Raw genomic sequence first — 54,695 nt, forward strand, 5'->3', positions numbered from 1 at the left:
CTCCTTGGTCGAAATATCCGGCTCCGAAGCGCCTGCTTCGAAGATTCCAGCTTCATGGTGCGCCCGACTCATTCTCGAGTGGTTACCAATCTCGATATCGTTCGTGCCTCCCGTCGATGCAACATGTTCAAAATAAAATCATCTTCTGTATATTTTGTGGGCATTTGTTGTTTTGCTGCCTGTGAGGCAGTGGGCAGATGATTAACGCTTGAGCCGATGCAAAGGTTGCTGACGAGAGCCCGCCGGCGTGGTGAATATTGCCGGCGGCTGACGCAGCTTTAATCGTTGCGGTCGGGCTGCTCCGGACTGCCGCCAAATCGTGCGGAATTCCCGACCGAACCAGCGATTTCATGACCTCTCGATGGCGCCGGCCGCGCGGCTATGCCGCACCTCTGGTGCCGTGAATGCTCGGGTGCCCGGTGGATATCCCGCTCCGGGGGCAGGCTACCGGGACCGCTACCGCACTGCGGCGGATTGGCACATTAAATGCTTGGTAATAGACGGCCGATGGTGGCCGGGTATGTGTGTGGCAGCCATTGGCTTCGGCTTCACACCTTTCGCATCGTCAATATGAGAGGCTCAATGACCAAATATAAGCTCGAGTATATCTGGCTCGACGGATACACGCCGGTGCCAAATCTGCGCGGCAAAACACAGATCAAGGAATTTGAATCGTTCCCGACGCTGGAACAGCTTCCGCTCTGGGGCTTCGACGGAAGTTCGACCATGCAGGCGGAAGGCCACAGTTCGGATTGCGTTCTGAAGCCGGTCGCGGTTTATCCGGACGCCGCGCGTGAAAACGGCGCGCTGGTGATGTGCGAAGTGATGATGCCCGATGGCAAGACACCGCACTCGACCAACAAGCGCGCCACCATTCTTGACGATGCCGGCGCCTGGTTCGGCTTCGAGCAGGAATACTTCTTCTACAAAGACGGCCGTCCGCTCGGCTTCCCGACCTCCGGTTATCCGGCGCCGCAGGGCCCGTATTACACCGGCGTCGGCTTCTCGAACGTCGGCGCGGTCGCGCGTGAGATCGTCGAGAAGCATCTCAACCTCTGCCTCGCCGCGGGCATCAATCACGAAGGCATCAACGCGGAAGTCGCGAAGGGCCAGTGGGAATTCCAGATTTTCGGCAAAGGCTCCAAGAAGGCCGCTGACGAAATGTGGATGGCCCGCTACCTGATGATGCGTCTCACCGAGAGCTACGGAATCGACATCGAATTCCACTGCAAGCCGCTCGGCGATACCGACTGGAATGGCTCCGGCATGCACGCCAACTTCTCGACCGAGTATATGCGCACGGTCGGCGGCAAGGAGTATTTCGAGGCGCTGATGGCCGCCTTCGACAAGAATATCATGGACCACATCGCGGTCTACGGCCCGGACAACGACAAGCGTCTGACCGGCAAGCACGAGACGGCGCCCTGGAACAAGTTCAGCTACGGCATTGCCGACCGCGGCGCCTCGATCCGCGTTCCGCACTCCTTCGCCAACAACGGATACAAGGGCTATTTGGAAGATCGCCGCCCGAACTCGCAAGGCGACCCCTACCAGATCGCTTCGCAGATCCTCAAGACCATCGCCTCGGTTCCGGCCGGCGCCAAAGCGGCGGCCGCCTAAGCGATCAACCGATACGGCCTGGATTCTTCTGGTGAGGGATCCAGGCCGCTGTCCCGCTTCTTTAGCGGGAGTGTTAGCAGCCTCTCCTCCAGCGACCTTGACCAGCCGACGTGGCTTTGCCCGGCCAGGCTGGTCTTTTTTTGCCGTCATTGTCGGCGCGAGCTATGCGTTGCATGCTTCAAAAGGTCCCGTCGATCGCCGTTTTCTGCCGCTGCGATCCGCGCTAGAAACAATTGGAAATGACTCGCGGGGACAGGATTTTTGCTGGAGGGATTCTATAAGGTCCGTTTTCAGGTCAATGACGCGGTCGGCCGAAGCGTGATGTACGCCCATGCCGGCAGCATGCTCGGCGGCAACTCGGCGTTCGCGCATTACGGCAGCTACCAGGAAGCGGACGGCGTCGTCACCTCCGAAATCACCAGCCATCGCCACAACGAAGATCCCAATTACGAGTCGCTGCTTGGCGCCGATATCGCTACGATCGACGTGCGTGGCACCGCGGAAGGCGACATCTACAGTTTTGTCGGTGCTTCGCCGCAGATGCCCGGCGCGATATTTCGCTCGGTGATGACCCCGATCGAAGACGAGATGATGCCTGCCATGGGCGCGATCGGCGAGGGCGGCATCGTCAACGGGCTTTATTCCGTCCATATCCGACTGCTCGACGGGGTGGTCGACGGTCTGACCGGCGTCATGCTGCTCCATGATGGCCGCATCCTCGGCGGCGATGCCTTCTTCTATTACCTCGGAGCCTACAGTTCGGCGGACGGACGCTGGAAAGGCCAAATTCTCAATCAAGAACATACGCCGGCCAAAGACGAACATCCGATTTTTGGCGGCTACGAGGTCGGGATCGGTTTCTCCGGCACGTGCGATGAGCGGGGCGCATTGTTGGAAGCGAGCGCGCTGGCCGGCAAGCGCAGCCTTCGCCTGACCGCCGTGCTGAAGCTGATGCGCCGGGCCTAGCGCAGGGGTCGCCATGGCGCTAAAACGCCACGCGCGCGCCGCTGAATAAAAAAGGTTCCCAATGGAAAATGTGGTTCGGGTGCTGTCGACGCTCGCTTTGATGGGCGCGGTGTGCAATCTGGCCGGCCGGTTCGAGGCGGCAACGAAAATCCGCATCGATGCCGATTTCGCCCCGACCATCGGTTTATTGGACCGGCTGCGCGGCGGTGAGGCCGCCGACATCGTCATCCTGACCAAGGAAGCGCTCGACGATCTCGCGGCCAAGGGGACCGTGGCGCCGGAGAGTTGCGCCGATCTGGCGCGCTCCTATGTCGGCATTGCGGTGAAGGCCGGCGCCGACCATCCCGACATCTCCACCGAAGCCGCGCTGCGTTCGACGCTGCTCGGAGCGCGCAGCGTGGCGTACTCACGCATCGGCGCCAGCGGCATATTCTTCGCAAAGCTGATCGAGCAGATGGGGATCGCCGCCGAGATCAACGCGCGCGCCACGGTCACTTCCGGTTTTACCGCCGAACGGCTGGTCAGCGGCGAGGCCGACATCGCGGTTCAGCAGCTCAGCGAGTTGAAGCTGGTTTCCGGCGTCGAACTTGTCGGGCCGCTCCCGCTTCATCTGCAAAGCCGTCCCGCGGTGTTTTCCGCCGGGCGCCTGGCCGCGTCACCGCGCGTCCGGCAATCCGGGGTCCTGCTGAAATACCTGGCCTCGCCGGAAGTGGCGCCGGTGTTGCGCGAGTCGGGGCTGGAGCCTTGAATCCGCCCGAAGATCGAAGCTAACGTCTCGCCATGACACAACGATCTTGCCTGTTATCGTCCGCCCTCACCGGTGGCGTCGCCGTGCTGGCGATGACGGTCGCCGCCATGCTGGCCAGTCCATCGCCGGCGAGGGCGCAATCCGCCGATTTGGTGCTGTGCGACCGGCTCGCGGCCGATCCCGCCGACCCCGACAAGCCCGCCGATATCAAGGGTACCCCGACCGTCGCGCCGGCCGATGTGGCAACTGCGATCAAGTATTGCAGGACCGCGGGCAATTCATCGCGCCGGGCGCTTTACGAACTCGGACGCGCCTACGCCGCCAACCAGCAGATGCCGGAGGCCACGGCGGCATGGCGCAAGGCTGCCGACAAGGGCTCGACCTCGGCGATGGTCGAGCTCGGCGTGCTCTATGGCACCGGCGCGGGGGTGCCTAAGGATGAAGGCCAGGCGCGCAAGCTGTTCGAGCGCGCGGCGCAGGCCGGCAATCCGCGCGGCATCAGCAATCTGGCGGCGCTCTCCGGTGCCGGCGGCGCGCCGTCGGATCCCGCCAGAGCGCGCGAATTGTTGGGGAAGGCGGCCGAAACCAATCCCGAAGCGCAGTATCAACTCGGCTTGATGTTGGCGAATGGGACCGGGGGCGCCCAGGACGACAACGGCGCGCGAAGCCTGTTCGAGAAGGCGGCTGCGCAAAATCACCCCGCCGCGCTGGAGGAAATGGGGGAGTTCTCCGAACAAGGCCGCGGCGGACCAAAGGATAAAGACGCCGCCAAGGCCTATTATGAGCGGGCCTCGGCACTTGGTGACGAAAACGCCAAGAAAGCGCTGAAGCGCATGGACTGTCCCTATGCGATCAAGGACAAACGCGGCAATCTCGTGAGCAATCTTTGCTTCTGATGGACCTGCGAGTCTGCGCCGTTGCTATTTCATGTAATAGGCGACGTGATTGCGGGCGGTCTGATAGGTGCCTTCGAGATAGCCGGGATTTTCCTGCCGCTGCGCCAGTGCGACGGCACGTACCACCCGTCGCCAATAGTCGGTGCTATCGACCGTAAAATATTTGAAACAGGCGTCGTCGAACCTCACGGCGGCGATGATCGCAAGCTTGATTTCGGTATCGCTGGCTTGCGGGTACGCGCGTTTCAGGCGGTCGAACGTCGCGCCGTCCTGGGCGTGATCACGGTTGAACCTGACCTTTAAGGACCGTTCTTCCGGCGACAGCGCTCGCGCAATGCCGATCTCTGCCGGCGTCATCGGCGGGCCCTCGAGTGTATCCAGCCGCGGCCGCTGCCGCCACAACGAGAAGGCGGCGTCGCGCAACGGCAGTTTTGCGGCCTCGGCAATGATGCTCTCGACTTCGGTCATCAGGCTTGAGTTCGAAGGCTTGAGTTGGAAGGCTTGGGTTCGAGTGGTCGGCATGAGCTCCTTTGTCGGCGGTATCGGCTTGTTGGTTCGAGAGAATCGCCCGCATCGATCCGAATTCCGGTTTTGAATGGAACTCCAATGCGCGTTGTCGATTAATCCGCACAGGTCGTTCAGACGAGTTCAGATCCATGATCCGCAAATTACAATCGGGCGAATACCGGCTCTATTCGCGCAAGGTCAATCCGAAGACCGGCAAGCGCCGCAATCTCGGCACCTTCAAGTCACGCACGTCCGCCGAAAAACACGAGCGCGACGTGCAGTATTTCAAGCGGCATTGACGCCGATGGTCAGAAAAACAGGCTTGCTCGACGCGTGGTTTGGATTGCTCTTGATCGCGGGAGGGGTAGCGGCAACGCCCGTCGCTGCGCAAAAAATTGCCCCGGATTCTGTCAAACAAGTCGGCCCGCCGCTGGAAGTCGTAAAATCGTTCGAGGATGATTTCCGCCTGGTCGGGATCGGCGTTTCGGCCAGGGGCAGGGTATTCGCGACCGCGCCGGCCTCCAATGTCCGCTCGCGCTTCAGCATGGTCGAAGTCGACCCGAAGACCGGTGCGATCACGCCCTATCCCGATGCGGCCTGGAATAATTTCAGCGAGCAGGGCGACGGCAAGTCGGAATGGATTTCCGTTCAGGCGCTATGGGTCGATAAAGCGGATCATCTTTGGGCGCTCGACTCCTCGTTGTCGAAAGTCGATCAGGATCGCCTGCCGCCAAAACTCGTCGAATTCGATCTGTCGACCAACAAGGTCGTCCGGCAGTATGATTTCAAAGGCGTGGTTTCGGCGAAGGATTCCCTGAACGATCTGCGGATCGACGTGGCGCACGGTTACGCCTATCTCACCAACATCGGCAACAAGGGCAGCCTAGTGGTGCTCGATTTGAAGACCGGCAATGCGAGACAGGTGCTGGTCGGCAGCCGCTCGACCTTCGCCGATCCCAAGCAGCACCTGATGTTCGGCAAGGAAATCGCGCTGCGGCCGGACGGTTCGGTGGTGGCGATCCATGCCGACGGCATCGCGTTGTCGCCGGATGCAAGCTGGCTCTATTACCGGCCGTTGACCGATCATAATTATTGGCGCGTGCCGACGTCCGCCCTGCGCGATGTAGGGCTGTCCGACACCGAACTCGCTGCGAAGGTCGAGTATCTCGGCAGTTCGGTGCTGAGCGGCGGTCTGATCATGGATGCCGACGGTACGCTCTACGGCGGCGATCTCGAAAACCGCACCGTGGTTGCGCTGCGCAGTACACCAAGTCACACGCTTGACGCAAAAGTCTTCGTCAGCGATCCGTCGAAGCTTTCCTGGGCGGACGGCTTTGCGATCAGCGGCGGCTATCTCTACATCGCCGATTCACATCTCTGGGAAGTTGCGTTCAAGAACGATCTGCCGCGCTCGGGTCCGTTTACGATCTTCAAGGTGAAATTGCCGCGCCAGCCTGAGCGCGGTCATTTCCGCAGACGGCACGGATAAAATGATTGGCGTGCCGCTGTCACGCGATGGCAATCGCGGGAACGGCAATACCGAGCCTGGCTGCGGCGCGGCGTGCGGTTGCCTCGCGTTGTGCGGTGATGCCGGCAACCGCTTGCCGCGCCTGCGCGAGGATGGCGGCCGGCGCGGTCTCCGGCGTGCCGCTGTCGAAGGGCGGCTCGGGCGCATATGCCATGTAAAGCTGGATCGCGCGCGCGGCGTCGTCGCCACGCAGTTCGGCGGCGAGCCGCAAGGCGCCGTCGATTCCGGCGGTCACTCCGGCTGCAAACACCCAGTTGCCGTCGAGCACCACCCGTTCGTTGACCGGGATGGCGCCGTACAGCGGGAGCAGATGGAATGACGCCCAGTGCGTCGTCGCGCGCCGCCCCTTCAACAGTCCAGCCGCGCCGCAAAGCAGCGCGCCGGTGCAAACCGAGAAGACGCTGCGGGCGCCTGCCGCCTGTCGGGCGATCCAGCCGAGTACGTCGTGATCCTCCATCAGGGCTTCCTGGCCGAAGCCGCCCGGCACGTGAAGCACGTCAAGCTGCGGTGCGTCTGCTAGCGCCGCATCTGGCGTCAGCCGCAATCCCTTGACGTCGCGCACCGGCTCGGCGGTCTTGCCGTAGACGCGATAGGTCGAGTTCGGGATGCGCGACAGCACCTCGAACGGGCCAGTCAGATCGATCTGATCGAGACCCTCGAACAGCAGCGAGCCGATTTGCAGATGGGTGTCGTGAGCAATCATTACGCACTCCTTTGAGGATCAGGGCTGGACAAGCGCAACCTAACCCCACATATGCTGGCGCAAATGCCAAAGTCCCCTCGTTTCCCGCCAAACGCCGTTGCTGCCGCGCCCGCGCCGCGGATCGTTGAAGTATTGGCTTTCCCGTCAGTGCAACTGCTCGATGTGACCGGGCCGCTTCAGGCGTTCGCCACTGCCAACGATCAGATCACGCAAGCGGGAGGCGCCGCGCCGTATGATCTGCGCGTGGTCGCCAAGGGTGGGCAGGGCGTGACGGCGTCGGCGGGGCTCGCGATCACGGCGGCCCCGCTGCCGCGTCCGAGTTCGGCGGTGGATACGCTGCTGATCGCGGGAGGGCCGGGCGTCGAAGCTGCCGCAGCCGATCCGGCGCTGGTCGATTGGGTGCGGCAGCGGGCGGCTAGGGCGCGCCGGGTCGCTTCGGTCTGCACCGGCGCGTTTTTGCTGGCGGCGTCCGGCGTGCTTGATGGACGTCGCGCCGCGACGCATTGGTCGGTCTGTAAGGAGTTTGCCCAGCGTTATCCCGCGGTACGGGTCGAGCCCGATCCGATCTTCGTGCGCGATGGTTCGGTCTGGACTTCGGCCGGCGTTACCGCCGGTATCGATCTGGCACTGGCGCTGATCGAGCAGGACCTCGGACGCACCGTGGCGCTGGCGGTGGCACGCTATCTCGTCGTCTTCCTCAAGCGGCCCGGCGGGCAGGCGCAATTCAGCACGGCGTTGTCGCTGCAATCGGCCGAGGACGAATTCGGCGCGCTACATGGCTGGATCAACAAGCATTTGGCCGACGATATCTCGCTTCCGGTGCTGGCCGACCAGGCCGGCATGAGCGAGCGCAGTTTCAGCCGGCATTATGCCGAGGCTACCGGACTGACGCCGGCGCGCGCCGTCGAGCGGCTGCGGGTGGAAGCGGCGCGGCGGATGCTGTCGGAGTCGCGGTTGCCGGTGAAGCGGATCTCACAGCGCTGCGGCTTTGGCTCGGAAGAAACCATGCGCCGCAGTTTTCTACGCATCCTCTCGGCGACGCCGCAGGACTACCGGAGCCGTTTCAGCTCCTGACGAGTGCCCTGGACGTCATCCGTTGGTCATCCGGCGCGTCGTAACGCGGCAAACCGGTGCCTTTTCGGGCTTCCGTGCGCGCGCGACATGGCCTAGAGACCGGCCCAACGCTTCAATTTCTCGATATTCAGGTAATCATGATCCGTCTCGATAATGTCAGTAAGCAGGTCGGCCACCAGATTCTCTTCATCGAAGCCTCCGCGGCGCTCCTGAAGGGGGAGAAGATCGGTCTTGTCGGCCCGAACGGGGCTGGCAAGACCACGCTGTTCCGGATGATCGCGGGCCAGGAGCCGCCCGACGAAGGCCAGGTGTCGACCGATCGCGGTATTTCGATCGGCTATTTCAGCCAGGATGTCGGCGAGATGTCGGGCCGTAGCGCGGTGTCCGAGGTGATGGACGGCGCCGGCCCCGTCAGCGTGGTTGCCAGCGAGTTGAAAGAGCTCGAGACCGCGATGGCCGATCCGGATCAGGCTGACAACATGGATGACATCATCACGCGCTACGGCGAAGTGCAGGGGCGCTTCGAGGAACTCGACGGCTATGCGCTGGATGGCCGGGCGCGCGAGGCGCTTTCAGGCCTTGGCTTCAGCCAGGAAATGATGGACGGCGATGTCGGGGCGCTCTCGGGCGGCTGGAAGATGCGGGTCGCGTTGGCGCGAATTCTTCTGATGCGCCCCGATGTCATGCTGCTGGATGAGCCGAGCAACCATCTCGATCTCGAAAGCCTGATCTGGCTGGAACAGTTCCTCAAAGGCTATGACGGCGCGCTGTTGATGACGTCGCATGATCGCGAATTCATGAACCGCATCGTCAACAAGATCGTGGAGATCGACGGCGGCACGCTGACGACGTTTTCGGGAAACTACGAGTTCTACGAGGCGCAGCGTGCGCTGAACGAGAAGCAGCAGCAGGCTCAGTTCGAGCGCCAGCAGGCGATGCTTTCCAAGGAAATCAAGTTCATCGAGCGCTTCAAGGCGCGCGCCTCGCATGCGGCGCAGGTGCAGAGCCGGGTGAAGAAGCTGGAGAAGATCGAGCGGGTCGAGCCGCCGCGACGGCGCCAGTCCGTGGCGTTCGAGTTTTTGCCGGCGCCGCGCTCTGGCGAGGACGTCGTCAGCCTGAAGAACGTGCATAAAGGCTACGGCAGCAGAAGCATCTATGAGGGGCTGAATTTCCAGGTGCGCCGCCGTGAGCGCTGGTGCGTGATGGGCGTCAATGGCGCCGGCAAGTCGACATTGCTGAAGCTGGTCGCAGGCTCGACCGAACCGGACGAAGGCTCGGTGGCGCTCGGCGGCAGTGTCAAGATGGGTTATTTCGCCCAACACGCGATGGATCTGCTCGACGGCGAACAGACCGTGTTCGAGTCGCTGGAGGAATCATTTCCGCAGGCAGGGCAGGGCTCGCTGCGCGCGCTGGCCGGTTGCTTCGGGTTTTCCGGCGACGATGTCGAGAAGAGATGCCGGGTGCTGTCGGGCGGCGAGAAGGCGCGCTTTGTGATGGCAAAAATGCTGTTCGATCCGCCGAATTTTCTGGTGCTGGACGAGCCCACCAACCATCTTGATATCGCGACCAAGCAGATGCTGATTGCGGCGCTGTCGGAGTATGAGGGCACCATGCTGTTCGTCTCGCATGACCGCCACTTCCTGGCGGCGCTCTCCAATCGGCTGTTGGAACTGACGCCCGACGGCATCCATCAATACGGCGGCGGTTACACCGAATACGTCGCCCGCACCGGTCAGGAAGCGCCGGGCCTTCGTAGTTAGGTCCTCGTAGTTAAGTCCTCGTAGGTGAGCCTGCGGAGGAGGGGCGAAGCGGAGCGCCTCGCCCGCAACCGTTCCGACCGAATCTAGCCCCTCCACGCCGAGTGGCGGATGACCGAACAGAAGTTTCCGGGCTTGAAACTGGGATCCTTATCCCGGATCACGTCGGCTTTCACATTGCCGAAGGTGGTTGCCGGCTTGTGCTTGATCCCGTCGTAGAAGGCCTGGAGGATGTCTTCCTTGAAATGCTCGGTCCGCGGATGGGCGTGGACCACGGCCTCGCGCTCCTGGTCGCTGTAGTCCGGATAGGTCAACCCCAGCACGTCCATCTCGACTCCGGCGGTAACGAGCGCGACCACCGGGTGCATATGTTGCGGGATGCCGGGCGTCGTGTGAAGCGCGATCGCGTTCCAGACCGTCTCGATATCCGCTTGCGCGATATTGCGAGCGCGCAGGAAATCGCGCGCCGCGTTGGCGCCGTCGACCTCGAACCGTTCGTCCGCGCTGCTGTGTTGATGCGTAAGCCCCATGTCGTGGAACATCGCGCTTGTGTAAAGCAGCTCCTCATCGAATCGGAGGCCGCGACGCTTGCCGGCGAGCGCGCCAAAATAATAGACGCGGCTCGAATGATGGAACAGCAGCGGCGATTCAGTGTCCCTCACCATTTCAGTCACTTCCCGGGCGAGCTTGCTGTCCGGAACTTTCAAGCCAGCTATGGTCGTTGTCATCGCAGTCTCCCATGTCAAATCCGATCACTCCAACGTGTGTCGATGTAGGCATGTCTGCAATTGACGTTTTGCGTCATTTTCTGCCAATGGTGGCCTGCGACGGACATGGAGGTCGGCATGCCGCAAAAGACCATGGCAATCCTGGCGCTACCGGGCGTGCAGATGCTCGATGTTTCCGGACCGCTCGACGTCTTTGCCGAGGCGAACAGGCAGCATGGCCGCGACGTCTATCGCCCGCTGGTGATCGGCACCTCGCGCGGGCCGATTACTTCCTCGTCGGGCGTGCAGATATTGCCCGATCGAGTGATCAATGCGGCATCGGAAGATCGCATCGACACCCTGCTGGTCGCCGGGACGCCTGAGGCTGCGAACACGGTGTTTTCGGCGAGCCTGGTGACGTGGCTGCGGGAAGCGTCGCGCCGATCCAGGCGATATGGTTCGGTCTGCAGCGGCGCGCTGCTGTTGGCCAAGACCGGCCTGCTCGATGGGCGGCACGTCACCACCCACTGGGCGGTTGCCGATCATCTGGCAACGGCTCATCCGCAGATCTTCGTCGATAAGGACGCCATCCAAGTCAGGGATGGCCGGACACGAACTGCCGCCGGTGTGACCGCGGGAATGGATCTCGCGCTTGCGCTGGTCGAGGAGGATCTGGGCCGCGATGTCGCGACCAGGGTGGCCGGTCAACTCGTGATGTACTTCAAGCGCCCGGGCGGACAGATGCAGTTCAGTCGCGCTGGCCATGCGGCGCCGGTCGGCCGGTCCGCGCTGCAGGAAATCCAGCGCTGGGTCGCCGCCAATCCCGCAAACGATCATGACGTCGCAAGTCTCGCCAGGCGAATGGACGTCAGTCCACGGCATTTCGCTCGGCTGTTCCGTGCCGAAGTCGGCATGACCCCGGCATCGTGGGTGGAAGCCGCGCGGATGTCGGCCGCGCGAGCACTGCTGGAGGACGGTCGGAGAGCCCTCAAGCAGGTCGCCGCGCGCTGCGGCTTTGCCGACGCCAATACGTTCAGGCGGGCCTTTATGCGCCACGCTGGCGTCAGCCCTGCCGCGTACCGCAAGCAGTATGTCGGGGAACCACGCACCGAGCACAATATCAGCGGCTAGAGCCCCGTTCCGATGGAATCGGAACGGGGCTCTAGTTTTTTGTTTTGACGCGTTTTCTTCACGCGAACCGGTGGCTACGGAGCCTGTCATCGGGCGCGCATTCGCGCGACCCGTTGGCTCGAAAACGCTCTAGAACGCCGGCTGTCTCACCGCGACCATCTGCGTTCGGATGTCCTGGGCGGTCCGTTTCAGCGGCACCAGAAATTTCTTTTTCGCCTGGGTTTCGCTCGTCATGCCTGAGATCGTGTTGATGCTGATGGCGGCGACGACCCGCCCCGCCTGATCGCGCAGCGGCACAGCGATGCCGCAGATCGCCGGATCGAGTTCGCCGTCGACCCAGGCATGCCCCTGGGCTTCGATCAGGTCGAGCTGCCGGTCGAGCACGCGAGGGTCGGTGACGGTGCGTGGGGTCACCGGTGTCAGCTCCACCGATTGCAGATAGGCGGCGCGCTGGTCCTTCGGCAATGAGGCCAGCATGACACGGCCGAGCGAAACCAGATGCGCGGGCAGCCGGCTGCCGATGCCGAGATTGGCCGACAGGATGCGGCGCGCCGGCAACCGCAAGGCATAGACGATCTCGGTCTCATCCAGCACCGCGAGCGCGCAGGATTCGCCGATCTCGTTGCGTAAGTCTTCCAGCGCTCGTTGCGCGTAACCCCAGTAGGGCAGTGCGTTGAGATAAGACAATCCCAGGCCGAGCGCGCGCGGCCGCAGGCTGAAATAACGGCCGTCCGCCTCGCAATATTTCAGTGCGACCAGTGTCGCCAGCACGCGCCGTGCGGTGGCACGATTGATTTCGGCGATGACGGCTATTTCCGACAGCGTGTGCCGTCCCGGCGGGCGGCCGAGCGCTTGGACCACCGCGAAGCCACGGGCGATCGCTCTTACAAATCCGTCGCTGTCCTTTGGCATGGCTGCTTCGCTCCGCCGATTCCTGACTTGCCAGCCGCCGCGCAGCAAGGGCATATGGTTCGTAAGGCGACTGTATAGTTCGCCAGGCGAACATAATTGAGAGGGAGCCCATGCCGCAAGCGCCATCTTTCGAAACCGACTTCTGGAAGGACGCCAATCTGCGCAAGGTATGGGACGACATCGTCCCCGGCGAGCCACGCAAGACGCTGCCTTACCAACTGACCAAGGAAGCGATCCAGCTCTATTGCCGTTCGGTCGGCGAGGATCATCCGCTGTATTTCGATGAGGCCTACGCGAAGAAGACGCCCTATGGCGGCCTGATCGCGCCGCCGTCGATCCATATCCTGTTGATGTTTGCCTGCACGCCGGCTGACGACTGGATGCGGACGCCCGGCACCGTCAATGCCGGCCAGTCCTGGAGCTACAACATCCCCGCGCGCCCCGGCGACACCATCACTCTGCAAGCCCGTGCGCTCGACAAGTTCATCAAGCGCGAGCGGTTGTTCGTGGTCCACGACAATGTCTTCTTCAATCAAACCGGCGAGGTCATCTGCTCCGGCCGCGGCCAAACCATCCGGCCGATGTAACGGCGCTTCAGGGAGATCAAGATGACCACGACATTCGAAAGCCTTTCCAGCGGCGACGCCATCAGCGGGCCGACATTCGCAGTCTCTCGGGAATCCATCCGGCTCTTCTGCGACGGATCGCTCGACTACAATCCGCTGCATCTCGACGACGACTACATGAAGAACGATTTCGGCAAGACCAATTTCGGCGGCATCATCATGCATGGCATGAACAATTTCGGCCTCATCACGCGGATGCTGACCGATTGGGCCTATCCCGCCGGCGCGATCCATCGTCGTCTGGAGACGCGATGGGTCAAGCCGGTGAAACCGGGCGACACCATCCAGCCCGTCGGTATCATCAAGGCGAAGCAGGCGACGCAGAAGTCGCGGTGGGTGCTGATCGATGTGCTGGTGAAGAACCAGAACGACGAAAAGGTCGCGACCGGCGAGGCGATGGTGGAGTTTCCGCTATCTTAGCCAAGGCGTCGTAACGGGCGACCATAGAATATGGGAGGATCGGCATGAGGACGCTCGCGGTGATCGCGTGTTGGTGGCTGCTGTCGGCGGCTGGCCTCGTCCATGCGGCGGGTGCGGACGCATTCCCCGTCAAATCGATCCGCATCGTGGTGCCGTTTCCCGCCGGCGGCACCACCGACATCCTGGCGCGGTCGGTGGCGCAAGCGCTCGGTGAAAAGCTCGATGTTACGACCTTCGTCGAGAACCGCGCCGGCGCCTCCGGCACGATCGGCTCGGAACTGGTGGCGACGTCGCCCGCCGACGGCAGCGTGCTGCTGTTGACGGCAACGCATCACGTCATCAATCCGAGTCTGTTTCGCAAACTGCCCTATGACACAAGGAAGGACTTTTCGCCGATTGCCGTGGTCGCGACCGCGCCGAACGCGCTGTTCGTCAACAAGGATTTTCCGGCCAAGACCGTCGCCGAGCTGGTGGCGATGGCCAAGACGGATCCCGGAAAACTGTCGTTCGGATCGACCGGCATCGGCGGCGCCAATCATCTGTCGGGCGAGATGTTCAAGCAGATGGCGGGTATCGATCTCGTCCACATTCCCTATAAGGGCGCCGCACCCGCGATGAACGACCTGCTCGGCGGGCACATTCCGATCATGTTCGATACGCTGACCACGGTGCTGCCGGAAGCCGCCGCCGGAAACATCCGCGTGCTCGCGGTGACCAGCCTGACCCGCGCGGCGTCGTTGCCGGATGTGCCGACCATGGATCAGGCCGGCGTCAAGGGCTTCGAATCGATCGCGTGGTTCGGGCTGTACATGCCGGCCGCGAACAACAATCCGGCCTGTCAAAAGCTGGTCGCGGCGATGAGGGACATTCTCGCATCGCCCGCTATCAGGCAAAAATTCGCAACCCAGGGCGTCGACCCCGGCATATTATTCGGCGCGGAGTTTGCCAGCTTCGTCGATGCCGAGATCGACAAATGGGGTGCCGTCGTGAAGGCTGCCAACGTGCCGCAGGAGTAACGCCCGGTTCTTGTTTTAGTTCTTGCTGGCGGACGCCGCCGATAGCGCCAGTGCACTGGGCGCACCGGTGGGCTTCGGCGTGTCGGTCCTCGCCGCCGCAGCGCCGTTGTCGTCGTCATCGAGGAACTTGTCGAGAATGCCGCCGATCTGCTGCTTGACCTCGTCGGGGCCGCGATCGCTCATGTCGGTGTGCTGGTAGCCGGTCCTGACCACGGTGATGCCGGCCTTCGCGCAGATATCGTCGTCGGGAACGACGCCGGGATCGGCCTTGAACACCGGGTCGTGCGAGCGGAACGAGAGGATCTTGAACTTGCCGTCGGTCGCGAACGGCACCCGCAGATTATCCAGCGTGACGACCTTCTTGATCATCTCAGGGTAATGCTTGGCGAAATACATTGAAATATCGCCGCCGTTGGAATGCCCGATCATGGTCAAATGCTTCCAGTCCGCATTCGGCTGGACCTTCTTCAACTCATCGATCGCGAACATGATGTTGGCGATGCCGCGGTTATATTGCATGCGGCGGCCGGCATATTCTTCGCCGACATTTGTGACCATCGGCTCGTCGCTGTCGAGATCATGCTGGATGCTGACCACCATGTAGCCGCGCGCGGCGAGGATGTTGGCCAGAAACGAGTATTCGGTGAATTTGACGGTATTGCCGTGGTTCAGGATCGCCACCGGCAGGGTGATCATTTCGGCTGTCGCCTGCCAGTCGCGATCGCGGCGTACCGCGACGTCGACGGCGACCGGGCGATCGCTGCGCAACAGATCGAAAAACGTGAGCGTGGTGTGATGGATCGCCCATTTGCTCGCGGTGAAATATCCGGCGACGAGCATGGCGCAAACCGCAAGCGTGATGATTCCGCGCTTCACGTTACGCCGCTTGGTTCTGGACTCGCTCACCCCTGAGCTTGCTAAACGCCGAGGATTTCAGCCGCTCGAGGTCGCGCTCTCCGGCGGCCGCTTGCGCCAGAATATGTTCGGCGATTTCAAGCGCGGAGGCCGAGCGGTTGCGACGGAAGCGAGCGTCGAGCAGCACTTCGTCCAATGCCCGGCGCAATACAGCAATCGTCGTGGGGTCATGGTTCATGTGCGGTGCTATATCTGGCCCATTTAACAGGCACATGACCGGTCCCGGATATGCATCCCGGAAGATTGGATGGCGCGCGCCCACGGCGGGTTGGCGGTGGATTCCGTGGATATCTCTCTGCCAATTTACGGGTTGTTCACCTCCGTCAGCGGAAACGCCACGCCGGGACGGTAGAGCCGCACCGGCCGGATCTCGTAGATCGCGCCGGGGTTGACGCGGCGCAGGTCGCGCGCGGCTGCGATCGCGGCATCGCGATTCGTACAGTCGAGCACGTAGAAGCCGAGCAACTGCTCCTTGGATTCGGTGAACGGGCCGTCGGTCACGGTGCCGGCGCCCGGACCACGCAACACACAGGCGCCTTTGGTGGCGCCGAGCCTTGCTGCGGGTCCAAGGCGTTTTTCTTCCGTTAGCCGATCGTGGATCTTGTCGAGATCGAGCATTAGCGCAGCGTCCTCGTCCGCGCTCCAGGAAGCGACTTCGTCTTCGCTGTGATGGGCCAGAATGGCGTAGAGCATGTTTTCCTCGTCATAATTGCTTGGCGGATAGACCAAGGACGTTTCGGGAAGTCCGATCCCGACATGGGACCCGGGCAAAAACGTACGGGGTAGGGCGGGGCGCGGCGAGGAATCTTATGCTACATAAGCCCTCAAGCATGGCACAGGAAACGCTTGAGACGGCCCACTTTCAGCCGAAATCCACCACAGGAGGGATGATCCAGGTCGTCCCCTTGATGTTTGTATTGCTGTGGAGTTCGTCCTTTATCACCGCCAAGGTGGGCCTGCGGCATCTGTCGCCGCTGCTGTTCGTCGCGATCCGGCTGGTTGGTTGCGCCGTGGTGCTGAGCGTTGTGATGGGGGTGTTGCGCCGGTCGTGGCGGCCGCTGGCAAATGGGCGATGGTTTCATTGCGCTGTGGCGGGCGCGCTGCTCAACGCCGTCGGATTGATGGCGCCGCACATTGCCCTGGTCACGACACCCGCGGCGCAGATCGCGCTGGTGCAATCCCTGACGCCGCTGTTGACGGCGGTCTGCGGCGTGCTGCTGCTGAACGAGCGGTTACGCGCGGCACAATGGCTCGGCCTGGTGCTGGGGCTGATGGGTGTCGGCCTCGTGGTCGGCGCGGCGGCGCTGGAAAGCGCGGCGCGGCTGCAAGGCCTGATGCTGGCTTTCGTCGGCGTGCTGGGTCTTGTTGCCGGCACGCTATATTTCGGGCGCTTCTGCCGCGACGTGCCGCTGCTGCAGGGCGCCACCGTGCAGTTCATGTCAGCCGCGGTTGTTAGCTCCCTCGGTGCGGCATTGCTGGAAACGCCGCATTGGGAATGGACCGATGGCACCGTCGCTGCCGTGCTCTGGAACACCCTGATGGTGTCGCTCGGCGGCATGGTGCTGTACTCGGTGATGCTGGTGCGCGGTTCGGTCGCGCGCGCCAGCGCCAATTTTTATCTGGTCCCGGTCACCGCCGCGCTGCTGGCGTGGGCTCTGCTGGGTGAACAATTGAGCGCGCATGTCATCGTCGGGCTGGCGATGGCGTCGGCGGGGTGCTGGCTGGTCAGTGCCGCGGCATCGCCGGTGCTGGGCGACGAAGTCAGCCAATGACGATTTAAGGAGTTCCCATCCCATGAGCCTGTTCAACTCTCCCTTCGATCCCACGCGTGAGGCGGCTTTGGTGACCGGCGCGGGCAACGGCATCGGCCGTGCGATCGCACAGGCGCTGGTCGGCGAGGGCGTGCGAACCCTGTTCGCCGATCTGCGCGAGGATACCGTGAGGGCGTCGGTCGCAGCCTCGCCCCGGCCGGAGCTGGCGGTGCCCTGGGTCGGCGATCTCGCCACGCGCGAAGCCTGCGATCGGCTGCTGGCCGATGCGAGGGCCGCGCTGGGCCAGGTGACCCATTTCGTGCACAGCGCGTCGCCGCCGCGACGTGAGGCCGATCACGCCTTCGCGGTCAGCCAGGACACCTGGCGGCAGATGCACGCCGTCAATCTCGACGCGGGCTTTCATCTGTCGCGCGAACTCGCGCGTCAGTTGATCGCGGCAAAGCAGCCCGGTTCGTTCCTGCTGCTGACGTCGCTGCACGCCGGCACACCGCGCAATCTGCCGCATTACTCGACGTCGAAGGCAGCTCTCGCGATGCTGGTCAGGGAACTCGCCAAGACCGTCGGCCGCCATGGCATCCGAGTCAACGCGCTGGTGCCCGGCGCCATCGCCGCCGGAGGCTTTGTCGCCGATCCCTCGCTGGCAAAACATATTCCGTTGGGCCGTCTCGGCCGCAGCGAAGACCTCGCGCCGATCGCGTTGGCCGTGCTGTCGAACCGGATATCGGCCTACGTCACCGGCGCCGCGATCGTGGTCGATGGCGGGCTGTCGCTGACCAACTGGTTCGAGCCGCCGGAGTTGGGGGATATTTGATGCGTGTGACAGCGTACCCCGCGCCGGCACCAAATGGTCATGCTCTCGGCACATTGCGGCCCGCGCGCGCTGCCAAAGCCTTTGCAGGTGCATAGCCTATGCAGAGGGACAACGATTTGGCTTACAGGATGATCGCAGAACGCGAGGGTGAGACGGTGAAGGTCGAACGCGAGAGCCCGCTCATCATGGTCGCCAAGGCGCGGATCTGGGCCAGCGAAGGCTGGCAGGTCGTCATTACCGACGCGGACGGCAAATCATACGCGGCCGACGAATTTGAGGGCCTGTTGGCGGCCTGATGGCCGATGCGGCGCGGCGGTCGCGCCGCGGCTGACGCATCATTTCATTTCCAGCGCTATCGCACCGGCATCGGCGGTCGCACGACCACCGCGTCGGCATCGACGTCCGCCTGATCGACGATCTGCGCCCGCGACTGGTACGGCGGGGCGGCAGCGGGTTGCGGCAGCGGCCGGTAAGTAGCTTGCGGCGGTGTAGCCGGCGCGGGCGGTCGTGACGAGGCGAGGGCTGCCGCGGCCATCGCGGGCGAAAATGCCGGTCTCGGCCTTTGTGCCGATGTGGGCTGCGGCTGCGGCGCCAGTGCGGATAGCTTCCTGGTCGCGTTTGCCTTGGCCGTCTGTTGCGCCATCTGCCGGGATAGCTGTTCCTGGCCGGCCTTGAGCTGCTCGATGCTGGCTTTGAGGGCCTCGATCTGCTGGCCCATCGCCGCAATATCCGGCGCACTGGCTGGCGTCGGCGGTACTGCGGCGACGGCCGGGGCGGCGCCTTGCGCGGGCTGCGCCGCAGGCGCTGATGGCGCGGGTGCCTGATCTGACGCGGACGCCTGCGCGGATCCTGGCGTGTCAGGTGAACTCGGTTGCTCGGCGATCTCGGGCTTTGCCGCGGCCTGCGAGGGCGACGGCGCCAGCACGAACGGCGTCCAGTTCGCGATCATCGTTTTGGCCGTATCGCCGTAATGCTCCCAGGCGGTGGCCGCGCCCGCGGCGCCGATCGCGAACACGAAGCCGAGAATCGCGCGGGCCATCCGGCCCCGCGGCGGCTTGCCCAGCAGATGGATGTCGCCGGGCACCTCGATCTCCGGCGCCCGGATGTCGCCGGCGGCGGGAGCGGCGGTGCTGGCCGTGGCGCGGAACGTGGTATCGACCGTGGGTACCGACACGGCAGCAGCGGCCACGTCAGGAGTCATTTCGGCCCGTGGAGGCGCGGGGTGGCTGATCGGGTCGACCGCCGGCGCGTCAGGCGTTTGATCCGCGCGCGCGGCCAGAACGACATCGGGCTCGATCACGAAGATATCGTGCGGATCGGTTTCTGTCGGTGTCAGCGTGGATTGCATTGGCGTTCCCTTGGTCAGTCCAATGTCACCCGCATCAGGGCGTCCGGCGGATTTTCGTGCCCTCGACGATCCTCGGCCCATCCCCACACGCCAGTCAGGTTTGACCAAAGCAAGGCAACGGGATGGAGAGGTTATGACCAGTTGTGGCGAGAGGTTGGAACCGAGTGCACCTCAGCGGGCATAACCCTGTCCGATCTGCCGGTCCTACACGCTTGCGAAGCTATCCACGTGGCGGCGCGCTTCGTGGAATTCAAGCACACGTTTCGCCGTCCGGCTTTCAAGCCGTTCGAAATTCCGCCGCGCCTGTTCAAGGTCCGTCTTGGACATCCTGCGGTCCGCCACCGTCATCAGCAACAGCTCCTTGACCGTCGTCCAGGAGCAGCCGGCGACCTTTGCGATCACCTGCACGACGCCGGGATTCTCGTTGAGCACCGCCCGCTCAGCCATCGCGATTGGACAGCCGGCGAGAGCCGACAGGGCGGTCACGGTCTGTTCAAAATTTTGCGCGCGAGCGGCGGTATGAACACTGGCCTCGCCGAGTTCCGCCCAATCCTTGAGCCGCCTGATCTTGGCCTTGGCCCTGGCGTGATCCCGGGACTTGTTGCGGACCTCCAGGTTGATGTCGTCAATCACCTCTGTAATGACGCCCTGCACGGCATCGGCATATTTTGAATTTGCCGCGACGATCTTGCTGCACACGGAGGCCGACGCGGTCTCGATCAGCTTCAAGAAATGATGTCGGGGGATGTCACGCCGCGTTCCGACATGCAGTGCAAGCTGGGCATCATCGCCGGCACGGGCGACCAGTTCGAGAAAACTGTCGTCCGAAATCCGGGCGCCGGCATTTTTCGCGACCGCATGGACAACCTTGGGCTCACCGCGCTCGATCAGGATTCCGGTGACGACTTCGCTGATCTTCTGGCGTTGCGCGATGGCGTAGAGATGGCCCTGGCTCTGGGTGCCCGCGGTTGCCACCAGATCGGACTCGTCAATGGCGCTCGACTGGCTGAGCACGGGCGCTGCTACCGCTACGGCGTCGTCGAAGGCAAATACCCGAACCAGCGCCGCCGGCGCATTGGGGTTGGTTGCGACATGGTGCGCAAGCTTGACCCGGGTTTTCAACTCGATCACCGCAACCAGGATCTTGAATACCTCGCCGAACAGCTCGGTCTGTTGCCGCGTATAACGGCTGGAGCCGGCGACGAACAAATCGGTGATGCGCGTCAGCGCCCTTAATTGTCGTTTCGTCAGTCCGGATACCGTGGAATCCTGGATGTCGTTGATCAGAGAATAGAACATTGTCATGGGCAATAACTCGTCAGGCATTTTCGCGAAGCGAGGTGGAAGACTAGGAATGCGATGATGATTTGCTAGCGGTTACCCGTGAAAATAGCGCGCTCCAGTTGCTTCATAGATAATTCAAATTGTCGGTAACCTTCGACGCTGGATCAGCTATGCCAGGGGGATGCGTGGATGCCGGTGCACAAATTCGGCCTGCGAAACGTCGGATCGCAATATTCGATGTAGTCGACGTTGATGGTGCCGAACGTGGTCTTGGGCTTCTTGAGGGCCGAGCGCGCCTGGATCTGAATGAACTCGTTCTTGAAATCATGGCGCGGAAAGGCCGTGATGACCTGCTCGCGCTGCTCTCGCGTGTAGTCGTCAAATCCGGCGCCGCCGACGTCCATCCGTACGCCTGCCCGGGTAAGGGCGATCTCGGGCCGCATATATTCGGCGATACCGGGCGTGGAATGCAGCGCGATGGCTTCCCAAACCAGGTCCGCCCCAGGCTCGGGGATGCCATGCCCCCTCAGGAATTCGCGCGCGGCGTCGGCGCCATCGACTTCGAAACGCTTGGTTTCGGTATGGTAGGCATCGGCAAGGCCGAGGTCATGAAACAGCGCGGCGACATAGAGCAGTTCGGAGTCGAATTTGAGATTGTCACGGATGCCTTTGATGGCGCCGAACACGTAAACGCGGACGGAGTGGTTGAACAACATCTCGGTTTCGTGCTGTCGCACCAATTCGGCGGCTTCGCGCGCGATTTGGCTGTCGGGTATCTTGATGCCGGAAATCACGTCTGCCATGGCTGAACTCCTGTGCTCTGATCGGTGGATGTTGCCGGACCCGCAGAGCCTGGCAATGGCGAAATTGCCACGATTTCGGCCATCCCTGACGGGGCGGTTGCGTCGGACGTGAAGCGGAGATATCGCTCGCAGGTCTCGTTTGTTTGCCAGGATTGGATGCCCGATGACGTTGTCGCTGCCCAAACACAAGATCCGCGTCCTGCTGCTGGAGGGCGTCAACGATTCGGCCGTGAGGTTGTTCGAGGCCAACGGCTATAGCGAGCTCGAGCGTCTGACCAAGGCGCTGGGCCCAAAGGAGCTCAAGCAGGCGCTGTCGGGCGTTCACATGCTCGGGATCCGCTCGCGGACCCAGTTGACGGCCGAGGTGTTGGAGGCGGCCGACCGGCTGCTCGTGGTCGGCTGCTTTTCGGTTGGCACCAACCAGGTCGACCTCGACGCCGCGCGAAAACTCGGGATTCCGGTTTTCAACGCACCCTATTCCAACACCCGCAGCGTGGCTGAGCTGACCATCGCCGAGGTGGTGATGCTGTTTCGCCGGATTTTTCCGCGTTCGGTCTCGGCTCACGCCGGCGGCTGGGACAAGTCTGCCGAGGGCAGCCGCGAGGCGCGCGGCAAGACGCTGGGCATTGTCGGTTACGGCAACATCGGCTCGCAACTGTCGAACCTCGCCGAAGCCATGGGCATGCGCGTGATCTATTTCGACCAGACCGATAAACTGCGTCACGGCAATACCGAGCCGGTCGAGACGCTGGACGAATTGCTCGCGACCAGCGACGTCGTCTCGCTGCACGTGCCGGAGACGCCGACCACCGCCAACATGATCGGCGAGGCGCAGCTTCGGTCGATGAAGCCCGGCGCCTTCCTGATCAACAATTCGCGCGGCACCGTGGTCGATCTCGATGCGCTGGCTGGCGCGTTGCGCGAGGGGCGGCTGGCCGGCGCTGCGGTCGATGTGTTTCCAATCGAGCCGGCGTCGAACGCGGACCGTTTTGTTTCGCCGTTGCAAGGCCTGCGCAACGTCATCCTGACGCCGCATGTCGGCGGCTCCACGGAGGAAGCCCAGGACCGCATCGGCGGCGAAGTGGCGCGCAAGTTGATCGACTATTCCGATGTCGGCTCGACCTTCGGCGCGGTCAATTTCCCGCAGGTGCAACTGCCGGTCCGGCCGATCGGCACCCGCTTTATCCACGTCCACCGCAACGTTCCCGGTGTGCTGCGCCAGGTCAACGATGCGGTCTCGCGCCATGACATCAACATCCTGGCGCAATATCTGCAGACCGATCCGGAAGTCGGTTACGTCGTGCTCGAGACCGATGTCGTCGGCGGCGAGGGCGAGGAATTGCTGGCCGACCTGAAGGCGGTCGCCGGCACCATCCGCGTCAGGGTGCTGTACGACCAGGGACAGCCGCAGGGACGGTGAGGCGCGCGGTGAGGGCGGCTTCAGCAATTGTGGCGGCGGGCTAGCGCGCAATCTTCCTGATGCGACATGTCGGCCAGCTTGTTCACGAACAAATAGCCTGTCACGAGCGCCACCGCGAGGATGACCAGGAACACCGCCAGCCCGCGATCGGAAACCGGCCGCGGGTTCTCGCCATCGTTGCGATGGGGCGGTTCATCGGATGGCTCAGAGCGACCGCCTGGATGTTCTGACAATGCCGGTTGTTCCCTTAATCCATGTTACACGCCGAACACCGTCATTGCGAGCGATAGCGAAGCAATCCACGAAACAAGGAAGATCTGGATTGCTTCGTCGCAAGCGCTCCTCGCAATGACGTTGAGAACCTGTAGCCCGCATGAGCTCTTGCGATATGCGGGTACGCGGCGAAGACCCGGATATCGCAAGAGCTCATCCGGGCTACAATCACGAGCATAACTCCGCGTTCTCGCGACAGCATTCGCCCGAGGTTTGCAAATTCGTTCGCCCCTAAAATAAAGAGGGCGCAGGGAAGACCGGGTGCGCGCTGCACCCGCGGTCTCATGTGCCAAGGTAGATAAAAAAACGCACATGAGCATACAGGTTCAGCGGAAGCAGTCCGGCCTTCCCTGCGCAATGGTTTACGGCTTATATCGTGCTCTCCCCGGCGAGACCTGGCTTGCTTGTCACCGTCATTCCCAAGAAGCGAGCTTCTTAGGAATTTGACACCAGCCATTGGGGCGTCAGGACCACACGACTTTGCCGTCCGCGTCACGCGCCGTTCGTCAAAAGCGCATCCGCGTCCACCGCTCCCCGCCCCAACGTCAGTGACGATGGCCAACGCCCCCTCTCTCGGGACGGGATGGCGAAGAATAAGCAGGTGAGTTGGGTCAAAAACAAAGAGAAATATTTTTCGTTGGAGGGATGGACACGATTTGCCGCCAGCGAGTGAGTTGCCCGTCGGGCAAATCAGTCTCAGGGCTGTCAAGATTTATTTGATGGCTCGACGCATCTTCTTCCCTTCTGCCACAAGGGGAGAAGGGAAAGCCGCCTTCGCGCCGCTCTCGGCACCACCCACCCGAGCAATAGAAAATTCTATGCGTGACGTTGCCAGATGATAAAACCTTAAGTAGAATCTGGCTTATAACGTACGGGGGGCTTCCATGAAAAAATCGCTATCGGTTGCCGTGCTGCTGCTGGTGTCGGCGATGATGTTCGCGGCGCTGCCGTGGCCTGCCGCGCGGATAAAGGCCCAGACACCTGCGCCAACGCCAACTCCAGCCCCCTATGTGCCGCAGGCGCAATTGTGCGCCAATGGAAGCAATACGCTGTGTTCGGTGCTGGCCGCCTATATCGGACCGAATCCGCGGTTGCAGAAGGGATTCGGTTACAACGGACTGTACGGCGCACCGCCGACGCAGCCGTCGGCGGATGTGCAAACGCCGTTCGACAACATGGCCTGGCAGATGTTCGTGGCGCTCAATTGGGCGGCAAGCGCGGTGAGCAAGCCTGTGGCCACCGGCCTGACGCAGCCTGGCCCGCGGGTCTGGCAAACCTATCGCAAGGTCAGCGAGCTGTTCGGCAATTCGAAGGTCAGGGCGCCTTGCGCCAGCATGCTGGCGTTGCCGGTTTTCGCGATCGGCTCCGACGGCAAGGGCAAGCCGTTGCCGAACAACGAGGAATATCTGCAGGCATCGACCAACCGGCCGCTGATCGATGTCAACGGCAACTGGACGATTTTCGAACGGCGCGTCAACGATGTCGAGGCGAACTATCTGCTGGCGCCCAACGGGCAATCGTCGCAGACGCTCACGACCATGTCCGGCCAGAAACACTTCATCGCCGCCAATCATCCCGACGGCGTGCAGTTCACCTCGTCGGCGACGGTTCCCGACGGAGCCAATGGCTCGATCGAGATCAAGGCGGCCTGGCGCATCATCGATCGCACGTCGGGTGACGATCCCTCACGCTTCTTCACGCAGCTTGTGTTCATCGCCGTGTCCGGCGATCTCGTGCGCGGCGGCCGCCCGTTTTGCCGGATCGAGCGGGTAGGGCTGGTGGGCCTGCACATCCTGCAGCGCAATCCGGTCGATCCCAAGAACCCCGAATTGCTGCCGCAATGGATCTGGGCCAGTTTCGAGCACGTCGACAACGCGCCGCTGGCGCAGGCGCCTTGCAACGTCCAGAACGGCTGCGGCGCGGCGAACCCGACGAAATGGATCAACCAGCCGAGCTGCGGCCCGGCCGCCGCGGTGCCGTCGACGCATTATTCGTTCTACCATCAGAACCCGCGGCCGACGCTGGGAACCAATATCGTGCCGTTGCAGCTGCTGGGCACCCACACGCAGTATCCGTGGAACAGGCAACAGCCCTACGCCCATGGTGCGACGAGCCTCGCAACCGCGATGCCGCAGGCGACACGTTGCTGGGAGATCTATCCCACGACGCAGCAGCTCAATGGGCAATGGCAGAAGGCACTCGGCGCGGTGTCCAGCGTATTCCAGAATTACATGTTGGTCGGAACGCAATGGGGCGGGACGGTCGAGCCGCCGACGCCGCCAAATCCGGTGCCGGCCGATGCGGTGCCCGGCATGCTCTCCAACGTCACGCTGGAGACCTACATCCAGAACAACAATGGCAAGGGTAACGCCCCGGGATCCTGCGTCAGTTGCCACAGCGTCGCGAAATTGCCGTTCGATAAAAAGACGTCCGCGAATTTCAGCTTCCTGCCGGGCCTCGCAGACCCGCTCAAGGCGCGCAGCCAGATCCAGACGGCGGAGTGAGTCGGGGGCGTCATCCTGCGACTTTCCAAATGACTGAAAATGATTCTCGTCATGGCCGGGCTTGACCCGGCCATCCACGTCTTTTCATACTTGATTGCAACGAAGACGTGGATGCCCGGCACAAGGCCGGGCATGACGGGCTAGAGCGAAAGCACCCGATTTCATTGGCCGCATTGTGAGGCAGACTCTCAGGATGACGACTGAGTTGGTGTAAAGGATGACTTGGCAGGCGGTGCCCGGATTTCGCTGCGCTTGATCCGCCTGACGCACGACGCATGACCGATATCCGGATTTGCCTCGCGGCCCGTTCGCCCTTGCCATCATGAATGCCCAGCGAATATTGTCGGCGCGAAATTGATCGACGTAACGCGTAGGATGCGGTGACATGAAGCTATCCGGCAAGGTCGCCGTCATTACCGGTGCGGCGCGCGGCATCGGCAAGGCGTGCGCGGAACGGTTTCTCAGCGACGGCGTCAAGGTCGTGATTTCAGACGTCGATGGCGAGGCGCTTGCCGGCACGGCTAAGGAACTGGGACGGCCCGATGATCTGCTGATGGTCGTGGCCGACGTGGCAAAACGCACCGACATCGATGCGCTGGTCGCCACCGCCGTCAAGGCGTTCGGCAGGCTCGACATCATGGTCAACAATGCCGGCGTCGCCCGCAACCGGGATTTTCTGGAGATATCCGAGCAGGAGTTCGACGACGTCATCGCGATCAACCTGAAGGGCGCTTTCTTCGGCGTGCAAGCCGCGGCGAAGCAGATGATCGCGCAAGGCGGCGGCGGGGTCATCATCAACATGTCCTCGGTCAACGCGCTGTTGGCGATTCCGACCCTGGCGACTTATGCGATCTCCAAGGGCGGCATGAAGCAACTCACTTCGGTGGCCGCGGTGGCGCTGGCGCCGCATCGCATCCGGGTCGTCGCGGTGGGACCCGGAACCATCCTGACCGACATGGTGTCCAGCGCGATCTTCTCGTCCGAGGATGCGCGCCGCAGCGTATTGTCGCGAACGCCGATCGGGCGCGGCGGCGAACCGGGCGAAGTCGCCTCCGTCGTCGCCTTCCTCGCCAGCGACGATGCGTCCTATATCACCGGACAGACCATCTATCCGGACGGCGGCCGGCTGGTGCTGAATTACACGGTGCCGGTGAACGAGCCGGCAGGACGGTGATCGCCTGCGTTCACGCCCATTTCTGACGTCATCCTGAGGTGCGCGCACTTGCGCGCCTCGAAGGATGGTGTTCAGCGTTGTGCGTGCGGCCATCCTTCGAGGCTCGCCAAGAGGCTCGCACCTCACGGGTGAACGCAATTGCGTTCATCCCGGGGATGACGGCGCGCTTCAGCGTTGCGCCTCCATTAGCGCGATCGCCATGATCTCGATTTCCTGATCACCCGCGCCGACGATATCTCCGACGGCTTTGCCCATCAGAGACTTCGCCACGGGAGAGACGAACGAAATCGACCCGGCCTTCGGATCGGCCTCGTCCTCACCGACGATACGATAGGTCTGCACGCGGCCATCGCCGCGTTGGAAGGTCACGATGCTGCCAAAGGCCACCACATCGATCGACGCGGGATCGGCGACGATCTGGGCGGTGCGAACCCTTGCCGCGAAGTAGCGGGCCTCGCGCAGCGGATTTGCGGCTTGGCGCCTTCGTTCGTTGACGTCCTCGATGGTGTTCGCGGCCTCGTACGCTTCGCGCGCCTGTTGCAGCTGGAACTCGAGCGCCTTCAATCCGGCGTCCGTCACGAGGTTCGGATGCGGTGAAATCGGGCGATCGGGCAGCAGCGTCTCCGACGCGGTCTCCGCACTGTCTTCCTTGGTGAAGGCGACACTCAATCTCGAACTCCGAAATCCATCAAATTAGCGCGACGCAATCGTTGTATCATCCGACGGCGACGGCGTCGAACCGGCGTTTCGGATGGACCAGCAGTTCGGCGCTTTCGACGATGCGCATTTCCTCGGTGCCGGCAAGGGCGGTGCGTTCCAGCACCGCGAAGATCGCGGAAGCGGCATGACCGAGCGCTTCCGGCGTGTCGGCCCCGCCGATGCGCGCGGACACCAACAGCGAGGCAAAGAGATCGCCAGTCCCGGACGGGTTGATCGGCAGTTTTGGCGTGCGCACGCGCCAGGCCTTCACCCCGTTATTGGTCTGTTCGATCGCAATCGTTTCGATCGCGTTGTCCGGCGTGTCCGCCAGTTCGGCCGAGGTGACCACGATGGGCGAGGGACCCCGCGCCAGCAGCGTTTGCGCTTGCGCGATCATCTGATCCAATGTCGTGGTCTTGGCGCCGCACAACCATTCGAACTCGAAATGATTGGGCGTGATGATGTCGGCCAGCGGGCACAGGAGGTCGCGCACCAGCGGCGGGATATCGGCGTGCACGAACAGGCCGCGATCGCGATCGCCCAGCACGGGATCGCAACAATAAGCGAGTTTTGGGTTGCGCGCCTTGGCGCGCGCGACGAAGTCGGCGACCACGGCGGCGATCTCGGCCGAGCCGAGATAGCCCGACAGGATCATGCTGGAGGTCTCGACCGCGCCGCGCTCCTCGACCCCGAGCAGGAGATCGCTGACCAGTTGCGCCTCGAGCACCCGGCCGCGAATGGTCGGATAGCCCGGGCGATTACTCAAGAGCGTGGTCGGCACCGCGACGACGTCGATGCCGTGCATCTGCATCGGAAAGGTCGCGGCGCTGTTGCCGACATGGCCGTAAGCCACCTGCGACTGAATCGAGATCACGCTCATGGGCTAAGCCGGATCATCCGAACAGCGCGACATAGATCACGTAGAGCCAGCCCAGGATGCCGTGGATGATCGCCCACAGGATCGAGTGGTTGTTGGCATAGGAGATCGCGATGGCGAGCGCCGATCCGAATCCGACGCCATATTTCGCGCTCTCGACCCGCACGCCGTAGGTTCGATTTCCGTTCATGGTGATCCCCGAGTTGAAGGCCCGAGCCTACCCCGTGAGGAGGCCCGTCGGGAAGAGCGTAGCCCGGATGAGCTTTAGCGATATCCGGGTCGGCGCCTGAGTGGTCCCGGATATCGCAAACGCTCATCCGGGCTACTTGCTACATTCATGCGGACTTCATTGATCTCGGTCCCGCGATGGTGACCCCCGTCAACCGCTCCGATGCTTCCCACAGTTGGAAGCCGACGCCGGCATCCAGGGCCTGCTTCTCGATTTTTCCGGGACCGGGTACGCCCTTCAACTCCAGCCAGCCTTGTGGGCCGAAATATTGGCCGCCTTTTACACCTGGCATCGTCGCCGCCATCAGGGTCGGCAAGGCTCCGGCAGCGGCCGAGTGTCCGAGTATTCGCTCCGCGATGGGAATGGCGGTCCGGATCACGACGTTGGCCCCGACCGAAGGCCCGTTGGCCACCAAATCGGTGCGCGCGATCCCCGGATGCGACGCGACGCTGATCAGGCCCCAGCCGTTCGCGGTGCTGCGCCGATCCAGTTCGATCGCGAACATCAGCATCGCGAGCTTGGACTGCTGATAGACCGGAAACGGCTTGTATCCCTGCTTGTAATTGAGGTCGTCGAGCCGAATCTTGCCGGCCCGGTGCGCGATGCTGGACAGTTGCACGACGCGCGCTTTCGCAGCGGTCAGAAGCGGCAACAATCTGCCCGTCAGCGCAAAGTGCGACAAATAGTTGGTCCCGAACTGCGTCTCAAACCCGTCGGCGGTGGTGCCGCGCTCGCGCAGCGCCATGACGCCGGCGTTGTTGACGAGGATGTCGATCGGGCGGCCCGCGGCGAGCATGCGGTCGGCAAAATTCGTGGTGGATGCGAGGCTGGCGAGGTCGGCGACTTCGAACCGCACCTTGGCGTTTTTGTGCTGTTGACGGATCGTCTCCTCGGCGGTGCGCCCCTTGGCCGGGTTGCGTCCGGACAGGATCACCTCGGCGCCGGCGCCGGCCAGGCCCAAGGCTGTTTCCAATCCGAGGCCGCCGGTGGCGCCGGTGACGACGGCCAATTTGCCTGACTGATCGGGAATGTCGCGGGTGGTCCAGCTCGCCATGTTTGCTATCCTTTCGTGGAAAAATGCGTCCTGAGACTTGCGATATGTTGCACCCGGTGCATACATGCAAGGAGTGCAAATGAAAGAATTATCCAGTCCGGTCGGCATGCGCGAACGCAAGCGCGCGGAGACCCATGCCCGGATTCAAGCCGAAGCCATGCGGCTGTTCCTGGAACGCGGCTTCGACGCGGTGACGCTCGACGACATCGCAGCCGCCGTCGACGTTTCGCGGCGCAGCCTGTTCCACTATTTCGAATCCAAGGAGGAGATCGTCTTCTCCACCAAGGCCGAGTTTCCGCGGCTGGTCGCGGAGGCCCTCGGCCGGCGTCCGGCGGACGAGCCGCTGATGGACATGGCCGAGAACGCCATGATCGAGATGGCCACGCTTCATATTCCGGCACAGGCGCGCAACTACGCGCGGCTGATCCGCGATACGCCGGCGCTCAGGGCCGGAGATCAGGCCAAGTACGAATATGTCGAGCGGCTGTCGGCCAAGGTGATGGCGGAACGCAAAGGCCTCCCGGAAAACGACCTCGCCTGCCGGGTGACCGCGGCGACCGCGGTCGGCATCATCAAGCTGGCGATTGAGGCCTGGTTGACCAAGGGCGGCCCAAAGCTTGACGTCTTCATCAAGGACGCCTTTGCGGCGTTGAGGAACGTCGCGGTGGTGGATCATAGACGATCATCGGCGAAGAAGACGAAATGAGGGGGGCGGTCGCTCATCGCACTTCAACAGCGACGGGCTATTTGCTATTCCGCAAAGCGCAACGTCATCCCCGGGATGAACGCAATTGCGTTCACCCGTGAGGTGCGCGCACTTTCGTGCGCGCCTCGAAGGATGGTGTTCAGCGCAGTGCGTGCGGCCATCCTTCGAGGCTCGCAAGAGCTCGCACCTCAGGATGACGGCTGTAAGGATGACGTCGTCGGGCGGCCTAACCGCCGCCATCGGCGGCGAGGCGCAAAAACTGCCGCTTCATCGCGTCGACCCTGGAGACATAGGCGCTGACGAGATGATCGCCGCAGCGTTCGCCCGATATCATCTGGAAGTGACGGCGCGCGTAACGGGTGGCCGGTCCCGCGCCGCACAGATGGATGAAGGCCGCCAGATCCTGCTTCTGCTGCGGGGTTGGCTTGGCATCGCCCGCGACGTTGAGAACCGCCGCCACATGGCGGTCGAGATACACCGATGCCAACTCGACGGCATGGCTCGGAAGCGCGCGAATGTAGGGGCCGAACCCGCAGCCGCTATCGGTGACCGCGTTGTCGCGGATGCAGAACCGCGCGGCCTCGGCGTAGGCCGGATCGGTGGTCTGGAACAGGCCGACGGCGCTGGAGGCGGGCTGGTAGATCGCGAACGGGTTAAAACTCCACCGCCATCGCCAGTAGGTGCGATCCACCGGATTGCCTGAGCTCTCGATCTGCGCCAGCGCGGCCAACAGTTCGGGTGGGATCGACGGGGTCGAATAAATACGAAACAGCGCCCCGTATTGCCGCCACGTCTCGGCTGGTTCCTTGTCGAGCCGATGGCCGACGAAGAAGAACAGTTCGGTCGGCTTGTGGATCACGTGATAGATCAGGTTGGTCAGTGCGAAGGTTGCCAGCAGGATCGCTGTGGCGCCTGTGATCCGAAGCGAGCGGGGTACGGTCGCAAGCCTCTCGCGCGCCCATTGTGCGCCCTGGCGCCAGCGGCGTAGGCGAGGGTGGGGGCGGCGGCTTTTTGCGGGCATGCTTCTCGCGGAATGCGTGGGGCACAATAACGGAACCTGAGCGCCGTTAATCATCTTTCGGTGCGGCTTCCTGGGTTAACACATTGGTTAGTCTCTTGCGGGCATTTTCGCATCTCCATTAATCAGGGAGACACCATGTCCGACGTCACCATTCCCGGCGGTAAAATTCGCGCGTTCGTCGAACGGATCGAAAATATCGACAGCGAGATCCAGCAGTTGAACGAGCAAAAGAAGGAAGTGTTCGCGGAGGCCAAGGGCGACGGATTTGACGTCAAGATCCTCAAAGAGATCGTCAAACTTCGAAAGCAGGATGAGGAAGAGCGCGACGAGCGCGAGAGCATGCTCGATCTCTACATGCGCGCCATGGAACAGGCCACTCCGGCAGAAAAAACCGCCAAAGCTGCTTGATGAAGCAGGGCCGCGTGATGAAGGAGGGCGGGTTTGCCAGCGCTGACCCGCCCTCTCGTCCGTCCTAGCGGCGGGGGCGTAGCCCGGATGAGCCAACGGGTCGCGCGAAGGCGCGCCCGGCGACAGGCTCCGCGATATCCGGGACCACCCAACGCCGCCCCCGGATATCGCTGCGCTCATCCGGGCCACTAACTAAACCCATTCCCGGCGGTCTCGCTCGACACCGTCTTGACAAAGGCTCCGGTTTTTAAAATAATCACCGTTATGCCAAAAAGAGTCGATATCGAAATGCAACAGCGCTCGATTGCCAGTGCTGCCATCAGCGTCATTCACGGAGCGGGGCTGGAAGGGACCAGGCTGCGCGACGTCGCGCGTGCCGCGCATGTCACGACCGGGGCCGTTACCCATTATTTCGACGGCAAGGAAGCCGTTTTGGAGGCTGCGCTCGAAGAGGTCGTGCGCCGAACGTTGCAGCGACTGGGCCGTGGTCGGCACAAGCCTCCGAAAGATGTCGAGACCTTTGTCGCGCAGGCATGTGCCCATCTCCCGGTCGATGAAGCGAGCCAGATGGAATGGCGCGTCTGGCTGGCGTTCTGGGGAAAGGCCATTGCCGATGATCGGCTTCGCGCGATCCATCGTCGCTACTACGAAGCCTTTGTCGAGCACGTGGCGCATGTGCTGCGGGCGCTCAAGCCGAACACATCGTCGCGCGAGGCGCTGCTGACCGCGGATGCGGTGATCGCAACCCTGGACGGCGTCGGCGTTCGCGCGATTCTGGAGCCGGAACATTGGCCTTCGAAGCGCCAGCGGCAGACGGCAACAGCGCTGCTGGTACCGCTCTTGAGGGAATTTGAAGGCGCAAAGAAAGTTTGACCTGACGATGAGCGGAGGAGGTGGTGCCGATGCCCCAGCGTAGCGTGAAAACGGATGATACTCTCGATGATTTCGACACGCGCGAGATCATGCTCGACGGCATCACAAAAAAGGTGCTGATCGCGGGCACAGGTCCGGCCGTCATCGTCATGGCCGAAATGCCCGGCATCAGTCCGCAGGTGGCGCGTTTTGCCAGATGGGTGCGCGAGGCCGGATTTACGGTCTACCTGCCGTCTCTGTTTGGACGCGACGGCGCGCTGCCGACCGCGGAGGAGGGCGCGGCCATATTCCAACGCGCGTGTGTCAGCGCCGAGTTCCGTGCACTCGCCGCCAATGTCTCGAGCCCAGTGACGCAGTGGCTGCGCTGTCTTGCGAAACTGGCGCATCACGAATGCGGCGGCCCGGGGGTAGGCGCCATCGGCATGTGTTTTACAGGCAATTTCGCGCTGACGATGATGCTTGAGCCATCCGTGCTGGCGCCGGTGCTTTCACAGCCGTCGCTTCCGCTCAATGACCCCGCCGGCATCGAAATTTCGCCCGAGGAGATTCAGGCGGTCCGAGCGCGGCTCGATCATGAGAACCTGACGGTCCTGGCCTACCGCTTTGAAGGCGATCCATTCTGTCGCGCCCAGAGATTCGCCGCTTACGCCGAGAAGCTCGGCAGCCGCTTTATCGGTCGCGTCCTGCCCGACAGCGCCGCCAATCCAGATGCTCCGCCGTTCTTCGCAAAACATGTGCCGAGCCCACACAGCGTTGTAACCGTGCATCTCGTTGACGAAGCCGGAGAGCCGACGATTAAAGCCCGTGACGAGATTTTGTCGTTCTTTGCCTACCGGCTTTCGGGTGGAGCCGTTCCTGCGGGGATGTGATTTTGAGCGGGGGCAGCCCGTAGGATGGGTTGAGCCCTTCGCGAAACCCATCACATGAGGAGCCGGAATTGATGGGTATCGCTTCGCTCCACCCATCTTACGGGCTGCGCTCTTGATGGTTGCATTTCCATCGCATGCATGTCATGCGCTCGATGTGCAGAAACGATGATGCTTGGATTTCCAACGATGTCATACATGTCGGCGAGCAGGAGATTGTCAGGTAGCCTCTCGGTCGTTTGCATGGCCCTCATCATTGGCGCAGCTCATGGCCAGGCGGAGCTGCCGTCAGCGCGACGGGCGAAGGTGCAGGCTTCCGCCGTTCCAAAGGCAACGCGTGCCAGCACCGCCCCCGCAACTGCCGCCTCGCCAGCTGCTGGTGTCGCGCCCGGCAATATCAGACAAGCGATAGCACAAATGCTCGAGCCCACTCTCGGCTATCGAACCTACCTGGACGGAGAAGCGCCCAAGCTGCTCGAACCGCAATTCGCGGGCCCCGTTCAAGGGAGGACGTTTCTGTTTCGATCGCCCGTGACATACTATTGCGTGTCGGCCAAACTCGACATTTTTCCATTTCCCACGCAACGGGTCGCGATGCTGACCCTCGAGTCCGATCCGAATGGAAAGTCGGTCGTTAAAAGCACGATCGGCCTGAACAATGTTCCATACGGCTGCATGAGAGTGCGGTATGAACCCTTTCCCGAACTGGCCGCCTTGCGGCAGAAGCGACGGCAGGGACTTGGCAAGCCGGATTGATTTCTGCGAACAGGTAAATCGTCGTCTATCTGCCAACGGAGGGTGCCGAGGGTCGTTTTTCAAAACGCAAGATTGGCGTCGGCCAATCCGCCTACGAGTTCGTCGGGCCAGGATTGTTAATTGCCGCCATCGATCGCGAGGCGCAGAGCAGCGTAGGGCGGATCAGCGGAGCGTAATCCGCCATCTTCGCTGAGTTGGAAAACGGCGGGTTACGCTGCGCTAATCCGCCCTACGAGCTCCACGTCCGGCCAGCAGGCTCGCGATGGAGATATCTTCGTCGATGGCCTCCCAATGCAGGCCGACGCGGCTCAACTCGACTTGCTCGCGCTCGGAAGACGTCGCGTGTAGCAGCCGCGGAAACCATGCCAGCGGCACGCCGAGCGTCCGTCCGTCGGACAACTCGACCCACATCGCGTGTTCGTCAAATCGAACGCTGGTCGCAGAAGTGGTCATGCCAAGCCTTCAACAGAATCCGCGGGATGGTTGGAGCTCTTTGCAACCCATCATATAAAAAAAGCGGAATAGATGGGTATTGCTAAGAAATTCGGTCAATCTTACTGACCTAATAAAAAAATTCGGAGGCACTTGATATGGTAATGGCAAGGAGTACGTATACTAAATAGGCTAATTAAGCCGCGGGGAATTGTCGTGTTCGATTACAAGACCGACGAAACGCTGGAAGAAATTGGTCGCGGTTTTCTAAGGAAAATCGGACTTGAGCATGCTGTTCGCCCTGACATGCTGACGATAATTATGAAAATCAAAGGCTTCGACGGTGGCTTTAACTATCGACGCGTGCCTGACGCCCAGCTCCCGAATGCTGAGGCTCACTGGTTCTCGGATGACCGTGAGCTGACCATGCGCGAGAGCATTTTTGTGGGGATTCAGCGCGACGAACCGCGGCCTCGTTTCACGGTGGCGCATGAAATTTCGCACTATGCCTTGGGACATAAGGGTTTCCTAAATCGCTCCACCAACCAAATGCATAAGAATATTTCGAGCAGCTTGGTCAAGCATCAAGAATCGGAGGCTAACCGCCTCGCAGCGATCCTCCTGGCTCCTGAGCACCTCGTGCCAGAGGATGCTACTGCCGAGCAGATTGAGACTAAATTTGGCTTGAGCATTACCGCTTCTCTGTTGCGCAAAGAAGAGATCGACCGCATCCGACGACGCAGGCGAGGCGAACTTCGTCCGCTTCCAGAGTCTGTTCGCGAATTTCTTCGTCAGGCAAAGCGGGAAGGGATGACCATCCGCACGAACCTTGATGATTAGCCCGTAAGGCGCAACAGCGAAGCGCGTTGCGCCGATTCGGATTCGTGAACGGCGGATTACGCCGGCGGCTAACCGGCCCTGCGTGCTGAGGTGCCTTCGATTTATGGGCCGTGACTGAATTCTCAAAGCCAGGAACAAATGATGTCCGATCCATGGGATCCGCCTCCATTACCTCGCCATGGCGATGATTCGGCAAGCGTCACTCACGAATGGTTCGGAAGGGCGGTGGGGCAGTGGGTGCACGTCGAGTTTCAGTTGGCGTTGCTGTATTCCTTGTTTGTCGGTCGCCCCCGGCACGGAGAGGCAGTGAAGGAGTTTGGTGCTGGCGTTACCTTCAGGCAGAGGCTCGATCGTTTGCGTTCGAAGGCGGAGAGATTTTTCGCGGGGAGGGAACTAAAGAGGCTCGAGACCGAATTCCAGGCGATCTGCGTGGCAGCCGAGGGATTCGCCAGGCGGCGAAACGAAGTCGCTCATTCCGTGGTTTTTCCGAGCGTCTTTCTGCCTTCGTTCGTCGAGGATCGGCTTGGAGGTTTCGACGGTCGGTGGGCTTTGGCGCCGCCGTACTATTCGCTGAAGGATTTTGACGACCAAGGTTTTCCGAAGTACGCCTACACGTCGCGCCAATTGAATGCGTTGGTCAACCGGTTTGCCGAGTTCAAGAAGCGGATAGAGGACTTGGAAGTCGAATTGCTCGACGAAGCTCGTAGGGAGAATTAACCGAAGGCGTAAACCGCCGCCGTGGCTGAAGGGTTAGGGACGAATTGCGCCGCGCTAATCCGCCCCTACGGGCTGGAATCCAACTTACGCGTCTTATCAGCAGGAGGGGACGGTCAAATTCTGCACGAATGATCCCAAACCCTCCGGGCGGGGATATTTTTTCCCGAGAAATTCGAGAATCTTAACATTCAATCCGAAGGCCCAAGATCGGACAATGTCGCTGTAAGCCTTCTCTTCATCTCTTGGAACGCTCGCGATATCGAATTCCGCCTGAATGTGAACCTTGTTGCGATACTTTCTGAGTTTATGAAGCTCGTCGTAAACGTCTGCGCCGAGATCGTCTAATAGTTTGTATTTCTTCGACACGTCGATTATGACCGCGAATTTCTCAACCGTCTTCTTTTCGATCTCTGCGCGATCTGCTTCCAAGATATTGGGCACACCCTCGCGTGTAAAACTCCGTGCGCGGTAGAAAATTTGGGAAAGGGCTGCCTCTATTATGGAACCGATCTGCACGACGATAAGTTTGTTATAGACGCTGCCGGCCTCTGCAAGCTTGCATAACAGGCTAGAATTGTAGACGAGGTTGTCACCGACTTTGAAATCGCCAATGAAATTGCTTTGAATCTCGATTGTCTTTACCGGCATCGTCTATCCTCGCTTGCGAGAGCATCCCAGAACAAAAAATTTGCGGTTTTGTCGATGAGCGCGGAATTACGCTCCGCTAATCCGCCTATGAGCTTTCTTGGGCGATGAAGTTTGCGAACACCTTCTCAAAGAGTCCCCGCATCACGTCAACGTTGTGTGGAATGGTTGGAGTGAAGCCGAGATCGAATCCGATCGTATGTTTGGATAAAAGCTTTGCAATACTCTTTGAAGGCGAGGTTGCAATGAAGAAGCGGTTCAGTCGTTGGATTTCATTACAAAGGCCCAAGAACGCACGACCAAGGCCTAAGCCTAGCGTCGAACCCACATAATATTTGGCTTCAACCGACATAATTACTTTCGAGGCGCGGGGTAGTGCGTTTTTCGACCGGCATATGTCGGCTTCAGTCTTAAAGAGAATAGCTACATCACATTCGTGACGCACTTTCGATCTTCCTTCAACGTAAATGCCTATGTGAGCTTCGAGCGGAGTGCATGTTGGAAATTGAATTTCTGCGTGACAGTAGTTCTTCGAATTCCACCAAATCTCGCCCGGAGAAGTGCGGAAGTAAAATGTGCTGGTGGGGTTATTGCCGAAAACGTCTTTGAATAGAATTGTCGCACCTTTGTTACGAGCCGCATCGAGCACGACTGTCCAAATATATGCTTCATAAAGGTCATCGCCGTTTGATCCGGCCGTAAGATTCGGGGAGAGCGCGCCAGAAAGCGCAGCTTTAATATCGGCGATCAAACCTAGTCTAATCGTCATTTGTTTACGTCTTCTGTCAGTTGCTTTAGATAGTCCTCGGCATGAACGATTATGGATCTCTGAGTTGTTAGATCACTGACGCGATATTGATGTTCAATGACTCCGGTCTCTCCCGGGACAAAACAAATTTGTCCATTGCCTATGTTTAACGCAGTAGCGAGAGCATCTTGAATTTCAATCGCGCCAATTACGACAGCGCGTACCGCTGAAACCGCGATGTCGAACTTTTCATATGGCGAGTAATCTACGCGAACTAGAAATTCGGCGCTTTGTCTTTTAGGGGGCGCTGATCCAGAGGTAATTTCTGCTGCGTCCCGGAATGTGCCTACAACTGGAGATACTTTGGTATCTGAAGTCGCAATGCGTTTGAGTTCAGTTTTACCAAGGACAGCCTCTTCCTCTATTTGTTGAGCAACCCAGTCGAGCTTGTTCTCCCTGAGCCACCGTACGAGTGCCTCATAGGCTTCGGTGGCTGATTCTTGGGACAAGGCGTTGCCTTTCTTAAAAATTTTTAAGCTGATCTAAATACACTAACATCTTATAGTTGTAATAGCGTTACGAGTTCTGGTTCAAGTCAAAAAAAGGGGGCGGCCTTTAGGCCACCCTCTCTTAGTCGTGGATGCCCGGGTCAAGCCCGGGCATGACGATTAACGTCGGATCACGAACACCCCGTCGTGCTTCCACACGTATCGCACTTCATACAAGTCCCATTCCGCACCAGCGAGAAGTGCCCGCATTCGCCGCACATTTCGCCTTCGTAGCCTTTTGCCTTGGCTTCGGCGCGGCGCTCGGCCTTGCTCGGCTGGGCTGCTTGCGCGGCGCCCGCCTTGCTCCATTGCAGGGCTTCGAGCTTTTCGGTCGGCGACAGATCGTGCTGGGGTTCCTGCTTCAGCGCGACCGCGCCTTCGTGGGCGTCGCCGTGGCGGGCGGTGGCGCCGTGGGCGGCCATCGTGGTGACGTTGCTGGTGCCGCGCGCCTCGGTCTCGGGCGTCGCGACGTTGCGCATGACGACGAGGTTGTCGGTGCGCGAACGGGTCAGGCCCTTCGACAGATATTTGTTGTTCGGCTGCTCCGGCTGCTTGCCTTCCTCGACACCCTTGCCCATCGCATCGAAGTTGGACTCCGAGGGATCGACATGGGCGAGGTCGAAGCGCGACATGTAGCTGACCGCGAGTTCGCGGAACACATAGTCGAGGATCGAGGTCGCATACTTGATTGAGTCGTTGCCCTGCACCGGGCCCGCGGGTTCGAAGCGGGTGAAGGTGAAGGCGTCGACATATTCCTCCAGCGGCACGCCATATTGCAGGCCGAGCGATACCGCGATGGCGAAATTGTTGATGAAGGAGCGCAGCGCAGCACCTTCCTTGTGCATGTCGATGAAGATCTCGCCGATCCGGCCATCGTCATATTCGCCGGTCCGCAAGTAAACCTTGTGGCCACCGACCACGGCCTTTTGCGTGTAGCCCTTGCGGCGATCCGGCATCTTCTCGCGCTCGCGCATCACCACGATACGCTCGACCAGTTTCTCGACGATCTTTTCCGAGACCTGGGCGGTACGGGCCGCCATCGGCTTGTCGTAGAACGCCTCGACCGCATCGTCCTCCTCGTCCTCGTCGCTGATGAGCTGCGAGTTGAGCGGCTGCGACAGTTTTGAGCCGTCGCGATAGAGCGCGTTGGCCTTCAGCGCCAGCTTCCACGACATCAGGTAGGCGGACTTGCAATCCTCCACCGTGGCGTCGTTCGGCATGTTGATGGTCTTGGAGATCGCGCCCGAGATGAACGGCTGCGACGCCGCCATCATGCGGATGTGGCTTTCCACCGAGAGATAACGCTTACCGACCTTGCCGCAGGGATTGGCGCAGTCGAACACGTTGTAGTGCTCGGCCTTCAGATGCGGTGCGCCTTCCACCGTCATCGCGCCGCAGATGTGGACGTTGGCGGCCTCGATCTCGCGCTTGGTGAATCCAACCGCGGCGAGCAGGTCGAAACCCGGTGCCGCAATGGCTTCCGCGCCGATGCCGAGGGTGTCGCGAATGAAGTCCTCGCCAAAGGTCCATTTGTTGAAGGCGAACTTGATGTCGAACGCGGTCGGCAGCGCCGCTTCCACCTTGGCAATGGCTTCATCGGTGAAGCCCTTGGTCTTCAGGGTGGAGACGTTGATGCCGGGGGCGTTGGAGAGCGAGCCGTGGCCGACGGCATAGGCTTCGATCTCGGCGATGTCGCTCTCGCGGTAGCCGAGCGTGCGCAGCGCTTCGGGCACGGCGCGGTTGATGATCTTCCAGTAGCCGCCGCCGGCGAGCTTCTTGAATTTCACCAGTGCAAAGTCAGGCTCGATGCCGGTGGTGTCGCAATCCATCACCAGACCGATGGTGCCGGTCGGCGCCACCACGGTGGTCTGCGCGTTGCGGAAACCATGTTGTTCGCCGAGCTCCAGCGCCTGATCCCAGGCGAACTTGGCGCGCTCAACGACGTTGACTTGAGGGACGCTGCCGAAATCGAGCGGCACCGGATTGACCGCGAGGCCTTCATAGCCGCGCGATTCGCCATGCGCGGCGCGGCGATGGTTGCGGATCACCCGCAGCATGTGGGCTGCGTTCTTCTTGTAGCCGGGGAAGGGGCCCAGTTCGCGGGCCATCTCGGCCGAGGTGGCGTAGCTGGTGCCGGTCATGATCGCGGTCAGCGCTCCGCACAGTGCGCGGCCTTCCTTGGAGTCATACGACAGGCCCATGGTCATCAGGAGACCGCCGATATTGGCAAAGCCGAGGCCGAGCGTGCGGAATTCGTAGGACAATTCCGCGATCGCCTTCGACGGGAACTGCGCCATCATCACCGAGATTTCCAGCACCACGGTCCAGAGACGGCACAGATGCTCGTATGATTCGACGTCGAACAGCTTTGTCGAGGTGTTGTAGAAGGTGATGAGGTTGGCGGAGGCCAGGTTGCAGGCGGTGTCGTCCAAGAACATGTATTCCGAGCACGGATTCGAAGCGCGGATGTCGCCGGACGCCTTGCAGGTGTGCCAGTCGTTCATGGTGGTGTTGAAGTGCAGGCCGGGATCGGCCGATGCCCAAGCGGCGTGACCGATTTTCTCCCAGAGGTCGCGGGCCTTCAGCGTCTTCGTCACCTTCTTATTGGTGCGGCCGATCAGGTTCCAGTCGCCATCGGTTTCCACCGCGCGCAAAAAGTCGTCCTTCAGCGAGACCGAGTTGTTGGAGTTCTGGCCGGCCACCGTCAGATAGGCTTCCGAATCCCAGTCGGTGTCGTAGACCGGGAAGTCGATCTCCTTGTAGCCTTGCCGGGCGAACTGGATCACGCGCTTGATCATGCCGTCGGCGACCATCGAGCGTCGCGCCAGCTTGATCTCACGGCGCAGCGCCGGGTTCTTCTCGGGGTCAAAACAGTCGTCGCCCGAGCCCTCGCAATTGACGCAGGCCTTCAGTACCGCCTTCAGATGCCGCTGGTTGAGCTTGGAGCCGGTCACGAGCGCGGCGACCTTCTGCTCCTCCTTCACCTTCCAATCGATATAGGTCTCGATATCGGGATGGTCGGCGTCGACCACGACCATCTTGGCCGCGCGTCGCGTGGTGCCGCCGGACTTGATGGCGCCGGCGGCGCGGTCGCCGATCTTGAGGAAGCTCATCAGGCCCGAAGAACGTCCGCCGCCGGAGAGCTTTTCGCCTTCGCCGCGCAGCCGCGAGAAGTTGGAGCCGGTGCCGGAGCCATACTTGAACAGGCGCGCCTCGCGGACCCAGAGGTCCATGATGCCGCCCTCGTTGACGAGGTCGTCACCCACGCCCTGGATGAAGCAGGCATGCGGCTGCGGATGCTCGTAGGAGGATTTCGATTTGGTCAGCTTGCCGGTGAAGGGATCGACATAATAATGGCCCTGGCCGGGGCCATCGACGCCGTAGGCCCAATGCAGTCCGGTGTTGAACCATTGCGGCGAATTCGGCGCGACCATCTGCTTGGCCAGCATGAAGCGTAGTTCGTCATAGAAGGCTTGCGCGTCTTCTTCCGACGAGAAGTACTTGCCCTTCCAGCCCCAATAGGTCCAGCAGCCGGCGAGGCGGTCGAACACCTGCCTGGCGGAGAGTTCGCTGACGTAGCGCTCGTTCTCGGGAAGCTGGCTAAGCGCCTCGGTGTCCGGCACCGAACGCCACAGCCAGGACGGCACGGTCTCTTCCTCGACCTTCTTCAAGCGCGCGGCGACGCCGGCCTTGCGGAAGTACTTTTGGGCCAAGACGTCGGAGGCGACCTGCGACCAGAATTGCGGCACCTCGACGTTTTCGAGACGAAACACCACCGAGCCATCGGGGTTACGGATCTCAGATGTCGTTAATCTGAAATCAATCCCTGCGTAGGGTGACTGTCCCTGAGTGGTGTTACGCCGTTCGATTCGCATGGTCGTGCCCCGTTCTTTCCATAACCGGCCCGCTGTCGCAGCGGTTTGCCGGATGTCATTCCATGAGCGGACGCCAGGTCGCGGTTATATCCGCGATCCCGATCATCCGCAGCTCAACCGGGTTGCCCGGCCCGTCTTTCGCTCCCCGCCGGCGCCGTTACGCGCCTTGCGTGAAGCAGCCCCAATTCAACGCGCCAACTCAGCCATCAGACCCATTTTTCGGGACCCGTTTTCGAGCCCGTTTGGCGCCCGGAAAAGGCTCAGAATTCGGAGCAAACAGCCCCGATCACCCGTGCCTTACCCGGCGTTCGGAATGCTCATTCTGGAACCCTGTCAGGGAGTTCGGCGGGACTGAAAACCACCCGACACCGAACCATCCAAAACTAGGCCGACTCCGTTGCACCCGTCAAGGATTAGTACGTGTTCCTGAATCAAATACTAAATATGGTGGAAAAGGGAGGAAACCAGGGGGCAGGCCGCGCCTCGGTTGGGGCCAAGTATCAGTGAGTCCTCACGGATTCCCAAGCGGAAAAAATTTGTTCCGGGGTGTGGATTAAGGCTTCCACCCGCTGTTCACAGGGCAGGTATTTTTTGCAGCCCTTGGGCGGTCCGGGCATTGCACTTCAGAGACTCACGTAGCGCTACGGGATGTTGCGGCAGGCATGCCGTTGCGGCGATGGTATCACGCCTCGATCAGCGGCAATGTGACGCCGATTCCATCCTCCATCGCAGTTTCATGACAGAATCAAAACCGACCCACGCGCGTGCGCGGCTTGCGCCCACGGGACTGATCTTCCTCGCCATCACCTCGATCGGCTGGGGATTCAATTGGCCGGTCAGCAAATATTTGCTCACCACCTTGCCGCCGTTGACGGTGCGCGGCTGCACCGGCGTGGTCGGCGCGCTGTGTCTTGCCGCGCTGGCGCGGTCGCAGGGCCAAAGCCTGAAAGTCCCGCGCGCGCTGTGGCCGCGGCTGATGCTGGCCGCGCTGCTCAATGTCGGCTGCTGGATGGTGCTGATTGGGCTGGCGTTGCTCTGGCTGCCGGCCAGCGAAACCGCCTTGATCGCCTACACTATGCCGGTATGGGCGGCGATCATGGCCTGGCCGGTGCTCGGCGAGCGGCCGACGCCGTTGCGCCTGATCGCGCTGGTGCTGGCATTCGGCGGGCTCGCCACCATCATGGGCGGCAATGGGCTGGCGGCGAGTGCGGCCCAACTGCCGGGCATCCTGCTGGCGCTGGCGGGTGCGATCGGGTTTGCGCTCGGCACCGTGCTCTCCAAGAAACGCCCCTTGCAGCTGCCGCCGTTTTCGGCCGCGGCCTGGCAGGTTGGCCTCGGCTGCCTGCCGGTGGCGATCGCGGGGCTACTGATAGAGACCACGCCTCCGGCGGCGCTGACCCCGTTGGTCTGGCTGTTGATGTTCTACTCGGTCGCGATCGCGTTTTGCCTTTGCTACATCACCTGGTTCGGCGCGTTGGCGCGGCTGCCGGCCTCGGTGGCGGCGATCGGCACCATGGCGGTGCCGGTGATCGGCGTGGTGGTCTCCGCGCTGACGCTGCACGAGCCGTTCGGCATCACCCAGATCGCAGCGCTGGCTCTAACGGTGGGCGGCGTCGCGCTGGCGGCGCTGTCCTGAACCGCACGCAACGACCGCGAGGCTAGCTCCTAACTCGTTTGGCCCTTCAGCGCCTGGCGTATCATCTGGGCCAGTTGCGCCTTGCGATAAGGTTTGGTCAGCAGCAGCACGCCGTGATCGAGCCGGCCATGGTGCACGATCGAGTTGTCGGTGTAGCCCGAGGTGTAGAGCACCTTCAATCCGGGGCGATGCTTGGCCACCGCTTCGGCCAGTTGGCGGCCGGTCATGCCGCCGGACAGGATGACATCGGTAAACAGCAGGTCGAACGGCTCGCCGTTCTCGACCAGCGCCATCGCGGTGCGGCTGTCGGCGGCGGCGATGGTCCGGTAGCCGAGGCCGTGGAGCTGGGCTACCACGAAATTGCGCACCAGCGGATCGTCCTCGACCACCAGGATGGTCTCGCTGCCGCCGGCGATCGGCGCGGCGGCAGGCAGTGCGGCATCCGCGCCCGCGGCGGCGGGCGGCAGATAAAGCCGGATCGTGGTGCCGTGGCCGGGCTCGCTGTAGATCTTGATGTGGCCGCCGGATTGCTTGACGAACCCGTACACCATGCTCAATCCGAGGCCGGAGCCTTTGCCGACTTCCTTGGTGGTGAAGAACGGCTCGAACACCTTGTCGCGGATGTCGGCCGGCATGCCGGTGCCGGTATCGCTGACCGCGAGCATCACGTAGGGGCCCGGCCGCATATCCGCATTGGCCTCGGCGTAGGCCTCGTCGAGCACGACATTGCGCGTCTCCAGCAGCAGCTTGCCGCCGTCCGGCATCGCATCGCGGGCGTTGATCGCCATGTTGAGCACGGAGTTGGCGAGTTGCGACGGGTCGATATGCGACGTGGTGTTGCCGCGCTCCAGGATGGTCTCGATCTCGATCTGCTCGCCGAGGGTGGGGCGCAGCAGTTTTTCGATATCGAGAACCGCATGGTTGATATCGACGTTGCGCGGTTGCAGCGTCTGCTTGCGCGCGAAGGCGAGCAGATGCTTGATCAGTTCGGCGCAGCGCTCGGCGGCGTCGTCGATCAGTCGGGCCACGCTTTGCAGCTCCGGCTGGCGCGCAAGCTCCGCCACCAGTGTTTCGGTGGTGCCGGTGATCACCGTCAGCATGTTGTTGAAGTCGTGGGCGACGCCGCCGGTGAGTTTTCCGATCGCATCCAGCTTCTGGGCCTGTTGCAGCAGGCGCTCGGTGTCGCGGGCGGCCGTGATGTCGTGATAGACCAGTGCTGCCCCGCTGATCGCGCCGGAGGCGTCGTGCAGCGGCGCGCCCGACACCACGAGATGAACGATCTCGCCGCTGCCGTGCCGATGCGAGATCATTTCCTTGCCGTCGAAATGTTCGCCGCGGAGCGCACACGACGACGGCAGTTCATCCGCAGGCATCGGCGTTGTGCCGTCGCCGCGGTAAACCACGGCGGTCTTGCCCAACTGCGCGATGTTCATGCCGGGCCGGTAGGTCAGTACGGTTTGCGCTGCCGCGTTCGCCAGCACGATGATGCCCTTGGTGTCGATCACCAGCACGGCTTCCGCCATGCTGTTGAAGGTGCCTTGCAACACCGAGGACGAGTGGCGAAGCTCTTCATGCGCGGCCAGCAAGTGCTCGGTGCGCTCGGCGACCGCCGCTTCAAGGGTTTCGTTTTCGGCCCTGGAGGCGCTCAGCGAGGTCTCCATCGTTCGGCTCGAGCGGCGGACGTCGCGGATCAGGATCGCGGCAAGCAGCAGGATCAACAGCGCGCCGACCAGATCGATCCCCAGCAGAACGATTCGGGTCTGGCGCGAAGCCGCCGATCGGATCGCGAGCAGCCGTTGTTCCTCGGCCGCGAGCCTGTCGAAATTGGCGCTGATCGCGTCCATCGCCGCCCGGCCTTCGGACTTGGCGTTCAGTGCCGCGATGCCCGCGCTGTCGCCCGCCGTGTGCAGCCGAACCAGTTCACCGCTGACCGCAAGCCGGCGCGCAATCAGTTCCCGGGTGTTTTCCAATAGTCGCGTCTGGACCGCATTGTCGTTGGTGGACTCGATCAGCTCATTCAGCGCCGGCCCGATCCGGTCGCGGGTTTCGTTGAATTCCGCGACGTAATTTGGATTGTTGCTGAGCAGAAAGCCGCGCGAGGCGCTCACGGCGCGGCTGATCAGAAATCGCATATCGGAAAATTTCTGCAACGCGGCCAGGGTGTGATCGACCCAGATCGCATCGGATCGCGACTTGACGTCAAGGCCGATCGAGGCGGCGCTGATGATCAACAGGATCGCAAGGCCTGTCCCCAGAACGGCACGCTGCGACACCACCGTCGGGGGATTTCCACGTCGACGTTGCCGTTGGAATTCACTGGGCGAGACGAGCGTTCGCAATCGGTTTTCTCAGACATCGGTTAAGGGCCGTGGACGGCGCGTTTGGTGGAGTGAACGGCTTGCGCGGGCGAAGCGTTGCACCGGGTTGAAGGATCATTTCGACAAAATCGGACGAGGGTGAGATATCGATCGGCATACTGTCGCAACTCGCGGTTCGCCGCTGAGGCGGACTTCAACGGCCAATTGAACCATTGCGTCGTCGTCGACCACGAGAGCACGCGGCACTTATCAATTTCCCCCAGAGGCAACCGAGCGGAACCCGGCGCGGAATTTTCGATGCGACAGAATCATGTCGTCTTTCGGCAATTAGGGCCGAAATGGGTCGATGCGTCTGCACGCTAGAATGCATAGCAGATCGAGGTTCCCCGATGCCAACCTCACGAAGTTTAGATTGGACAAAATCGCCAGCGCCGCGTCGGGCCACATCTCAGGCTGCATGAAAAATAATTGCACGAAAAAGGACGGCGCAACGAATGCGCCGTCCTCTCTCATCGAAGTCTCATCTATAGCGTTTTCGAGCCAACGGGTCGCGCGAATGCGCGCCCGATGACAGGCTCCGTGGGCACCGGTTCGCGTGAAGAAAACGCGTCAAAACAAAAGAGCTCTATGCGGAATCCGTGGTTACGGGCAGGGATGCCGGTAGCCGTCATTGCCCATATAGGTTCCGGAACGCGGGTCATAGGAGCGGTAGGTCTGCATGCAATACGACACCGAATCGTCGCCGCCGGGCGCCGGCGCAACCGCGACTGCGCCGTCATCATAGCCGTTGTCATAATAGGCGGGACCGGGAGCGGGCGCGTAATAGCCGGGGCCGTAGCCCTGTGACGCGATGGCGCCACCGATCACCGCGCCGGCGATCGCACCGCCAATCAGGGCACCGCCTCCACCGCCGTGGTAGCCGCCACCGCCGCGATAGCCGCCGCCGTTAAAGCGCGGGCCACCACCACCACCAGGACGCCCGCCGCCGCCACCGGGGCGGAAACCGCCGCCGGGATGGCCGCCGCCGCGAGCAGCGCCCGCGTGGCCCGGCGCCTGAGCGAAGCTGGCTTGGGGCATCAGGACAGGCAGCACCAAAGCCATCACGGCTGCGGCACTCAAAACTTTAAGACGGTTCATGATCAGGCTCCAGTGGCGGGACACGCCAACCCGCTCGACGGGCGGCAGTTCCCCGGCCTCGCACCCAATTGTGCGCGACGATCAGGCTGTCAGGTCTGAACTGTAAGTAAAATGAACGAATTGTCGGGATTCCGCGACAATTCGTCACCGCGGGCGACGGTTCGCAGGTCGCCCAAAAGAGCACGTCGCCTGGAAGATCTAATCGCGGCACTTCAACGGGGCTTTTCGGCGTGAACTGGACTTTTCGGCGCGCGGATGGCATCAGGAGCGCAGGCGATCCTCGAACCGGCCATGCTCTGATGAAGCAGTTTTTCCTGAAGATGTTCACGTGGTGGAACGGCCAGACCTTTGGCACCCAATTGTGGACATGGCGGTTCGGCGAACTGGTGGGCGAGGACGAGCAGGGCAACCGCTATTTCCGCACCGCGGGCCGCAAGATCGATCCGACGCTCGGCTTCGAACGGCGCTGGGTGGTCTATAACGGCTACGCCGAAGCGACGCGGGTGCCGCCGTCCTGGCATGGCTGGCTGCATCACACCGTCGATGTCGCGCCGACCGAAGAAGCCTACACTCCGCGTGAATGGGAAAAGGCGCATATCCCGAACATGACCGGGACACCGGCGGCCTACCGTCCGTCGGGCTCGACCATGGCGAGCGGCCGCCGTCCCAAGGCCACCGGCGATTACCAGCCGTGGACGCCGGGTAGTAACTGATCTCCGGCCGCGCCTTTTACTCGATCAGCCTGTGAACAACGGGAACAGCGGGGACATCTGTCGCCGAACGTTGGAGCGTGCTTGCGCTTGCGACGGCATCGCGGCTCAATGGGACATCTTACGGAGATGGGAGACCATCGCATCGGTTCGGGCAACAGTTCGCGACTGCCCCGATTTGCAGCGGCACCCGATCAGGATACGGCTGGGAGATAGGCCCCCGGCGCAGAGGTTCTGAAATCGCCCGTCAATGTGGCGCCACCGTAGGACAGGAAAGGCCGTCTGGGAAACCAGGCGGCCTTTTTCATTTTCATGGGATGAAGTTGTTTCGAACCTAAGTTATCCCAATCGCGCGGCGGCGCGGTGGATGGCTTCGCTGCGGCGTGGCTGGGTGACGGCGATCCTTTCCTGCATCCGCGCCAGAACGTCCGGCGGCGCGGCGTCGGGCGAGCCGGCGTTGAACGGCGGCGCCGGATTATATTCGAGTCGCAACTGAATCGCCTCGGCGGTGGGGCGGTCGACCAGGATCGACACCAATGTCAGCGCGAAATCGATTCCGGCGGTGACGCCGCCGCCGGTCACGCGGTTGCGGTCGACAACGACGCGGCTCTTGGTCGGCACCGCACCAAACTCGCCGAGGAACTCCATCGCCGTCCAATGCGTCGTGGCGCGATAACCGCGCAGCAAACCGGCCGCGCCCAGCACCAGCGATCCGGTGCAGACCGAGGTGATGTATTTGGCGCCGTCGGCCTGGCGGCGCAGGAAGTCGAGCATCTCCTCGTCGTTGACCATGTCGTCGGTGCCGGCGCCGCCGGGGACGCAGATCACGTCGAGCTGCGGGCAGTCGGCGAAGGTGATCGTCGGCGTCAGCGTCAGCACCGCGTCGCTCGCGACCGGCTCGATGCGCTTCCAGATCAGATGCACCTTGGCGCCGGGCAGGCTTGAAAACACCTGCAACGGCCCGGTCATGTCGAGCTGGGTCACCTTTGGAAAAATCACGAGGCCGATCTGAAGTGGGGCGGACATACGAGAGCTCCAAATGTTGCTGGCGAGGTTTTGCTTGACCACGCCATTCTGGCATGATCGTCTGATGTCTGAAATGACATATTTCCCTCATTTAGAGACGCGCACCCCCGAGGCCTCGTCATGATCGGCGTTCTGGTGTTTCCCGACTTTCAGTTGCTCGACGCCGCCGGCCCGATTTCGGTGTTCGAGATCGCCAGCCGTCTGGCCGGCGCGGCGCCATCGATCAGGACGATCGCGGCTGTGCCGGGGCCAGTGCGCAGTTCGGCCGGGGTCGAATTGCTGGCGCGAGGTTTTCGGCCGTCCACGGCGATCAGCACGCTGATTGTGGCCGGTGGCAGCGGCGTCAACGATGCGTCGAAATGCGACAAGACGCTCGGCTTCCTGCGCGCGATGGCCAAACGCGGCGTCCGCATCGCCAGCGTCTGCTCGGGCGCGTTTATCCTTGCCGAAGCCGGCCTGCTCGACGGCCGCAGAGCCACCACGCATTGGCAGCGCACGCGGCAATTCCTCAGCCAGTATCCCAAGGTGAAACTGGAGCCCGACCAGATCTTCGTGCGCGATGGCGATATCTGGAGTTCGGCCGGGATCTCAGCCGGCATCGACCTCGCGCTGGCGATGGTTGCGGAAGATCTCGGCGACGAGATTGCCAAGAAGGCCGCGCGCCAGCTCGTGCTCTATCATCGCCGCAGCGGCGGCCAGTCGCAATTCTCCTCGCTGCTGGAATTGAAGGCGCCGTCGGGGCGGTTCGGGCCGCTCTTGAGCTGGGCGCGCGAGCACCTCGATGCGCCGCTGACGGTGGAAGCGTTGGCCGAGCAGGCCGGCATGAGCACGCGGCATTTTGCCCGCGCCTTCATCGCCGAGACCGGCACCACGCCGTCAAAGGCGGTGGAGCGGCTGCGGGTCGAAGTGGCGCGCCAGCAGGTGCAATCCTCCAGCGAGGCGATCGAACGCGTTGCCGAGACCACCGGCTTTCGCGATCCGGAACGGATGCGCCGCGCCTTCATCCGCGCGTTCGGCCAGCCGCCGCAATCGCTGCGGCGAGCGGCGAGGGCGGGTTAGCTGGGGGCGGGAGCCGATCAATTCAGTTGGTCGGCGGCCGTCGCTTTGTTGCGCATTGCGGAGCCGGACTTCGCGGGAGGTCCGAAATGCCACGGCCAGAGGCCGAGGTTGCCCTGCCGTCTGGATATGAGGCGGATACCGAAGAATCTTCAAAAGAATGCCGCTCGATGTCGGATTGCGGGACCCTGGTTCGTCTTCCGGGCGAGCCATCGGCTCATTCGGAACCAAAAATAGTCAGGACCCTCAGAATGACTTCAATTACACCGTTCCTCTGGTTCGATAACAACGTTCCTCAGGCTGTGGCCTTTTACAAATCGGTGTTTCCCAACGCCAAGGTCGAAAACGTCAATGATTTTATGGCGACCTTCGAGCTCGAAGGACAACGGTTTAATGCCCTCAACGGCGGACCAAAGTACAGATTCAACGAGGCGGTTTCTTTCTTCATCAGCGTCGAAAGCCAAGAGCAGGTGGATTACTTTTGGGACCGACTAACCGCGGATGGTGGAGAGGAAGGCAATTGCGGATGGCTCAAGGACAAATTCGGCCTTTCCTGGCAAGTCGTACCGACCGCGCTCGGCCGCTTTCTAGGTGACTCCGATCGCAACAAAGCCAATCGCGCTATGCAGGCAATGTTGAAAATGCGCAAAATCATCATCGCCGACCTCGAAGCGGCGTTCGCAGGTGGAGCTTCGAATAATCCCGGATAACTCTGGACGGCTTGCTGCCGGGATATTGAGAGGCGCCCCGTTGGGGCGCTTCAGCCGCATTTCCAAGCACGCCAGACCCCGTCACCCCTGGGATTCTCCGGCCGTGTTCAAGTCCGCCCGGTTTGGTTCAGCCCGATTATTTCCGTCTCCAGCAATAACGGATTTCGCTGGCGTCGGCCGGCATGTCGAGCCTTCATCGAATCCAGCGTTGGACTTCGTGCAAATGAGCCCTGGTTCTAATTCGTCTCCAACAGCCAGAGCTTGCGCGCGAGCTATCGTTGCGATCATTGCAACGGCGGTGCGGGCGGCGGCGAGCCGTGAAAGCTTGCAGGTCTTTTGCGAGCCAGACTTTTGCGAGCCAGACTAGAGCGGCATTTTGCACTCTGTACCGGCGGGAAATGCCGTCGCCGCCGGGATGGTTGAAAGTATCTCGTACCAGGCATGCGGCTCGGTGAGCTGCGCCGAGCTTTTGACCTTGGCAATGTAAAGGTCGTGCATCACCATGTGGTCGCTGGCGCGGAACTCGCCGCCATGCGCGAACATGTCATCGAATTTGTGCCCGTCCAGCGCGTGGATCACGGCATCGGATTCCGTGGTGCCCGCGGTTTTGACCGCGTTCAGCCATTGCAACGTTGCGGAGTAGTCGGCCGCCTGAGCGGCGGTAGGCCGAAGCCCGTTGTGACTGCTGGTAAACCGGTCGGACCAGGCGCGGGCCGCGGGGTCCAGGTTCCAGTACCACGGCACGGCGGCCACAACCCCCGCATAGCCGTCTTTGACCCGGTCCACGTCGGAAAGATACAGCAGCGCCGTCGTGATGGTTGCTTTCAGCCCAGCCTTTGTGAGGACCGTGATCCCGACGTCGCCCTTTGCCGCGTCATCGAACACCGCAACCACATCGGGACTGAGACCGCTGATGTCGCCGAGGGCGGCCGAAAAATCCTGCTCGGTGTTCTGGGCGGCTACGACGACGGATTTAACGACCTCGCCGCCATGCGCGACAACGATGGGGGACATCAGCGCCGCGCCGCCTTTGCCGAAGCCGGTGTCCTCGGCAATCGTCGCCCAACGCTTGTTTTGGGGCTGTGCCATCAGGTAATTCGCGGTTGCCGTCGTGATGGAAGGCAGGTCGAACGAGTAGTGGTAGAAATACTTGCTGCAAGCGGCACGGCTGAGGGCAGGGTTAGCCGCGATGGTGCTGATCGCGAGCTTTCGTCGCTCGGTGGCCACCTTGGAGATTTCGGTTGCGATCGGCGAGTTCTGCACATCCATCAGCAGGTCGGCGCCGGCATCATAGGCTTGCCTGGCGAGCGCAGGTGCCTCTGCCCCTTTGTTGTGATCGTTGAGCGCATCGACCAATACGGGTCGGCCGAGTACGGAGCCGCCGAAATCGGCAACCGCCATCCGCGTCGCATCCACTCCGCCACGGCCCGATCGCGCGTCGTACAGATCGTCGTTCAGATCCGAGATCACGGTGATGCGGATCGGCGCCGGATCCGCCGCATGAGCGATGCCGCTGAGTGCCGTAGCCGCCAACAGGCAAACCATCGATTTAGAGATCATGCGACATCCTTCTGATCGCGATAATAGGAGGCAAGTTGCGCTTTGCAGCCTGCCGAACGCTGGAGACAGATTACCCTATGTCTTCCGAGGCAAATCAAACCACGGTGAAGGCAGCGCTGTCATGACGGTGTGAACCCCACTCCATGCGAGGTTTGAATCAGCCAACGTCGATTGCGGGGGATTTGCTGCCGTCGCTCGCGGCACGAAGCGATCTGCCTTTGGTTGGGTACGAGTGAGCCCGCAAATGAGTCTTGGCTCTAATCCGTCTCCAACAGCCCGAGCTTGCGTGCGAGCCATTCCGTCGTCGTGGCCTGGATCAGGATCGTCATCAGGATCGCGATGAAGGTGACGGAGGCGATCATCGGCGCGCCCGGGGCCTTCATGCCGAGCAGCAGGCCGGCCAGTGCGGCTGGGATGACACCGGTCTCGCGGGTCCAGCACATGAACAGCATCTCGCGAGAGCTCCAGCGCGCGCGACGGTCCGGCAACGCGCACAAAAACACCGTCGCCGGGCGCGCCACCAGCATCAGCACGGCGACGACGGCGATGCCCTTGAGCCAGTGCTGGCCGATCAGCACGAAATCGACCTGCGTGCCAAGCAGGATGAAAATGAACAGGCGCATGATGAACGCCGTGGTCGAAACGAATTCGTCGAGCTTTTGCGCTTCGCCGGCCTCCATCTTGAAGCCGAACGTCTCCTTGTTACCGAGCATGATACCGAATACGAACACCGCCATGAAGCCTGAGGCCTGCAAACCGTCGGCGGCGAAATAGGCGGCGATCACCGCGGCCAGCGTGACGACCGGCGCATATTCGGCCAGGAAGGCCCATTTTTCGTGGGCGATCAGCAGCGCGGCGAAGTAGCCAAGCGCAATGCCGGCGACGATGCCGATGACGGATTGCTTGAGAAGATCGACGATCGAATCCGTCAGCGAGAATTTTTCACCTCCGATCGCGACCGCCAGCACCGTGAAAGTCAGGATCGCAGCCATCGCGTCGTTGAACGCGGATTCGCTCATCACGGTCTGCGCCACCCGGTCGCGAATTCGGACCTGGCGGAAAATCGGCACCAGCGTCGCCGGATCGGTCGAGGCGATGGTGGCGGCCAGCAGCGCCGCCACGCCGAGCGGAATACCGAGAATGAAATGAGCGGCAATGCCGGTGATGCCGGCGGTGATCAGCACGCCAATTGTGGCGATCACGACAATGGTGATCCAGACCTGTTTCAGGACTTGCAGGCGCAACGCTGCGCCGCCATCGAACAGGATGTAGCTGGCGCCGAACAACAGGATGATCTCGTTCAGCGCAGAGTCGGCCTTGATGTCGATCAGTCCCAGCGCCTGCGGGCCGAGCGCGATGCCGACCACCAGAAACACCGCGACGTCGGGAATCCTGATCTTCTGCGCGACAAAGGCGGCGAGCGTGCCTACGGCCAGAATGAGGCCGCATGACAGCAAAATATGCCTGGCGATTTCGATGGAGGCGGAAGTTTCCAATGGGCGGTCCAAAAAGTTGATGCGGATGTCATCTCGTCAGACGACAATCCGCCCACAACAACGCTGCCTGACACGCCACGACTTGGCAAGCGCGCCAGCGGCCGGCAACTGACAGTCTTATGAGGGGGACGCCATGAATGTCGCGTGCCAACGCGGACGAGTTGCTTGCGCGATCGAGGCCTTCCGTGATCCGCGCGCTCTGACACCAATGGAGTTTGGTTTGGCGGTCCAAAATTATCGGTCAGATCCTGGAATCAAAGCCCCGTTGGAATCGAACTGCGCCGCGTGAGGAACATACGCATCGGAAGATGAGTCGTCGTCCTGTATGTGCTCAATGTAGTTGAACCGCCAGCCGTGCGCCAGCATGCAACTGTTGAAGGCACGGCTCTCGTAAGCCTGCTGGTGTAAGGGATCGCATTTCTCGGTCGCGGTATCACTGCTGTCGTGCTGTTGGCGGTTTCGCACATCATGGTAGTGGTACATGATGGTGGCGTTCGCTGAGAGCGTGCTTATGAGCAGGGCCGGGATGATGATGAGGGCACGCATGATGTTCTCCTGTGAACATCTGTCGGCGCCCGCCACGGGTAAGTTCGATCGGTTACGCAAACGTAATCTGGTCTGAAGCGGTCAGTTCAACGTCCTCAACCAGACCCCGATGTCGCTGGCGGCGACGTTGGCCTGTTGCAGCAATTTTCCCATGGTGAAGAAGCCGTGGAATTGGCCGGGGAAGGTCCGGTACGTCACGGCGACGCCGGAATCTTTCAGGCGCGCGGCGTATTCATTGCCTTCGTCGCGCAGCGGGTCGGCGCCTGCCGTGAGCACATAGGCCGGCGGCAG

Annotated in this window: 58 protein-coding genes (1 of these 58 only partly in view); 29 read left to right on the forward strand and 29 right to left on the reverse strand. The window is 61.8% G+C overall.

Annotation, left to right across the window (positions count from 1 at the left end):
- Positions 1-127: 127 nt before the first annotated feature.
- Complete coding sequence (locus tag GSQ88_RS19265) at positions 128-352, reverse strand: hypothetical protein (RefSeq protein ID WP_159009296.1); 225 nt, start codon at positions 350-352, stop codon at positions 128-130.
- A 230-nt stretch (positions 353-582) separates the two neighbouring features.
- Between GSQ88_RS19265 and GSQ88_RS19270 the strand changes: the two genes are divergently transcribed.
- The 4 genes from GSQ88_RS19270 to GSQ88_RS19285 all read left to right on the forward strand — a co-directional run bounded on the left by GSQ88_RS19270 (position 583) and on the right by GSQ88_RS19285 (position 4,230).
- Positions 583-1,620, forward strand: coding sequence for a glutamine synthetase beta-grasp domain-containing protein (locus tag GSQ88_RS19270; RefSeq protein ID WP_159009297.1), 1,038 nt, complete (start codon positions 583-585; stop codon positions 1,618-1,620).
- Positions 1,621-1,881: 261 nt separating this feature from the next.
- Complete coding sequence (locus GSQ88_RS19275) at positions 1,882-2,586, forward strand: GrlR family regulatory protein (protein ID WP_159009298.1); 705 nt, start codon at positions 1,882-1,884, stop codon at positions 2,584-2,586.
- A gap of 61 nt (positions 2,587-2,647) precedes the next feature.
- On the forward strand, positions 2,648-3,334 hold the full coding sequence (locus GSQ88_RS19280) for a substrate-binding domain-containing protein (protein WP_159009299.1): 687 nt from the start codon (positions 2,648-2,650) through the stop codon (positions 3,332-3,334).
- A 92-nt stretch (positions 3,335-3,426) separates the two neighbouring features.
- Positions 3,427-4,230: a tetratricopeptide repeat protein gene (locus GSQ88_RS19285; protein WP_159009507.1), complete on the forward strand. Its 804-nt coding sequence runs from the start codon at positions 3,427-3,429 to the stop codon at positions 4,228-4,230.
- Positions 4,231-4,254: 24 nt separating this feature from the next.
- Here the strand turns inward: GSQ88_RS19285 and GSQ88_RS19290 are convergent, their stop codons facing one another.
- On the reverse strand, positions 4,255-4,752 hold the full coding sequence (locus tag GSQ88_RS19290; protein ID WP_159009300.1) for a hypothetical protein: 498 nt from the start codon (positions 4,750-4,752) through the stop codon (positions 4,255-4,257).
- Positions 4,753-4,886: 134 nt separating this feature from the next.
- Here GSQ88_RS19290 and GSQ88_RS19295 point away from each other — a divergent pair, with 134 nt between their 5' ends.
- Together GSQ88_RS19295 and GSQ88_RS19300 are read left to right on the forward strand one after the other, a co-directional pair.
- Positions 4,887-5,036: a hypothetical protein gene (locus GSQ88_RS19295; protein WP_159009301.1), complete on the forward strand. Its 150-nt coding sequence runs from the start codon at positions 4,887-4,889 to the stop codon at positions 5,034-5,036.
- 5 nt (positions 5,037-5,041) lie between these two features.
- Positions 5,042-6,226, forward strand: a complete 1,185-nt coding sequence (locus tag GSQ88_RS19300) for an L-dopachrome tautomerase-related protein (protein WP_159009302.1) — start codon at positions 5,042-5,044, stop codon at positions 6,224-6,226.
- Positions 6,227-6,245: 19 nt separating this feature from the next.
- On the opposite strand, the gene GSQ88_RS19305 is transcribed toward GSQ88_RS19300, so the two are convergent.
- Positions 6,246-6,968 carry a DJ-1/PfpI family protein gene (locus tag GSQ88_RS19305; RefSeq protein ID WP_159009303.1) on the reverse strand — a complete coding sequence of 241 codons (723 nt, stop codon included), beginning with the start codon at positions 6,966-6,968 and terminating at the stop codon, positions 6,246-6,248.
- A 63-nt stretch (positions 6,969-7,031) separates the two neighbouring features.
- On the opposite strand from GSQ88_RS19305, the gene GSQ88_RS19310 reads away from it, so the two are divergent.
- Positions 7,032-8,042 carry a GlxA family transcriptional regulator gene (locus tag GSQ88_RS19310; protein WP_159009304.1) on the forward strand — a complete coding sequence of 337 codons (1,011 nt, stop codon included), beginning with the start codon at positions 7,032-7,034 and terminating at the stop codon, positions 8,040-8,042.
- Between the two features lie 137 nt (positions 8,043-8,179).
- Positions 8,180-9,802, forward strand: a complete 1,623-nt coding sequence (locus GSQ88_RS19315) for an ABC-F family ATP-binding cassette domain-containing protein (protein ID WP_159009305.1) — start codon at positions 8,180-8,182, stop codon at positions 9,800-9,802.
- An 83-nt stretch (positions 9,803-9,885) separates the two neighbouring features.
- Here GSQ88_RS19315 and GSQ88_RS19320 read toward each other — a convergent pair whose 3' ends face one another.
- Entirely contained in the window at positions 9,886-10,527 is a 642-nt protein-coding gene (locus tag GSQ88_RS19320) for an HD domain-containing protein (protein WP_159009306.1), read from the reverse strand.
- Positions 10,528-10,644: 117 nt separating this feature from the next.
- Between GSQ88_RS19320 and GSQ88_RS19325 the strand changes: the two genes are divergently transcribed.
- Entirely contained in the window at positions 10,645-11,637 is a 993-nt protein-coding gene (locus GSQ88_RS19325; protein WP_159009307.1) for a GlxA family transcriptional regulator, read from the forward strand.
- Positions 11,638-11,766: 129 nt separating this feature from the next.
- Here GSQ88_RS19325 and GSQ88_RS19330 read toward each other — a convergent pair whose 3' ends face one another.
- Positions 11,767-12,549 carry an IclR family transcriptional regulator domain-containing protein gene (locus tag GSQ88_RS19330; protein ID WP_159009308.1) on the reverse strand — a complete coding sequence of 261 codons (783 nt, stop codon included), beginning with the start codon at positions 12,547-12,549 and terminating at the stop codon, positions 11,767-11,769.
- A 110-nt stretch (positions 12,550-12,659) separates the two neighbouring features.
- On the opposite strand from GSQ88_RS19330, the gene GSQ88_RS19335 reads away from it, so the two are divergent.
- The 3 genes from GSQ88_RS19335 to GSQ88_RS19345 are packed head-to-tail and all read left to right on the forward strand — an operon-like array spanning position 12,660 to position 14,611.
- Positions 12,660-13,136 (forward strand): MaoC family dehydratase, encoded by a 477-nt coding sequence (locus GSQ88_RS19335; RefSeq protein WP_159009309.1) that lies wholly within the window; start codon positions 12,660-12,662, stop codon positions 13,134-13,136.
- A gap of 21 nt (positions 13,137-13,157) precedes the next feature.
- Positions 13,158-13,595 carry a MaoC family dehydratase gene (locus GSQ88_RS19340; protein ID WP_159009310.1) on the forward strand — a complete coding sequence of 146 codons (438 nt, stop codon included), beginning with the start codon at positions 13,158-13,160 and terminating at the stop codon, positions 13,593-13,595.
- A gap of 44 nt (positions 13,596-13,639) precedes the next feature.
- The gene (locus tag GSQ88_RS19345; protein ID WP_159009311.1) at positions 13,640-14,611 is read left to right on the forward strand and encodes a tripartite tricarboxylate transporter substrate binding protein; all 972 of its coding nucleotides are present in this window, start codon (positions 13,640-13,642) and stop codon (positions 14,609-14,611) included.
- A 15-nt stretch (positions 14,612-14,626) separates the two neighbouring features.
- Here GSQ88_RS19345 and GSQ88_RS19350 read toward each other — a convergent pair whose 3' ends face one another.
- The 3 genes from GSQ88_RS19350 to GSQ88_RS19360 all read right to left on the reverse strand — a co-directional run bounded on the left by GSQ88_RS19350 (position 14,627) and on the right by GSQ88_RS19360 (position 16,219).
- Positions 14,627-15,487, reverse strand: a complete 861-nt coding sequence (locus GSQ88_RS19350) for an alpha/beta fold hydrolase (RefSeq protein WP_159009312.1) — start codon at positions 15,485-15,487, stop codon at positions 14,627-14,629.
- 1 nt (position 15,488) lies between these two features.
- Positions 15,489-15,704, reverse strand: coding sequence for a hypothetical protein (locus tag GSQ88_RS19355; RefSeq protein WP_159009313.1), 216 nt, complete (start codon positions 15,702-15,704; stop codon positions 15,489-15,491).
- Between the two features lie 125 nt (positions 15,705-15,829).
- Positions 15,830-16,219, reverse strand: a complete 390-nt coding sequence (locus tag GSQ88_RS19360) for a YciI family protein (protein WP_159009508.1) — start codon at positions 16,217-16,219, stop codon at positions 15,830-15,832.
- Positions 16,220-16,356: 137 nt separating this feature from the next.
- Here GSQ88_RS19360 and GSQ88_RS19365 point away from each other — a divergent pair, with 137 nt between their 5' ends.
- From GSQ88_RS19365 to GSQ88_RS19375, 3 genes are all read left to right on the forward strand, one after another.
- Positions 16,357-17,298: a DMT family transporter gene (locus GSQ88_RS19365; RefSeq protein WP_210253852.1), complete on the forward strand. Its 942-nt coding sequence runs from the start codon at positions 16,357-16,359 to the stop codon at positions 17,296-17,298.
- Positions 17,299-17,320: 22 nt separating this feature from the next.
- The gene (locus GSQ88_RS19370) at positions 17,321-18,109 is read left to right on the forward strand and encodes an SDR family NAD(P)-dependent oxidoreductase (RefSeq protein WP_174248058.1); all 789 of its coding nucleotides are present in this window, start codon (positions 17,321-17,323) and stop codon (positions 18,107-18,109) included.
- A 155-nt stretch (positions 18,110-18,264) separates the two neighbouring features.
- Complete coding sequence (locus tag GSQ88_RS19375; RefSeq protein ID WP_246784876.1) at positions 18,265-18,405, forward strand: hypothetical protein; 141 nt, start codon at positions 18,265-18,267, stop codon at positions 18,403-18,405.
- A gap of 56 nt (positions 18,406-18,461) precedes the next feature.
- Here the strand turns inward: GSQ88_RS19375 and GSQ88_RS19380 are convergent, their stop codons facing one another.
- From GSQ88_RS19380 to GSQ88_RS19390, 3 genes are all read right to left on the reverse strand, one after another.
- Positions 18,462-19,457, reverse strand: coding sequence for a hypothetical protein (locus tag GSQ88_RS19380; protein ID WP_159009317.1), 996 nt, complete (start codon positions 19,455-19,457; stop codon positions 18,462-18,464).
- Positions 19,458-19,661: 204 nt separating this feature from the next.
- Positions 19,662-20,762, reverse strand: coding sequence for a DUF2336 domain-containing protein (locus tag GSQ88_RS19385; RefSeq protein ID WP_159009318.1), 1,101 nt, complete (start codon positions 20,760-20,762; stop codon positions 19,662-19,664).
- 143 nt (positions 20,763-20,905) lie between these two features.
- The gene (locus GSQ88_RS19390) at positions 20,906-21,544 is read right to left on the reverse strand and encodes an HD domain-containing protein (protein WP_159009319.1); all 639 of its coding nucleotides are present in this window, start codon (positions 21,542-21,544) and stop codon (positions 20,906-20,908) included.
- A gap of 163 nt (positions 21,545-21,707) precedes the next feature.
- On the opposite strand from GSQ88_RS19390, the gene serA reads away from it, so the two are divergent.
- Positions 21,708-22,964, forward strand: a complete 1,257-nt coding sequence (gene serA, locus GSQ88_RS19395) for a phosphoglycerate dehydrogenase (RefSeq protein ID WP_159009320.1) — start codon at positions 21,708-21,710, stop codon at positions 22,962-22,964.
- 20 nt (positions 22,965-22,984) lie between these two features.
- On the opposite strand, the gene GSQ88_RS19400 is transcribed toward serA, so the two are convergent.
- Positions 22,985-23,197 carry a hypothetical protein gene (locus GSQ88_RS19400; RefSeq protein ID WP_159009321.1) on the reverse strand — a complete coding sequence of 71 codons (213 nt, stop codon included), beginning with the start codon at positions 23,195-23,197 and terminating at the stop codon, positions 22,985-22,987.
- Between the two features lie 924 nt (positions 23,198-24,121).
- Between GSQ88_RS19400 and GSQ88_RS19405 the strand changes: the two genes are divergently transcribed.
- Together GSQ88_RS19405 and GSQ88_RS19410 are read left to right on the forward strand one after the other, a co-directional pair.
- Positions 24,122-25,741 (forward strand): hypothetical protein, encoded by a 1,620-nt coding sequence (locus GSQ88_RS19405; RefSeq protein WP_159009322.1) that lies wholly within the window; start codon positions 24,122-24,124, stop codon positions 25,739-25,741.
- Between the two features lie 385 nt (positions 25,742-26,126).
- Positions 26,127-26,915, forward strand: coding sequence for an SDR family NAD(P)-dependent oxidoreductase (locus tag GSQ88_RS19410; RefSeq protein ID WP_159009323.1), 789 nt, complete (start codon positions 26,127-26,129; stop codon positions 26,913-26,915).
- 168 nt (positions 26,916-27,083) lie between these two features.
- Here GSQ88_RS19410 and greA read toward each other — a convergent pair whose 3' ends face one another.
- The 4 genes from greA to GSQ88_RS19425 form a co-directional block, all read right to left on the reverse strand.
- Positions 27,084-27,584, reverse strand: a complete 501-nt coding sequence (gene greA, locus GSQ88_RS19415; protein WP_159009324.1) for a transcription elongation factor GreA — start codon at positions 27,582-27,584, stop codon at positions 27,084-27,086.
- Positions 27,585-27,630: 46 nt separating this feature from the next.
- Positions 27,631-28,494 (reverse strand): pyridoxal kinase PdxY, encoded by an 864-nt coding sequence (gene pdxY, locus GSQ88_RS19420; protein ID WP_159009325.1) that lies wholly within the window; start codon positions 28,492-28,494, stop codon positions 27,631-27,633.
- Positions 28,495-28,507: 13 nt separating this feature from the next.
- Positions 28,508-28,681 carry a hypothetical protein gene (locus tag GSQ88_RS35035; RefSeq protein ID WP_174248059.1) on the reverse strand — a complete coding sequence of 58 codons (174 nt, stop codon included), beginning with the start codon at positions 28,679-28,681 and terminating at the stop codon, positions 28,508-28,510.
- 145 nt (positions 28,682-28,826) lie between these two features.
- Positions 28,827-29,774 (reverse strand): SDR family oxidoreductase, encoded by a 948-nt coding sequence (locus GSQ88_RS19425; protein ID WP_159009326.1) that lies wholly within the window; start codon positions 29,772-29,774, stop codon positions 28,827-28,829.
- Between the two features lie 79 nt (positions 29,775-29,853).
- Between GSQ88_RS19425 and GSQ88_RS19430 the strand changes: the two genes are divergently transcribed.
- On the forward strand, positions 29,854-30,480 hold the full coding sequence (locus GSQ88_RS19430; RefSeq protein WP_210253853.1) for a TetR/AcrR family transcriptional regulator: 627 nt from the start codon (positions 29,854-29,856) through the stop codon (positions 30,478-30,480).
- Between the two features lie 226 nt (positions 30,481-30,706).
- Here the strand turns inward: GSQ88_RS19430 and GSQ88_RS19435 are convergent, their stop codons facing one another.
- Positions 30,707-31,501: a lysozyme family protein gene (locus GSQ88_RS19435; RefSeq protein WP_159009327.1), complete on the reverse strand. Its 795-nt coding sequence runs from the start codon at positions 31,499-31,501 to the stop codon at positions 30,707-30,709.
- A gap of 135 nt (positions 31,502-31,636) precedes the next feature.
- Here GSQ88_RS19435 and GSQ88_RS19440 point away from each other — a divergent pair, with 135 nt between their 5' ends.
- The 4 genes from GSQ88_RS19440 to GSQ88_RS19455 all read left to right on the forward strand — a co-directional run bounded on the left by GSQ88_RS19440 (position 31,637) and on the right by GSQ88_RS19455 (position 34,404).
- Positions 31,637-31,909 carry a DUF2312 domain-containing protein gene (locus GSQ88_RS19440; protein ID WP_159009328.1) on the forward strand — a complete coding sequence of 91 codons (273 nt, stop codon included), beginning with the start codon at positions 31,637-31,639 and terminating at the stop codon, positions 31,907-31,909.
- A gap of 288 nt (positions 31,910-32,197) precedes the next feature.
- Entirely contained in the window at positions 32,198-32,782 is a 585-nt protein-coding gene (locus GSQ88_RS19445; protein ID WP_210253854.1) for a TetR/AcrR family transcriptional regulator, read from the forward strand.
- A gap of 29 nt (positions 32,783-32,811) precedes the next feature.
- Entirely contained in the window at positions 32,812-33,651 is an 840-nt protein-coding gene (locus tag GSQ88_RS19450; RefSeq protein WP_159009330.1) for a dienelactone hydrolase family protein, read from the forward strand.
- A gap of 240 nt (positions 33,652-33,891) precedes the next feature.
- Positions 33,892-34,404: a hypothetical protein gene (locus GSQ88_RS19455; RefSeq protein ID WP_159009331.1), complete on the forward strand. Its 513-nt coding sequence runs from the start codon at positions 33,892-33,894 to the stop codon at positions 34,402-34,404.
- 219 nt (positions 34,405-34,623) lie between these two features.
- Here GSQ88_RS19455 and GSQ88_RS19460 read toward each other — a convergent pair whose 3' ends face one another.
- Positions 34,624-34,857 (reverse strand): DUF2442 domain-containing protein, encoded by a 234-nt coding sequence (locus tag GSQ88_RS19460; RefSeq protein ID WP_159009332.1) that lies wholly within the window; start codon positions 34,855-34,857, stop codon positions 34,624-34,626.
- Positions 34,858-35,052: 195 nt separating this feature from the next.
- Between GSQ88_RS19460 and GSQ88_RS19465 the strand changes: the two genes are divergently transcribed.
- Positions 35,053-35,676, forward strand: coding sequence for an ImmA/IrrE family metallo-endopeptidase (locus GSQ88_RS19465; RefSeq protein WP_159009333.1), 624 nt, complete (start codon positions 35,053-35,055; stop codon positions 35,674-35,676).
- Between the two features lie 141 nt (positions 35,677-35,817).
- A complete protein-coding gene (locus GSQ88_RS19470; RefSeq protein WP_159009334.1) occupies positions 35,818-36,393 on the forward strand; it encodes a hypothetical protein in 576 nt (191 codons plus the stop codon).
- Between the two features lie 96 nt (positions 36,394-36,489).
- Here GSQ88_RS19470 and GSQ88_RS19475 read toward each other — a convergent pair whose 3' ends face one another.
- The 4 genes from GSQ88_RS19475 to GSQ88_RS19490 form a co-directional block, all read right to left on the reverse strand.
- The gene (locus GSQ88_RS19475) at positions 36,490-37,041 is read right to left on the reverse strand and encodes a hypothetical protein (RefSeq protein ID WP_159009335.1); all 552 of its coding nucleotides are present in this window, start codon (positions 37,039-37,041) and stop codon (positions 36,490-36,492) included.
- 85 nt (positions 37,042-37,126) lie between these two features.
- A complete protein-coding gene (locus tag GSQ88_RS19480) occupies positions 37,127-37,807 on the reverse strand; it encodes a hypothetical protein (RefSeq protein WP_159009336.1) in 681 nt (226 codons plus the stop codon).
- Positions 37,804-38,295 carry a hypothetical protein gene (locus GSQ88_RS19485; RefSeq protein ID WP_159009337.1) on the reverse strand — a complete coding sequence of 164 codons (492 nt, stop codon included), beginning with the start codon at positions 38,293-38,295 and terminating at the stop codon, positions 37,804-37,806. Before GSQ88_RS19485 ends, GSQ88_RS19480 begins: the two co-directional genes overlap by 4 nt.
- Positions 38,296-38,465: 170 nt before the next feature.
- A complete protein-coding gene (locus tag GSQ88_RS19490) occupies positions 38,466-42,209 on the reverse strand; it encodes a vitamin B12-dependent ribonucleotide reductase (protein ID WP_159009338.1) in 3,744 nt (1,247 codons plus the stop codon).
- A gap of 736 nt (positions 42,210-42,945) precedes the next feature.
- Between GSQ88_RS19490 and GSQ88_RS19495 the strand changes: the two genes are divergently transcribed.
- Positions 42,946-43,845 carry a DMT family transporter gene (locus tag GSQ88_RS19495; protein WP_159009339.1) on the forward strand — a complete coding sequence of 300 codons (900 nt, stop codon included), beginning with the start codon at positions 42,946-42,948 and terminating at the stop codon, positions 43,843-43,845.
- A 29-nt stretch (positions 43,846-43,874) separates the two neighbouring features.
- On the opposite strand, the gene GSQ88_RS19500 is transcribed toward GSQ88_RS19495, so the two are convergent.
- Both GSQ88_RS19500 and GSQ88_RS19505 read right to left on the reverse strand, forming a co-directional pair.
- Positions 43,875-46,121 carry a CHASE3 domain-containing protein gene (locus GSQ88_RS19500; RefSeq protein ID WP_159009340.1) on the reverse strand — a complete coding sequence of 749 codons (2,247 nt, stop codon included), beginning with the start codon at positions 46,119-46,121 and terminating at the stop codon, positions 43,875-43,877.
- Between the two features lie 684 nt (positions 46,122-46,805).
- Positions 46,806-47,300, reverse strand: coding sequence for a BA14K family protein (locus GSQ88_RS19505; protein WP_159009341.1), 495 nt, complete (start codon positions 47,298-47,300; stop codon positions 46,806-46,808).
- A gap of 299 nt (positions 47,301-47,599) precedes the next feature.
- On the opposite strand from GSQ88_RS19505, the gene GSQ88_RS19510 reads away from it, so the two are divergent.
- Positions 47,600-48,013 (forward strand): NADH:ubiquinone oxidoreductase subunit NDUFA12, encoded by a 414-nt coding sequence (locus tag GSQ88_RS19510; RefSeq protein ID WP_159009342.1) that lies wholly within the window; start codon positions 47,600-47,602, stop codon positions 48,011-48,013.
- Positions 48,014-48,349: 336 nt separating this feature from the next.
- On the opposite strand, the gene GSQ88_RS19515 is transcribed toward GSQ88_RS19510, so the two are convergent.
- Positions 48,350-49,036 carry a DJ-1/PfpI family protein gene (locus GSQ88_RS19515; RefSeq protein WP_159009343.1) on the reverse strand — a complete coding sequence of 229 codons (687 nt, stop codon included), beginning with the start codon at positions 49,034-49,036 and terminating at the stop codon, positions 48,350-48,352.
- A 120-nt stretch (positions 49,037-49,156) separates the two neighbouring features.
- On the opposite strand from GSQ88_RS19515, the gene GSQ88_RS19520 reads away from it, so the two are divergent.
- Positions 49,157-50,095: a GlxA family transcriptional regulator gene (locus GSQ88_RS19520; RefSeq protein WP_159009344.1), complete on the forward strand. Its 939-nt coding sequence runs from the start codon at positions 49,157-49,159 to the stop codon at positions 50,093-50,095.
- 248 nt (positions 50,096-50,343) lie between these two features.
- On the forward strand, positions 50,344-50,802 hold the full coding sequence (locus tag GSQ88_RS19525) for a VOC family protein (RefSeq protein ID WP_159009510.1): 459 nt from the start codon (positions 50,344-50,346) through the stop codon (positions 50,800-50,802).
- A gap of 363 nt (positions 50,803-51,165) precedes the next feature.
- Here the strand turns inward: GSQ88_RS19525 and GSQ88_RS19530 are convergent, their stop codons facing one another.
- The 4 genes from GSQ88_RS19530 to lipP1 form a co-directional block, all read right to left on the reverse strand.
- On the reverse strand, positions 51,166-52,362 hold the full coding sequence (locus GSQ88_RS19530) for an ABC transporter substrate-binding protein (RefSeq protein WP_159009345.1): 1,197 nt from the start codon (positions 52,360-52,362) through the stop codon (positions 51,166-51,168).
- 257 nt (positions 52,363-52,619) lie between these two features.
- Positions 52,620-53,858 carry a cation:proton antiporter gene (locus tag GSQ88_RS19535; RefSeq protein WP_159009346.1) on the reverse strand — a complete coding sequence of 413 codons (1,239 nt, stop codon included), beginning with the start codon at positions 53,856-53,858 and terminating at the stop codon, positions 52,620-52,622.
- Positions 53,859-54,092: 234 nt separating this feature from the next.
- Positions 54,093-54,404, reverse strand: coding sequence for a hypothetical protein (locus GSQ88_RS19540; RefSeq protein ID WP_159009347.1), 312 nt, complete (start codon positions 54,402-54,404; stop codon positions 54,093-54,095).
- Positions 54,405-54,485: 81 nt separating this feature from the next.
- Positions 54,486-54,695 carry the final stretch of a LipP1 family hormone-sensitive lipase gene (gene lipP1, locus GSQ88_RS19545; protein WP_159009348.1) on the reverse strand. The gene runs 738 nt beyond the window's last position, so only the last 210 of its 948 coding nucleotides appear in the window; its start codon lies off the right edge, out of view; its stop codon occupies positions 54,486-54,488.

The organism is Bradyrhizobium sp. S69, from assembly GCF_009766005.1.
GTDB lineage: Bacteria > Pseudomonadota > Alphaproteobacteria > Rhizobiales > Xanthobacteraceae > Bradyrhizobium.

What these genes read in the sequence shown, in the direction of transcription:
- GSQ88_RS19310 (WP_159009304.1), top strand. Translation starts at nt 7,032, where the DNA reads ATGCCAAAGTCCCCTCGTTTCCCGCCAAACGCCGTTGCTGCCGCGCCC.
- GSQ88_RS19370 (WP_174248058.1), top strand. Translation starts at nt 17,321, where the DNA reads ATGAGCCTGTTCAACTCTCCCTTCGATCCCACGCGTGAGGCGGCTTTG.
- GSQ88_RS19530 (WP_159009345.1), bottom strand. Translation starts at nt 52,362, where the DNA reads ATGATCTCTAAATCGATGGTTTGCCTGTTGGCGGCTACGGCACTCAGC.
- GSQ88_RS19305 (WP_159009303.1), bottom strand. Translation starts at nt 6,968, where the DNA reads ATGATTGCTCACGACACCCATCTGCAAATCGGCTCGCTGCTGTTCGAG.
- GSQ88_RS19405 (WP_159009322.1), top strand. Translation starts at nt 24,122, where the DNA reads ATGAAAAAATCGCTATCGGTTGCCGTGCTGCTGCTGGTGTCGGCGATG.
- GSQ88_RS19320 (WP_159009306.1), bottom strand. Translation starts at nt 10,527, where the DNA reads ATGACAACGACCATAGCTGGCTTGAAAGTTCCGGACAGCAAGCTCGCC.
- GSQ88_RS19430 (WP_210253853.1), top strand. Translation starts at nt 29,854, where the DNA reads ATGAAAGAATTATCCAGTCCGGTCGGCATGCGCGAACGCAAGCGCGCG.
- GSQ88_RS19540 (WP_159009347.1), bottom strand. Translation starts at nt 54,404, where the DNA reads ATGCGTGCCCTCATCATCATCCCGGCCCTGCTCATAAGCACGCTCTCA.
- GSQ88_RS19300 (WP_159009302.1), top strand. Translation starts at nt 5,042, where the DNA reads ATGGTCAGAAAAACAGGCTTGCTCGACGCGTGGTTTGGATTGCTCTTG.
- GSQ88_RS19270 (WP_159009297.1), top strand. Translation starts at nt 583, where the DNA reads ATGACCAAATATAAGCTCGAGTATATCTGGCTCGACGGATACACGCCG.
- GSQ88_RS19425 (WP_159009326.1), bottom strand. Translation starts at nt 29,774, where the DNA reads ATGGCGAGCTGGACCACCCGCGACATTCCCGATCAGTCAGGCAAATTG.
- GSQ88_RS19340 (WP_159009310.1), top strand. Translation starts at nt 13,158, where the DNA reads ATGACCACGACATTCGAAAGCCTTTCCAGCGGCGACGCCATCAGCGGG.
- GSQ88_RS19355 (WP_159009313.1), bottom strand. Translation starts at nt 15,704, where the DNA reads ATGAACCATGACCCCACGACGATTGCTGTATTGCGCCGGGCATTGGAC.
- GSQ88_RS19520 (WP_159009344.1), top strand. Translation starts at nt 49,157, where the DNA reads ATGATCGGCGTTCTGGTGTTTCCCGACTTTCAGTTGCTCGACGCCGCC.
- serA (WP_159009320.1), top strand. Translation starts at nt 21,708, where the DNA reads ATGACGTTGTCGCTGCCCAAACACAAGATCCGCGTCCTGCTGCTGGAG.
- pdxY (WP_159009325.1), bottom strand. Translation starts at nt 28,494, where the DNA reads ATGAGCGTGATCTCGATTCAGTCGCAGGTGGCTTACGGCCATGTCGGC.
- GSQ88_RS19480 (WP_159009336.1), bottom strand. Translation starts at nt 37,807, where the DNA reads ATGACGATTAGACTAGGTTTGATCGCCGATATTAAAGCTGCGCTTTCT.
- GSQ88_RS19455 (WP_159009331.1), top strand. Translation starts at nt 33,892, where the DNA reads ATGGCCCTCATCATTGGCGCAGCTCATGGCCAGGCGGAGCTGCCGTCA.
- GSQ88_RS19315 (WP_159009305.1), top strand. Translation starts at nt 8,180, where the DNA reads ATGATCCGTCTCGATAATGTCAGTAAGCAGGTCGGCCACCAGATTCTC.
- GSQ88_RS19505 (WP_159009341.1), bottom strand. Translation starts at nt 47,300, where the DNA reads ATGAACCGTCTTAAAGTTTTGAGTGCCGCAGCCGTGATGGCTTTGGTG.
- GSQ88_RS19335 (WP_159009309.1), top strand. Translation starts at nt 12,660, where the DNA reads ATGCCGCAAGCGCCATCTTTCGAAACCGACTTCTGGAAGGACGCCAAT.
- GSQ88_RS19470 (WP_159009334.1), top strand. Translation starts at nt 35,818, where the DNA reads ATGTCCGATCCATGGGATCCGCCTCCATTACCTCGCCATGGCGATGAT.
- GSQ88_RS19495 (WP_159009339.1), top strand. Translation starts at nt 42,946, where the DNA reads ATGACAGAATCAAAACCGACCCACGCGCGTGCGCGGCTTGCGCCCACG.
- GSQ88_RS19330 (WP_159009308.1), bottom strand. Translation starts at nt 12,549, where the DNA reads ATGCCAAAGGACAGCGACGGATTTGTAAGAGCGATCGCCCGTGGCTTC.
- GSQ88_RS19265 (WP_159009296.1), bottom strand. Translation starts at nt 352, where the DNA reads ATGAAATCGCTGGTTCGGTCGGGAATTCCGCACGATTTGGCGGCAGTC.
- GSQ88_RS19510 (WP_159009342.1), top strand. Translation starts at nt 47,600, where the DNA reads ATGAAGCAGTTTTTCCTGAAGATGTTCACGTGGTGGAACGGCCAGACC.
- GSQ88_RS19365 (WP_210253852.1), top strand. Translation starts at nt 16,357, where the DNA reads ATGGCACAGGAAACGCTTGAGACGGCCCACTTTCAGCCGAAATCCACC.
- GSQ88_RS19285 (WP_159009507.1), top strand. Translation starts at nt 3,427, where the DNA reads ATGACGGTCGCCGCCATGCTGGCCAGTCCATCGCCGGCGAGGGCGCAA.
- GSQ88_RS19360 (WP_159009508.1), bottom strand. Translation starts at nt 16,219, where the DNA reads ATGCTCTACGCCATTCTGGCCCATCACAGCGAAGACGAAGTCGCTTCC.
- GSQ88_RS19445 (WP_210253854.1), top strand. Translation starts at nt 32,198, where the DNA reads ATGCAACAGCGCTCGATTGCCAGTGCTGCCATCAGCGTCATTCACGGA.
- GSQ88_RS19295 (WP_159009301.1), top strand. Translation starts at nt 4,887, where the DNA reads ATGATCCGCAAATTACAATCGGGCGAATACCGGCTCTATTCGCGCAAG.
- GSQ88_RS19410 (WP_159009323.1), top strand. Translation starts at nt 26,127, where the DNA reads ATGAAGCTATCCGGCAAGGTCGCCGTCATTACCGGTGCGGCGCGCGGC.
- GSQ88_RS19490 (WP_159009338.1), bottom strand. Translation starts at nt 42,209, where the DNA reads ATGCGAATCGAACGGCGTAACACCACTCAGGGACAGTCACCCTACGCA.
- GSQ88_RS19460 (WP_159009332.1), bottom strand. Translation starts at nt 34,857, where the DNA reads ATGACCACTTCTGCGACCAGCGTTCGATTTGACGAACACGCGATGTGG.
- GSQ88_RS19525 (WP_159009510.1), top strand. Translation starts at nt 50,344, where the DNA reads ATGACTTCAATTACACCGTTCCTCTGGTTCGATAACAACGTTCCTCAG.
- GSQ88_RS19385 (WP_159009318.1), bottom strand. Translation starts at nt 20,762, where the DNA reads ATGACAATGTTCTATTCTCTGATCAACGACATCCAGGATTCCACGGTA.
- GSQ88_RS19280 (WP_159009299.1), top strand. Translation starts at nt 2,648, where the DNA reads ATGGAAAATGTGGTTCGGGTGCTGTCGACGCTCGCTTTGATGGGCGCG.
- GSQ88_RS19475 (WP_159009335.1), bottom strand. Translation starts at nt 37,041, where the DNA reads ATGCCGGTAAAGACAATCGAGATTCAAAGCAATTTCATTGGCGATTTC.
- GSQ88_RS19325 (WP_159009307.1), top strand. Translation starts at nt 10,645, where the DNA reads ATGCCGCAAAAGACCATGGCAATCCTGGCGCTACCGGGCGTGCAGATG.
- GSQ88_RS19345 (WP_159009311.1), top strand. Translation starts at nt 13,640, where the DNA reads ATGAGGACGCTCGCGGTGATCGCGTGTTGGTGGCTGCTGTCGGCGGCT.
- GSQ88_RS19290 (WP_159009300.1), bottom strand. Translation starts at nt 4,752, where the DNA reads ATGCCGACCACTCGAACCCAAGCCTTCCAACTCAAGCCTTCGAACTCA.
- GSQ88_RS19450 (WP_159009330.1), top strand. Translation starts at nt 32,812, where the DNA reads ATGCCCCAGCGTAGCGTGAAAACGGATGATACTCTCGATGATTTCGAC.
- GSQ88_RS35035 (WP_174248059.1), bottom strand. Translation starts at nt 28,681, where the DNA reads ATGAACGGAAATCGAACCTACGGCGTGCGGGTCGAGAGCGCGAAATAT.
- GSQ88_RS19440 (WP_159009328.1), top strand. Translation starts at nt 31,637, where the DNA reads ATGTCCGACGTCACCATTCCCGGCGGTAAAATTCGCGCGTTCGTCGAA.
- GSQ88_RS19390 (WP_159009319.1), bottom strand. Translation starts at nt 21,544, where the DNA reads ATGGCAGACGTGATTTCCGGCATCAAGATACCCGACAGCCAAATCGCG.
- GSQ88_RS19515 (WP_159009343.1), bottom strand. Translation starts at nt 49,036, where the DNA reads ATGTCCGCCCCACTTCAGATCGGCCTCGTGATTTTTCCAAAGGTGACC.
- GSQ88_RS19380 (WP_159009317.1), bottom strand. Translation starts at nt 19,457, where the DNA reads ATGCAATCCACGCTGACACCGACAGAAACCGATCCGCACGATATCTTC.
- GSQ88_RS19435 (WP_159009327.1), bottom strand. Translation starts at nt 31,501, where the DNA reads ATGCCCGCAAAAAGCCGCCGCCCCCACCCTCGCCTACGCCGCTGGCGC.